51 protein-coding genes and 3 pseudogenes (2 of these 54 running past the window's edge) are annotated in these 56786 nt (G+C 70.2%); 15 read left to right on the top strand and 39 right to left on the bottom strand.

Features of this window, described 5'->3' with window-relative positions:
• The 4 genes in view from IPL89_11615 to icd are tightly spaced (at most 22 nt apart) and all read right to left on the bottom strand, a layout consistent with a single transcriptional unit that may run on beyond the window.
• On the bottom strand, positions 1–554 hold the 5' portion of the coding sequence (locus IPL89_11615) for a 5-(carboxyamino)imidazole ribonucleotide synthase (protein ID MBK9063824.1). 586 nt of this gene lie to the left of the window's left edge; the window shows 554 of its 1140 coding nt (coding positions 1–554); the start codon lies at positions 552–554; the stop codon falls past the left edge of the window.
• A complete protein-coding gene (gene purE, locus IPL89_11610) occupies positions 551–1045 on the bottom strand; it encodes a 5-(carboxyamino)imidazole ribonucleotide mutase (GenBank protein MBK9063823.1) in 495 nt (164 codons plus the stop codon). Before purE ends, IPL89_11615 begins: the two co-directional genes overlap by 4 nt.
• Positions 1046–1067: 22 nt before the next feature.
• Positions 1068–1925 (bottom strand): NmrA family NAD(P)-binding protein, encoded by an 858-nt coding sequence (locus IPL89_11605; protein MBK9063822.1) that lies wholly within the window; start codon positions 1923–1925, stop codon positions 1068–1070.
• 11 nt (positions 1926–1936) lie between these two features.
• The gene (gene icd / locus IPL89_11600; GenBank protein MBK9063821.1) at positions 1937–3238 is read right to left on the bottom strand and encodes an NADP-dependent isocitrate dehydrogenase; all 1302 of its coding nucleotides are present in this window, start codon (positions 3236–3238) and stop codon (positions 1937–1939) included.
• Positions 3239–3340: 102 nt separating this feature from the next.
• Here icd and IPL89_11595 point away from each other — a divergent pair, with 102 nt between their 5' ends.
• From IPL89_11595 to IPL89_11585, 3 genes are read left to right on the top strand one after another with little or no spacing between them, the layout of a single operon-like run.
• Positions 3341–4126, top strand: coding sequence for a glycosyltransferase family 2 protein (locus tag IPL89_11595; GenBank protein MBK9063820.1), 786 nt, complete (start codon positions 3341–3343; stop codon positions 4124–4126).
• Positions 4072–4356 (top strand): hypothetical protein, encoded by a 285-nt coding sequence (locus IPL89_11590; protein MBK9063819.1) that lies wholly within the window; start codon positions 4072–4074, stop codon positions 4354–4356. The genes IPL89_11595 and IPL89_11590 overlap by 55 nt, the downstream gene beginning before the upstream one ends.
• Positions 4353–5291 carry a glycosyltransferase gene (locus IPL89_11585; GenBank protein MBK9063818.1) on the top strand — a complete coding sequence of 313 codons (939 nt, stop codon included), beginning with the start codon at positions 4353–4355 and terminating at the stop codon, positions 5289–5291. Before IPL89_11590 ends, IPL89_11585 begins: the two co-directional genes overlap by 4 nt.
• A gap of 4 nt (positions 5292–5295) precedes the next feature.
• Here the strand turns inward: IPL89_11585 and aceK are convergent.
• Positions 5296–7015 (bottom strand): annotated as a pseudogene (aceK, locus tag IPL89_11580) (bifunctional isocitrate dehydrogenase kinase/phosphatase).
• Complete coding sequence (locus tag IPL89_11575) at positions 7012–7500, bottom strand: hypothetical protein (protein MBK9063817.1); 489 nt, start codon at positions 7498–7500, stop codon at positions 7012–7014. The pseudogene aceK and the gene IPL89_11575 overlap by 4 nt, the downstream one beginning before the upstream one ends.
• A 68-nt stretch (positions 7501–7568) precedes the next feature.
• Between IPL89_11575 and ychF the strand changes: the two are divergent.
• From ychF to IPL89_11555, 4 genes and pseudogenes are all read left to right on the top strand, one after another.
• A pseudogene (gene ychF / locus IPL89_11570) lies at positions 7569–8673 on the top strand (redox-regulated ATPase YchF).
• Between the two features lie 43 nt (positions 8674–8716).
• Complete coding sequence (locus IPL89_11565; GenBank protein ID MBK9063816.1) at positions 8717–10129, top strand: MATE family efflux transporter; 1413 nt, start codon at positions 8717–8719, stop codon at positions 10127–10129.
• Positions 10130–10140: 11 nt separating this feature from the next.
• Positions 10141–11352, top strand: coding sequence for a hypothetical protein (locus IPL89_11560; GenBank protein MBK9063815.1), 1212 nt, complete (start codon positions 10141–10143; stop codon positions 11350–11352).
• A complete protein-coding gene (locus IPL89_11555) occupies positions 11349–12848 on the top strand; it encodes a hypothetical protein (protein MBK9063814.1) in 1500 nt (499 codons plus the stop codon). Before IPL89_11560 ends, IPL89_11555 begins: the two co-directional genes overlap by 4 nt.
• Here IPL89_11555 and IPL89_11550 read toward each other — a convergent pair.
• The 8 genes from IPL89_11550 to IPL89_11515 all read right to left on the bottom strand — a co-directional run bounded on the left by IPL89_11550 (position 12845) and on the right by IPL89_11515 (position 21584).
• On the bottom strand, positions 12845–14188 hold the full coding sequence (locus IPL89_11550; GenBank protein ID MBK9063813.1) for a PAS domain-containing protein: 1344 nt from the start codon (positions 14186–14188) through the stop codon (positions 12845–12847). The genes IPL89_11555 and IPL89_11550 overlap by 4 nt on opposite strands.
• 4 nt (positions 14189–14192) lie before the next feature.
• Positions 14193–15569, bottom strand: coding sequence for a sigma-54-dependent Fis family transcriptional regulator (locus IPL89_11545; GenBank protein ID MBK9063812.1), 1377 nt, complete (start codon positions 15567–15569; stop codon positions 14193–14195).
• A gap of 88 nt (positions 15570–15657) precedes the next feature.
• On the bottom strand, positions 15658–16923 hold the full coding sequence (locus tag IPL89_11540) for an ABC transporter permease (GenBank protein ID MBK9063811.1): 1266 nt from the start codon (positions 16921–16923) through the stop codon (positions 15658–15660).
• An 11-nt stretch (positions 16924–16934) separates the two neighbouring features.
• A complete protein-coding gene (locus IPL89_11535; protein ID MBK9063810.1) occupies positions 16935–18266 on the bottom strand; it encodes an ABC transporter permease in 1332 nt (443 codons plus the stop codon).
• A gap of 10 nt (positions 18267–18276) precedes the next feature.
• Complete coding sequence (locus IPL89_11530) at positions 18277–19008, bottom strand: ABC transporter ATP-binding protein (GenBank protein MBK9063809.1); 732 nt, start codon at positions 19006–19008, stop codon at positions 18277–18279.
• 14 nt (positions 19009–19022) lie between these two features.
• On the bottom strand, positions 19023–19988 hold the full coding sequence (locus IPL89_11525) for an HlyD family efflux transporter periplasmic adaptor subunit (protein ID MBK9063808.1): 966 nt from the start codon (positions 19986–19988) through the stop codon (positions 19023–19025).
• On the bottom strand, positions 19985–20296 hold the full coding sequence (locus IPL89_11520; protein MBK9063807.1) for a hypothetical protein: 312 nt from the start codon (positions 20294–20296) through the stop codon (positions 19985–19987). Before IPL89_11520 ends, IPL89_11525 begins: the two co-directional genes overlap by 4 nt.
• A 220-nt stretch (positions 20297–20516) precedes the next feature.
• Entirely contained in the window at positions 20517–21584 is a 1068-nt protein-coding gene (locus tag IPL89_11515; GenBank protein MBK9063806.1) for a 3-oxoacyl-ACP synthase, read from the bottom strand.
• 108 nt (positions 21585–21692) lie between these two features.
• Here IPL89_11515 and IPL89_11510 point away from each other — a divergent pair, with 108 nt between their 5' ends.
• Positions 21693–22607, top strand: a complete 915-nt coding sequence (locus IPL89_11510; protein ID MBK9063805.1) for a hypothetical protein — start codon at positions 21693–21695, stop codon at positions 22605–22607.
• Here the strand turns inward: IPL89_11510 and IPL89_11505 are convergent.
• A complete protein-coding gene (locus tag IPL89_11505; protein ID MBK9063804.1) occupies positions 22604–24409 on the bottom strand; it encodes a protein kinase in 1806 nt (601 codons plus the stop codon). The genes IPL89_11510 and IPL89_11505 overlap by 4 nt on opposite strands.
• A complete protein-coding gene (locus IPL89_11500; protein MBK9063803.1) occupies positions 24409–26889 on the bottom strand; it encodes a diguanylate cyclase in 2481 nt (826 codons plus the stop codon). The genes IPL89_11505 and IPL89_11500 overlap by 1 nt, the downstream gene beginning before the upstream one ends.
• Positions 26890–26929: 40 nt before the next feature.
• Here IPL89_11500 and IPL89_11495 point away from each other — a divergent pair, with 40 nt between their 5' ends.
• Entirely contained in the window at positions 26930–28441 is a 1512-nt protein-coding gene (locus tag IPL89_11495; protein MBK9063802.1) for an aspartate aminotransferase family protein, read from the top strand.
• Between the two features lie 5 nt (positions 28442–28446).
• On the opposite strand, the gene IPL89_11490 is transcribed toward IPL89_11495, so the two are convergent.
• From IPL89_11490 to IPL89_11480, 3 genes are read right to left on the bottom strand one after another with little or no spacing between them, the layout of a single operon-like run.
• Positions 28447–29661 carry a VCBS repeat-containing protein gene (locus IPL89_11490; protein ID MBK9063801.1) on the bottom strand — a complete coding sequence of 405 codons (1215 nt, stop codon included), beginning with the start codon at positions 29659–29661 and terminating at the stop codon, positions 28447–28449.
• 31 nt (positions 29662–29692) lie between these two features.
• Positions 29693–30169, bottom strand: coding sequence for a DoxX family membrane protein (locus tag IPL89_11485; protein MBK9063800.1), 477 nt, complete (start codon positions 30167–30169; stop codon positions 29693–29695).
• Complete coding sequence (locus IPL89_11480) at positions 30166–30876, bottom strand: rhodanese-like domain-containing protein (GenBank protein ID MBK9063799.1); 711 nt, start codon at positions 30874–30876, stop codon at positions 30166–30168. The genes IPL89_11485 and IPL89_11480 overlap by 4 nt, the downstream gene beginning before the upstream one ends.
• A 77-nt stretch (positions 30877–30953) precedes the next feature.
• Here IPL89_11480 and IPL89_11475 point away from each other — a divergent pair, with 77 nt between their 5' ends.
• On the top strand, positions 30954–32249 hold the full coding sequence (locus IPL89_11475; GenBank protein ID MBK9063798.1) for a citrate synthase: 1296 nt from the start codon (positions 30954–30956) through the stop codon (positions 32247–32249).
• 10 nt (positions 32250–32259) lie between these two features.
• On the opposite strand, the gene IPL89_11470 is transcribed toward IPL89_11475, so the two are convergent.
• The 16 genes and pseudogenes from IPL89_11470 to lepB all read right to left on the bottom strand — a co-directional run bounded on the left by IPL89_11470 (position 32260) and on the right by lepB (position 48186).
• Entirely contained in the window at positions 32260–33372 is a 1113-nt protein-coding gene (locus IPL89_11470; protein ID MBK9063797.1) for an inorganic phosphate transporter, read from the bottom strand.
• Positions 33369–34472: pseudogene (locus IPL89_11465) on the bottom strand (inorganic phosphate transporter). Before IPL89_11465 ends, IPL89_11470 begins: the two are co-directional and overlap by 4 nt.
• Positions 34473–34496: 24 nt before the next feature.
• Positions 34497–35144: a DUF47 family protein gene (locus IPL89_11460; GenBank protein MBK9063796.1), complete on the bottom strand. Its 648-nt coding sequence runs from the start codon at positions 35142–35144 to the stop codon at positions 34497–34499.
• 2 nt (positions 35145–35146) lie between these two features.
• Complete coding sequence (locus tag IPL89_11455; GenBank protein MBK9063795.1) at positions 35147–35785, bottom strand: hypothetical protein; 639 nt, start codon at positions 35783–35785, stop codon at positions 35147–35149.
• A gap of 9 nt (positions 35786–35794) precedes the next feature.
• Positions 35795–36532, bottom strand: coding sequence for a hypothetical protein (locus IPL89_11450; protein ID MBK9063794.1), 738 nt, complete (start codon positions 36530–36532; stop codon positions 35795–35797).
• On the bottom strand, positions 36529–38037 hold the full coding sequence (locus IPL89_11445; GenBank protein MBK9063793.1) for an anion permease: 1509 nt from the start codon (positions 38035–38037) through the stop codon (positions 36529–36531). Before IPL89_11445 ends, IPL89_11450 begins: the two co-directional genes overlap by 4 nt.
• Before the next feature lie 61 nt (positions 38038–38098).
• Positions 38099–38572 carry a CYTH domain-containing protein gene (locus tag IPL89_11440; protein MBK9063792.1) on the bottom strand — a complete coding sequence of 158 codons (474 nt, stop codon included), beginning with the start codon at positions 38570–38572 and terminating at the stop codon, positions 38099–38101.
• A gap of 28 nt (positions 38573–38600) precedes the next feature.
• Positions 38601–39194, bottom strand: a complete 594-nt coding sequence (locus IPL89_11435; GenBank protein ID MBK9063791.1) for a hypothetical protein — start codon at positions 39192–39194, stop codon at positions 38601–38603.
• 102 nt (positions 39195–39296) lie between these two features.
• Positions 39297–40742, bottom strand: a complete 1446-nt coding sequence (locus IPL89_11430) for a hypothetical protein (GenBank protein ID MBK9063790.1) — start codon at positions 40740–40742, stop codon at positions 39297–39299.
• Between the two features lie 280 nt (positions 40743–41022).
• Complete coding sequence (locus IPL89_11425) at positions 41023–41790, bottom strand: inorganic diphosphatase (protein ID MBK9063789.1); 768 nt, start codon at positions 41788–41790, stop codon at positions 41023–41025.
• A gap of 23 nt (positions 41791–41813) precedes the next feature.
• Positions 41814–43562, bottom strand: a complete 1749-nt coding sequence (locus tag IPL89_11420; protein ID MBK9063788.1) for a hypothetical protein — start codon at positions 43560–43562, stop codon at positions 41814–41816.
• A gap of 137 nt (positions 43563–43699) precedes the next feature.
• A complete protein-coding gene (locus IPL89_11415) occupies positions 43700–45046 on the bottom strand; it encodes a sigma-54-dependent Fis family transcriptional regulator (protein MBK9063787.1) in 1347 nt (448 codons plus the stop codon).
• Entirely contained in the window at positions 45039–46508 is a 1470-nt protein-coding gene (locus IPL89_11410; GenBank protein ID MBK9063786.1) for a PAS domain-containing protein, read from the bottom strand. Before IPL89_11410 ends, IPL89_11415 begins: the two co-directional genes overlap by 8 nt.
• Complete coding sequence (locus IPL89_11405) at positions 46415–46936, bottom strand: hypothetical protein (GenBank protein MBK9063785.1); 522 nt, start codon at positions 46934–46936, stop codon at positions 46415–46417. Before IPL89_11405 ends, IPL89_11410 begins: the two co-directional genes overlap by 94 nt.
• Before the next feature lie 80 nt (positions 46937–47016).
• Positions 47017–47436: a transcriptional repressor gene (locus IPL89_11400; protein ID MBK9063784.1), complete on the bottom strand. Its 420-nt coding sequence runs from the start codon at positions 47434–47436 to the stop codon at positions 47017–47019.
• Positions 47437–47478: 42 nt separating this feature from the next.
• Positions 47479–48186 carry a signal peptidase I gene (lepB, locus tag IPL89_11395; GenBank protein MBK9063783.1) on the bottom strand — a complete coding sequence of 236 codons (708 nt, stop codon included), beginning with the start codon at positions 48184–48186 and terminating at the stop codon, positions 47479–47481.
• An 84-nt stretch (positions 48187–48270) separates the two neighbouring features.
• On the opposite strand from lepB, the gene queF reads away from it, so the two are divergent.
• Positions 48271–48759, top strand: a complete 489-nt coding sequence (queF, locus tag IPL89_11390) for an NADPH-dependent 7-cyano-7-deazaguanine reductase QueF (GenBank protein MBK9063782.1) — start codon at positions 48271–48273, stop codon at positions 48757–48759.
• Here the strand turns inward: queF and IPL89_11385 are convergent.
• The gene (locus IPL89_11385) at positions 48671–49615 is read right to left on the bottom strand and encodes an MBL fold metallo-hydrolase (protein MBK9063781.1); all 945 of its coding nucleotides are present in this window, start codon (positions 49613–49615) and stop codon (positions 48671–48673) included. The two genes, queF and IPL89_11385, sit on opposite strands and share 89 nt — an antisense overlap.
• Positions 49612–50343: a gamma-glutamyl-gamma-aminobutyrate hydrolase family protein gene (locus tag IPL89_11380; protein MBK9063780.1), complete on the bottom strand. Its 732-nt coding sequence runs from the start codon at positions 50341–50343 to the stop codon at positions 49612–49614. Before IPL89_11380 ends, IPL89_11385 begins: the two co-directional genes overlap by 4 nt.
• 71 nt (positions 50344–50414) lie before the next feature.
• Between IPL89_11380 and IPL89_11375 the strand changes: the two genes are divergently transcribed.
• Positions 50415–51557, top strand: a complete 1143-nt coding sequence (locus tag IPL89_11375; protein ID MBK9063779.1) for a beta-ketoacyl-[acyl-carrier-protein] synthase family protein — start codon at positions 50415–50417, stop codon at positions 51555–51557.
• Entirely contained in the window at positions 51554–52423 is an 870-nt protein-coding gene (locus IPL89_11370; GenBank protein ID MBK9063778.1) for a beta-ketoacyl synthase chain length factor, read from the top strand. The genes IPL89_11375 and IPL89_11370 overlap by 4 nt, the downstream gene beginning before the upstream one ends.
• Positions 52424–52437: 14 nt before the next feature.
• Here the strand turns inward: IPL89_11370 and IPL89_11365 are convergent, their stop codons facing one another.
• Entirely contained in the window at positions 52438–54162 is a 1725-nt protein-coding gene (locus IPL89_11365) for a hypothetical protein (GenBank protein ID MBK9063777.1), read from the bottom strand.
• Entirely contained in the window at positions 54159–55097 is a 939-nt protein-coding gene (locus IPL89_11360; GenBank protein MBK9063776.1) for a lysophospholipid acyltransferase family protein, read from the bottom strand. The genes IPL89_11365 and IPL89_11360 overlap by 4 nt, the downstream gene beginning before the upstream one ends.
• A 105-nt stretch (positions 55098–55202) precedes the next feature.
• On the opposite strand from IPL89_11360, the gene IPL89_11355 reads away from it, so the two are divergent.
• Together IPL89_11355 and IPL89_11350 are read left to right on the top strand one after the other, a co-directional pair.
• The gene (locus IPL89_11355) at positions 55203–56258 is read left to right on the top strand and encodes a class I fructose-bisphosphate aldolase (protein MBK9063775.1); all 1056 of its coding nucleotides are present in this window, start codon (positions 55203–55205) and stop codon (positions 56256–56258) included.
• Positions 56258–56786, top strand: the 5' portion of a protein-coding gene (locus tag IPL89_11350; protein MBK9063774.1) for an NAD-dependent epimerase/dehydratase family protein. 494 nt of this gene lie beyond the right edge of the window; the window shows 529 of its 1023 coding nt (coding positions 1–529); it begins with the start codon at positions 56258–56260; the stop codon falls past the right edge of the window. The genes IPL89_11355 and IPL89_11350 overlap by 1 nt, the downstream gene beginning before the upstream one ends.

Here is a 56786-nt window from a genome sequence, read left to right as displayed (position 1 = left end):
AACGCCTCCAGGACGCACGACACACGACCGAGAGCGGCCCATGCCGAATCCGCCTCCGAGAGATTCTTCGAATGAACCCTCGCCTGGCCCTTCCCGTCGTACCCGAATGCGGCCGTCTTGAGGACGGAGGGGGCGCCCACGGAGGAGAGGGCCGAAGCGAGTTCCTCGCTCGTGCGCACCATGGCCCACCGCGCGACGGGGACATTCACCTTTCTAAGAAACTCCTTTTCTCTCTCTCTATTCTGAGAAACAAAAAGAGCTTCCGCGCCGGGCCGAATGGGAACGAGAGATTCGAGCGCGTCCAGCGCCGCCCTCGGGACGTTCTCGAACTCGAACGTGAGGACGTCGAGGCCCTTCGCGAACTCCTTGAGCCGGTCGAGGTCGTCGTATGGCGCGGAGACCTCTACGTCGGCGACGTGTCCCGTCGGAGAGTCCTCCTCGGGCGAGTACGTGTGGACGCGGTAGCCCATCGCCCGGGCCGACAACGCGAACATGCGGCCGAGCTGGCCGCTCCCGAGGATGCCGACCGTCGAGCCGGGCGGGACGATCTTCACGGCAGCCGGGACTGCAAGACCCTCCGGGTCTGTTTTGATCGGAAGGCCGTGAGCTTCCTGCGGAGCGCGGGCCGGCTGTTCGACAGGATCGCGACGGCGAGGAGGCCCGCGTTCGTCGCGCCGGACTTTCCGATCGCGAGCGTGCCGACGGGCACGCCGGCGGGCATCTGGGCGATCGAGAGGAGGGAGTCGAGGCCCTTCAGCGCGCGGCTCTCGACGGGGACACCGAGGACGGGCACGGCCGTCTGCGCCGCGAGCATGCCGGGCAGGTGCGCGGCGCCGCCCGCTCCCGCGACGATGACCTCGAGGCCGCGTGCCTCGGCGTCGGCGGCGTACGACGCGAGGAGCTTCGGCGTCCGGTGAGCCGAGACGACGCGTTTCTCGTACGGAACGCCGAAGCGCTCCAGAGTCTCGGCGGCGTGCCGCATCGTCTCCCAGTCGGAGGTGGAGCCCATGACGACCCCGACGAGAGGCCGTGCGCCCTTCTTCATGGGCGCGATCCTACCGTGAAGCTCAGGCGCTCCAGGCGCGGGCGGTCTCGGCCGCGAACTCGTCGAAGCGGCGCGGCGCGTGGCCGAGGAGCGCCGTGAGGCGCGCGACGTCCTCGGGAGCCGCCTTGAGGCCCTTCTCCTGGAAGAACTGGTACATGAGCCGGAAGTCGAACACGGCGAAGGCCGGCAGGAATGCGAGCGACGCCTTCTCCCACGCGTCGAGGTCGTTCCCGCCGTAGGCGATCTTGCGCCCGAGGACGCCGCCCCAGGTCGCGGCCGTGCCTGTCGCGGTCAGGAGCTCCGGCCCGACGAGATTGACCGTCTCGTCCTTCGCCGCGTCCGTCGTGAGCGCGAGCGCGGCCGCCTCGGCGATGTCGCGCACGTCCACGCGCGAGAGGCCGACGTCCCCGAATGGCTGCGGGTAGACGCCGTAGGAAAGCATGGCGTCCCTGTACCAGAGGTCGTTCTGGTAGAAGTTGTTCGGCCGGAGGATCGTGAACGGGATCCCCGAAGCCTTGATCGCGGTCTCGATCGGGAGCTTCGCGCCGAAGTGCGGCAGGTGCGGTGCCTCGTCCACGCGGTGAACGGAGAGGAACACGACCTTCTTCACGCCGCCGAGCCGGCAGCCGTTGACGGCCATGAGGCCCTCGTGACACTCGCCCGCGCCCAGTGCCGTGAGGAGGAAGACCGCGTCGCGGCCCGCGAACGCCGAGCGGATCGTCGCGGGATCGAGGAGATCGCCCGCGACCGGCTTGGCGCCGGCCGCGAGCGGCTTTTTCACGTCGCGGGTCAGGACCGAAACGTCCGCGCCCCTCTTGAGAAGCTCCCGGACCACGTGGGATCCGACGGTGCCGGTGCCTCCGAGGACGAGGACGTTCATGTGGCGGTCTCCTAGCCCATGTGGGCGATGATGGCGTCTCCGAACTTGCTGCACGAGACTTCGGTGGCGCCGTCCATCTGGCGGGCGAAGTCGTACGTGACGGTCCTGGCCCGGATCGCGCCGTCCATCCCCTTGAGGATGAGGTCGGCCGCCTCGGTCCAGCCCATGTACCGCAGCATCATCTCACCGGAGAGGATGACGGAGCCCGGGTTGACCTTGTCGAGGTCCGCGTACTTCGGCGCGGTGCCGTGCGTCGCCTCGAAGACGGCGTGGCCCGTCACGTAGTTCACGTTGCCGCCCGGCGCGATGCCGATGCCGCCGACCTGCGCCGCGAGGGCGTCCGAGAGGTAGTCGCCGTTGAGGTTCAGCGTCGCGATGACGTCGAACTCGTCGGGGCGCGTGAGGACCTGCTGGAGCGTGATGTCGGCGATGGCGTCCTTGATGAGGATCTTGCCCTTCGCGAGCTCGGCCTTCTGCTCGGCGTTCGCGGCGGCCTCGCCCTTGTCCTTCTTCGTGCGCTCCCACTGGTCCCACGTGTACGTCTGCCCGGCGAATTCCTTCTCCGCGAGGGCGTAGCCGTAGTTCCGGAACGCGCCTTCCGTGAACTTCATGATGTTGCCCTTGTGGACGAACGTGACGCTCTTGGACTTGCTCTTGATGGCGTACTCGATCGCGGCGCGGACGAGGCGCTCGCTGCCTTCCTGCGAGACGGGCTTCACGCCGAAGCCGGTCGTCGCGGGGAAGCGGAGCTTCTTGTACTGCGCCGGGAAGTTCGTCTTGAGGAACTCGGCGAACTTCTTCGCGTCGTCGGTGCCGGCCGCGAACTCGATGCCCGCGTAGATGTCCTCGGTGTTCTCCCGGAAGATGACCATGTTCACCTTCTCGGGGTGCTTCACGGGAGAGGGGACGCCCTGGAACCAGCGCACGGGGCGGAGGCACACGTAGAGGTCGAGGAGCTGGCGGAGGGCGACGTTCAGCGAGCGGATGCCGCCGCCGATCGGGGTCGTGAGGGGGCCCTTGATGCCGACGAGGAACTCGCGGAACGCGTCGATCGTCTCGTCCGGGAGCCACGTCTGGAGCTTGTCGAAGGACTTCTGGCCCGCAAGGACCTCCATCCACTCGATCCGGCGCTTGCCGCCGTAGGCCTTCGCCACCGCGGCGTCGAGCACGCGCACCGAGGAGCGCCAGATGTCCGGGCCGGTCCCGTCGCCTTCGATGAACGGGATGACCGGGTGGTCGGGAACATGGAGTTTCCCGCCGGAAATCGTGATCTTCTGGCCGCCTTCGGGGACCGTGGGCTTGGCGCTGGGCATGAGCGTCCTCCTTTGTTCGGGCGCGAATCATAGGGGCCGGGCAGGGCCCGGGCAACGAAGCGGTTGAATCATCCCGGGGGCTTCGCGCCTAGACTGGAGACCATGGGCGACCCCAGTCCGCCGCGGACGTACAGCGTCGTGATCCCCGCCTTCAACGCCGAGAAGACCCTGGGCGAGGCCGTCCGGAGCGCTCTCGCGCAGGTCCCCGGCCCCCTCGAGGTCGTCGTCGTGGATGACGGCTCGGTGGACGCCACCCGGGCGGTCGCCGAGGGGTTTGGGGCGGCCGTCCGCGTCTTCACGGGCCCGAACGCCGGGCCGTCGGCTGCCCGAAACCGCGGAGTACGCGAGGCGCGCGGGATCTGGATCGCGTTCCTCGACGCGGATGACCTCTTCGAGCCGGGCTACCTCGCGGCGGCCGAGGAGCACCTCGCCGCGAACCCGGACGCCGGCCTCCTGTGCTTCGGCGTCCGCGTCTACGAGGACGGGCAGCGGACGGCGCACGTCATCCACAAGAAGACGCCCGGCCCTTCCTACACGACGGTGGGGCTGCTCGAGGGAGACGTCGGGACGATCTGCACGCCGCTCGTCGCGCGCGACGCTTCCTCGCCGCCGGCGGGTTCGACGAGACGCTCCGCGGAAACGAAGACTGCCACCTGTGGCTGCGGCTGTCCCGCGCGACCGCGCTCCGCCAGGACCCGCGGGCGCTTCTTCTCTACCGGCGCCACGCGGGGAACTCCAGCGGAGACGTCCTCGCGAACGCGCACGAGTCCGTCAGGTCCCTCGAGCTCCTCGAGGCGTCGCACCCGGAGTTCGCCGGAGAGTTCCGGCGGCCGATGCGGAAGATCGTCGGCAAGGAAAACCTCCGGCTGGGCCGCGAGCTCCTCGTGAGGGGCGAGGACCTTCCGGCCGCGCGCGCGGCCCTGCTGAGGGCCGTGACCCGCCGGCCGGGGCGCCTGCGCGGGTGGTACTACCTCGCCTTCGCCTCCGTGCCCGGCGGGCACCGCCTCGTCGCGGCGCTCCGGCGCGGCGAGCTCGCGTTCAGCCGCTGGTGGCGCACGGGCTCGGTGGCGGCGGCGTTCCGGAGCCTCAAGCGTCGCCTCAGGGCCGTTCGCGCGTGACGGCCGTGAGGGCCCCGAATTCCGTCGCCGTCGTCGTCCCGTCGTACCAGCACGTGCGCTGGGTCGGCGAGGCCGTGGAGAGCGCGCTCTCGCAGACGCGGCCGCCCGACGACGTCGTGGTCGTGGACGACGGCTCGACGGACGGGACGCTCGAGGTACTCCGGGGCTTCGGAAGCCGCATCCGCGTCCTCCACGCGGCGCGGAAGGGTGTTGGCGCCGTCTACAACATGGGATTCGAAGCGACGTCGTCAGACCTCGTCGCGTTCCTGGAATCCGACGACGTCCTCGAACCGAGGTATCTCGAAGAGACCGAGGATTTCTTAGAAGGTAATAGAGAGACTCACTGGGTTTCGACCGCCCGTCTTCTCATCGACGCGTCTGGCGCCCCCACCGGAGAGATCTCGCGCCGCCGTCTTCACGGTGCCGAATTCACCTTCGAAGGATTTCTCTCTTCCGAGCTCGGGGCCAGCTCGACGCCCGTCGTCCGCCGCGCGGCGCTGCTCGAGGTGGGGCCCTATGGGACGGACAGCTACGCTGCGGACACGGACATGGCGCTCCGCTTCTCGCTCACGCACCGCATGGGATACCTCGACCGGCCGCTCTACCGGTACCGCCGCCACGGGAAGAACGCGTCGGCGAGCCTCCTCGAGAGCGTGCGCCTGAACGTCCCGATCCTCGAGCGCCTGCTCGACCCGCCGCATCCCGCGCTCGCCGGCCGCGAGGCGGCCGTGAGGCGCGCGCTCGCGAAGATGCTCGGGATGCAGGCGGCGCTCGCGATGGAGGCGGGGGCCGGCGCAGGGCGCGAAGACGTCCTGCCGCTCCTGAGGCGCGCGGCGGCGCTTCACCCTTCGCCGAAGCACCTGCGCCGCCTCGCGCTCGTGAGCCTCCTCGGACCGCGCGCGTACGGCGCGTGGCGGCGCGTTCGCGCCCGCTGACCGTTCAGTCGGGCCGGAGGCGCGCCTCGAGCGGGTACGGGTAGACGTCCACGATCTCGCCGGCGCGCTCCCTGCGCTGCGCGTCCAGCCAGAAGCGGACGCCGAGGAGGTCGGAATGCCTCTCGAGGAACGCCTCGCGCGCGGCGCCCCGGAGGCCCATGAACGTCAGGAACTCCTCGGGGAAGACGTCGTGCTCGCCGACGTAGAACGAGGCGTCGTCCCCGCCGGCCTCCTCGTCGGCGCCCGCCGGCAGCTCGCGGAAGTTCACGTCCGTCAGGAAGTCGATCTCGTCGTAGTCGTAGAAGACGACGCGCCCGTGCCGCGTGAGGCCGAAGTTCTTCGGGAGGAGGTCGCCGGGAAAGACGTTCGCCTTGGCGAGGTCGCGGATCGCCTCGCCGAAGTCGAAGATCGCGGCGCGCGCCTTCTCCGGGAGGCGCGTCCCGGAGCGCGATGTCGAGGGGCGTCAGGCGCCGTTCCGTGAAGAGGTGCCTGAGGACGACTTCGTCCCCGCGCACCTCAACCGTTTCGGAGGCGCCCGCGAGGAGGATTTCGAGGAGCGCGGGATCGAAGCGGACGACGGGGAACGACAGGTGCTCGAACTCCTGGACGTCGGCGAGCCGGCCGGCGCGCGTGTGCCGGAAGACGAGGCGGTACTTGTCGAGGACGTCCTGTCGGCTCGCGGTCTTCGGGGGCGCGAAGGAATCGCGGATGACCTTGAAGACGACGTCGTAGGACGGGAGCGTGAAAACGAGCATGACCATCCCGCGCGCGCCCGGCGCCTCGACGAAGGGGTCGTTCGAGGCGGCGAGATGACGCAGGAGGTCGCGGTAGAGCTCCGTCTTGCCGTGCTTGTTGAAGCCGAGGGCGTTGTAGAGCTCGCCGACGGGTTTCTTCGGCATGACCGTCTTGAGGAATCCGACGAGAGCGGCGGGGTGCTCGGCATCCACGTGGAAGTACGAGCGCGTGAAGCTGAAGACGATGGAGGCCTCGTCCTCGTCACAGAGCACGGCGTCGAGCTCGACGCGGCCCGTCCGGTTCAGGAGCGCGAAGACGATGGGCCGCTGCCGGCCCTCGCGGCGCACGCGGCCGACGAGATACGCGCCCTTGCCCCGGAAGAAGACGGGCCGGAGCACGTCCAGCGCGTCGAAGGCCGGGGAGCCCCAGGCCTCGCGAAGGACCTTCTCGAGCGCGCGGGTCGCGAGCGCCGCGTCGCGGGAAAGGTCCTCCCAGCCCGCGGCGAACGGGAACACGGAGAGCGCGCTCCGAACCGCGGCCTCGCGCCCGGGTCTCCCGTCGAACGACGCGAGGAAGCGGCCCGCGGCCTCGACGGGCAGCGGCGTCGGTTCACGGTGGACGAACTCGGCGCGGTCGTCGACGCCGACGGTGTGGAAGATGCGGCGCGACGCCGAGTTGAAGAACGTCTCGACGAGCTCGGTGTCCCGCCGGCCGGCGACGAGCGCCGCGAACCGCTCCTTCATCCCGGACCAGACGGCCGGGTTCTCGACGCCTGCGGCGAGGATTCTCCCGAGGTCCGCGAGCGCCGGATCCAGCATCTTCTTGTAGAGCTCGAGGCGTTCGAGCGCGTCCGTGCGCACGCCCCGCCAGTCGCGCGCCGAGAAGCGCACGGGCGCACGGCGCGTGATCGCGGCGAACTCCCGCGAATAGGCGTCCCAGGCGGCGAGGAGCCGCTCGGCGCCCGTGCGGCCGGCGTCGTCCGGGATCAGGCGGCCTTCTTCAGGGCGGCCGCGTCGATCTTCCGGATGCCACCGTCCGGGTGGCCGCCCTTCGTGCCGCACGAGCCATCGGCCGGATGCGTGAAGTGGATGAGGTCCTTGCCGTTGTCCGGGGCGACGTACTCGCCGCGGATCTCGGCCGCGTCGCCCTTCGCGAGGACGAGGCGCTCGCCGCCGCACGAGAGGTCGTGGACGACGTGGATGCGCCGGTCCTGCCGGATCGCGAGGGCCGGGTCGGCGGCCGCGTCGCCCTTCACGCGCTCGTACGACACGATCGTCACGTCGAACTCGAGGAACGTCCGATTGTTGTTCTTGTGGAGCTTCTCGGCGGGCGCCGTCTCGACGCGGCACACCGCGACGATCTGCGTGTGCGGGCTCTTCTTCGACGGCTTCTTCGCGGCCTCCGCGGGCGCGGCCGCGAGGACGAGGAGGGCGACACCGAGGGCGAGGCTCACGGGGCGCGTCGTCTTCTTCATGCGCGGATGCTAACCTCTGCGCCCCCGGCGCCCGCGTCCGCGCGGCGCCTCACCCCGAAAGGACCCCCATGCTCCGAGCCGGTATCGTCGGCCTCCCGAACGTCGGGAAGTCGACGCTCTTCAACGCCCTGACGAAGACCCGCAAGGCCGAGGCGGCCAACTACCCGTTCTGCACGATCGAGCCGAACGTCGGCATCGTGACCGTGCCCGACGCGCGCCTCGAGCCGCTCGCGAAGATCGCGAAGACGCCCGTCCAGATCCCGGCGACGTTCGAGTTCGTCGACATCGCCGGGCCTCGTCAAGGGCGCGAGCAAGGGCGAGGGGCTCGGCAACAAGTTCCTCTCGCACATCCGCGAGGTGGACGCCGTCGTCCAGGTCGTCCGCTGCTTCGACGACAAGGACGTCGTCCACGTGTCCGACACGCTCGACCCCGTCGCCGACATCGAGACGATCGCGACGGAGCTCGTCCTCGCGGACCTCGAGTCCGTCGGCAAGCAGAAGGAGCGCCTCGAGAAGCTCGCCCGCGGCGGCCAGAAGGAGGCGAAGGCGCAGATGGCCGTCGCCGAGAAGCTGATCCCGCACCTCGACTCCGGGAAGCCCGCCCTCACGCTCGACCTGACGGAAGACGAGAAGGCGTCCGCGCGCGGCTTCTTCCTTCTCACGATGAAGCCCACGCTCTTCGCCTGCAACGTGGCCGAGGCCGACCTCGCGCACGCGGACGACCTCCCGCTCGTCAAGAAGGTGCGCGACTGGGCGGCGGCGCACAGCGGGTCTGAGGCCGTCGCGATCTCCGCGAAGATCGAGGCCGAGCTCGGCGAGCTGTCGCCCGAGGACGCGACGGAGTACCTCGCGTCGCACGGCGTCGACGAATCCGGCGTCGGCCGGCTCATCCGCGCGGCGTACCACCTCCTCGGCCTCCGGACGTACTTCACGGCCGGCGAGAAGGAAGCGCGCGCGTGGACGATCCACGCGGGCGACACGGCCCCGCAGGCAGCCGGCGTCATCCACTCGGACTTCGAGAAGGGCTTCATCAAGGCCGAGACGGTCGCGTACGACGACCTCCTGAAGCACGGCTCCATGGCGGCGGCCCGCGTGGCGGGCGTCGTGCGGCAGGAAGGGCGCGACTACGTCGTCCAGGACGGCGACGTCATGCTCTTCAAGTTCAACGTGTAGTCCGCGGGCAACCTTCGCGGCCCTCTCGGGTACCCTTTCCTCCATGTCCTCTCCGGCCGAGTTTCCGCCGGCCCCCGGCGTCCTCGCGACGCTGCGCGAGGCGCTGCGCGGCGGGCACGCCGACTTCACCGAGGGGCCGGTCGGCCGCGCGGTCGTCCTACTCGCAATCCCGATGGTCCTCGAGATGGCGCTCGAGTCGGTTTTCGCGGTCGTGGACGTGTTCTGGCTTTCGAAGCTCGGCGCCGCCGCCGTGGCAACCGTCGGCCTGACGGAGTCGATCCTCTCGATCCTCTACTCGCTCGCGATCGGCCTCTCGATGGCGGCGACGGCGATGGTCGCGCGCCGCATCGGCGAGCGCGACCGCGAGAGCGCAGCCCGGACGGCTGTGCAGGCGATCGCCGTCGGCGTCCTCATCGCCGTGCCCCTCGGCGTCGCGGGCGCGCTTGCGGCGCCGCGCCTCCTCGCGTTCATGGGAGCGGGGCCCGACGTCGTCGCCTCGGGCTCGGGGTTCATGGCCGTGATGCTCGGCGGGAACGTCGTCATCGTTCTCCTGTTCCTCATCAACGCGATCTTCCGCGGCGCGGGCGACGCCACGGTCGCGATGCGCGTCCTGTGGTTCGCGAACATCTGCAACCTCGTCCTCGACCCGTGCCTCATCTTCGGCCTCGGGCCGTTCCCCGCGCTCGGCGTCACGGGTGCCGCCGTCGCCACGACGACGGGCCGCGGCCTCGCGGTCGTTCTCCAGCTCGTAACCCTCGCGCGCGGAACCGGCCGCATCGCGATCCGCCGCGAGCACCTCGTGCTCGACCCGAAGACGATGCTCGCGCTCCTGAAGCTCTCGGGTGCCGCGATCTTCCAGTCCCTGATCGGGACCGCGAGCTGGATCGGCCTCGTGCGAATCCTTGCGGGCTTCGGGAGCGCCGCCCTCGCGGGCTACACGATTGCGATCCGGATCGTGATCTTCGCGATCCTGCCGTCGTGGGGGATGTCGAACGCGGCCGCGACGCTCGTCGGCCAGAACCTCGGCGCGAAGCACCCTGATCGCGCAGAGCGATCCGTGTTCCTCGCGGGCGTCTACAACATGGCTTTCCTCGGCGCCGTCGGAGCGGTGTTTGCGGCGTTCCCGGGCGCGCTCGTTGGGCTCTTCACGCGCGACCCTGCGATCGCGCCGATCGCCGCCATGGGGCTCCGCATCATCGCCGCGGGCTTTCCGTTCTTCGCGTGGGGCATGGTCCTCGTGAACGCGTTCAATGGGGCCGGCGACACGTGGACGCCGACGGTGGTGAACCTCGGCGTCTTCTGGCTGTGGGAGATCCCGCTCGCCCACCTCCTCGCTTCGCGCGCGGGGATGGGCCCGCGCGGCGTGTTCCTCGCGATCACCCTCGGGTTCGCGACGCTCGCCGTCGTGGGCGGGCTCCTCTTCCGGCGCGGGAAGTGGAAGGAGAAGAGGGTCTAAACTCCGCGCCCATGCATCCGGGTCACCGCAGCGCGTTCAACGCGGCCTTCACTCCCGAGCTCGCGGCGCACTACGCGGACGACCTCGCGCGCCGCGCCGGCCGCGCGCCGGGCTTCCGCCTCGCGGAGACGCCGGTGTTCCTGACGCCGGAGCTGGACGCAGCGCTCGCGAAGGGCGCTCGCGAGATCGTGGCGCAGCTCTCTGCGCCGGAGCTTCTCGCGCGGGTGAAGAGCTCGATCCCGGCGCGCTGGGCGACGCCGGGAATGGACGCGCTTCCGTCCCTCACGCAGGTGGACTTTGCCGTCGTCCGGCACGAAGGGCGGCTCGTTCCGCGCCTCATCGAGCTGCAGGGTTTCCCGTCGCTCTCGGCGTTCGAGGTGCTCCAGGCGGACGCCTGGAACGCCGCGCTCGAGCGCGTGCCCGGCCTTCCGAAGGGCGCGTGGAGCCCCTACTTCTCGGGCCTCGATCGGGCCGGGTTCGTGGACCTGCTCCGCCGGACGATCGTCGGCGGCGAGGACCCCACCGAGGTCGTCCTCCTCGACCTCGAGCCCGACAAGCAGAAGACGGCGATCGACTTCGCGGCGACGCGGGTGCTCCTCGGCGTCGACAGCGTCGACCCGCGCGCGCTCGTGAAGGACGGCCGCCGGCTCTTCCGCGACGTGAACGGCCGGCGCGTCCCCGTGAAGCGCATCTACAACCGCATCGTCTTCGACGAGCTCATCCAGACCGGCGCCGCGCTCCCGTTCGACTTCCGCGAGGAGCTAGACGTCCGCTGGGTCCCGCACCCGAACTGGTACTGGGCGTGGTCGAAGGCCTGTCTCCCTCTCCTCGCGCACGAAACGGCCCCGAAGGCCACGGTCCTGTCCGCGTTCGGGCCGGTGCCGGACGACGTCGGGGAACGCTACGTCCTGAAGCCGCTCTTCTCGTTCGCGGGCGGCGGCGTGAACGTGGACCCGACGCCCACGGACGTCGCCCGGATCCCGGAGGCCGAGCGGGCGCACTGGGTGCTGATGGAGAAGATCGCGTACGACCCGTGCCTGACGGCCGTGGATGGCGGCGGCGTGAAGGTCGAGGTTCGCATGATGTTCTTCCGTCCCGACGGCGAGGCCGTGCCCACGCTCGCGCTGAACCTCTGCCGTCTCTCGCGCGGGAAGATGCTCGGCGTCGACTTCAACAAGGACTTCACCTGGGTCGGGTCGTCCGTGGCCCTCAAGCCGGCGTGAGCGCCGCTCCCGACACGGGCGCGGGCCGCCGCCGCCTCGTCACCGGCCTCCTCCTCGCGGGTGTCGCGATCCAGCTCGCAGGCCTCCTCGTCGCGGCCGCCGGGACCGACCTGCGCGCGCCGCAGTCGGAGGACATGGTCCCGTTCACGTACCTCCTCGCCACGATCGCGACGGTCCTCGCGGCCGTCGTCGCCATGGCCGGGTCCGTCCTCATCCTCTCGCTCACGCTCGGGACCGCGGTCCAGCGCTCGCACCTCGGCTCGATGATCCTCGCGGACGAGGATTTCCGCACGGCCGTATCCGGTGCAATCGTGACGATCGTCGCGGCGTGTCTCGCGCTCCTCGCGGCGCATCTGCCCGCCGTGTCGCACAATGCGATGGCGATCTTTCTCCTCTCGGCGGGCGGCGTCCTCGAGTTCGGAGGCTGCATCCTCGGTCTCGCGCGCCTCTTCAGGCGCATCCCGCGCCTCCTGACGCAGGAAAACCTCCTCGAGAACTCGCTCGCGCACGTGGACGCGGACTATCTCGCCGCGCAGGAGGACCGCCTGCTCGGGACGGGCGCGACCTCGGAAAGCCGGCGCGACGTCCTGAACGACCTGATCTTCTCGTTCCGGGTCTACCCGGTCGAGACGGACGACCCGCTCGTGACCGTCCACGACGTTCTCGAGAACGTGCTCGCCCAGAGCCCGGCGTCCGTCGTCGCGACTTCGCTCGCCGCGGTGTCGACGCGATTCACGGCCCTCGCCGGCCCCACGCACGACCAGATTTTCCAGCTGCTCGTCACGCCGTGGCTCGCCGAGCTGCGCGTCGCGGTCGTCAAGCGCGGCTCGCCGTCCGTGGCGCTCGCCTTCTTCGACCTGTGGGCGGACGTCCTCGTCGCGGCGCGCGAGCGGAAGATGCCGGGGTTCTACGCGCACTCGGCGCGCCCGTTCGTCGCATCGCTCCGGCACGTGGCGCACGCGGGCCTGTTTGAGGAGGCGGGTGGGCGCGTGCTCCGGCCGCTCGTCCGCGTGATGGGCGCGGCGCGGGCCGACCTGCCGGCGCTCGGCCCGTGGGCGGGCGCGCTCGTCGGGTGGATGCGCGAGGACGCCGAGAAGGGCCGCGGCGAGTGGACGCGTGTCCTCTGGAACCCGGTCGAGAACGTCCTCGAGCGCTCCCTCGAGGACCTCGAGCACGACTCGCCGCTGCTCGGCGCTCTCGTCCACGGCCTTTCCGGCGTGGCGCGCGCGGCGGGCCGTGCGGGCATCGAGACGGGCGGCGGCCGGCCGTTCGCGCTCAAGATCGCGACGCGGATGCGCCGGGCCCAGATGGAGCTCGCGGAGACCGCCGCGACAGCGGGGCCCGAAGCCGAGGAGCGTCTGCGGGACCGGATCGTCCTGCTCGGCGAGCCGATCGCGGCCGTCGTCGCGCTGGCGGCGCAGCGCCCGGATCTCGCCGACGCGGCGGCGCTGCTCTCGTCCGAACGCCTCGACGACGAGCGCGACGGCGAAGCCTAGCCGGCGGCGGCGGCGGCGCGCGCCGCGCGGCCGGGCAGAGCGCACGTCGCGACCGTCCCGCCTCCCGGCCGCGCGCCGAGCGTGAGCGTGCCTCCGTGCGCCGCGAGGATCTCGGCGCAGAGGGGCAGGCCGAGGCCGCGGCCCGCGCGCGCGGCCGACGAGAGGGGGAGCGCGGCCCGCCGCATCGCGTCCTCGTCCATCCCGGCGCCGCGGTCGAGGACGCGCAGGACCGAGCCGCCGTCCGCCGCCGGCTCCACGGAGACCGCGATCTCGCCGGCGGGGCTGCCCGCTTCGGCGGCGTTCTTGAGGAGGTTCAGGAGCACCTGCTGGATCTGGGCGGGGTCGAAGACGGCGGCGGCCGGCGCGGGGACGCCCTCGACGCGGAAAGGCACGGCGCGGCGGACCGACTCGAGGAACGCCGCCCAGAGGACGGGCTCGGGCGCCGGCGCAGGGATGCGGGCGAGCGTCGCGTACCCCTCGAGGAAGCGCGAGAGGTGCCGCACGCGCTCGTCGATGGTCGCGAGGATCTCCTCGAGCCTGCCCGCGTGGCGCGGGGAGGCCGCGGCGAGGCGCGCCGAGTGCACGAGGGAGCTCACGGGCGCGAGCGAATTGTTCACCTCGTGGCTCACGACGCGGATGACCTTGCGCCACGCGTCGAGCTCCTGGCGGCGGACGTCTCCCGTGAGGGTCTCGACGACGACGAGGCGGTGGCGCTGCGTGTGGAGGTGGAACGAGCGGAAGACGATCTTCCACGTCTCTTCCTCGCGACCCGGGACGCGTCCGGCCACCGTGGCGTCCACGCCGGCGCCGAGCGCGTCCCGAAGCGCCGCGCAGGGAGCCTCGACCTCGCCGAGCGGGAGGCCCGCGAGACGGCCGCGGCCCGCGAACATCCGGCGCGCGGCGGCGTTCGCGTAGACGACGCGGTCCCGTCCGTTCAGGAGGAGGATCGCCATCGGCGCGCCCTGGAGAACGGCGTCGAGAAGCAGCTCGCGCTCGAAGACCTCGCGCCGCCCGGTCCGGAGCACGTCGCCCATCCGGTTGAAGAGGGCCACGAGCGCGCCGATCTCGTCGTCGCGGCCCTCCGCGAGGCGGAATCCGAAGTCGTTCTCCGAAAAGCCCCGTACGCCGTCCGCGATGCCGCGCAGGCCGTCGCCGGCCGGCCGCCAGGCCCAGGACGCGCCGCCGATCGCCGCCGCCAGGGCCGCGGCGAGGGAAAGGACGACGGCGAGAGACAGCGGCTGCCCCGTCGCGGCGAGGGCCGCGAGGAGCGCGACGGCGACGAACGCCGCTCCGAACGCCGCGGCCGCCAGCCGGCCTTCGAGGCTGAAGGGGCGGTGCACGGCGTCAGTCCCTCGGCCGGCGCTCGAGCGTGATGCCGAGCCTTTCCATCTTCCGGTAGAGCGCCTGCCGCGAGAGGCCGAGCTCCTCGGCGGCCTGCGAGACGCGGCCCGCGTGCTTCACGATCACGGACTCGAGCGCGGCCCGCTCGGCCGGGTCGCCGCGCTCGGGAGCGGCCGTCGCCGGAGCGTCGTCCCCGAAACCGAGCGCCGTGGGACCGAGGAGCTCGCCGCCGTCGACGAGGAGCGCGCGCCTGAGGCGGTTCTCGAGCTCGCGCACGTTGCCCGGCCACGCGTATCCGACGAGCGCCCGCCGCGCGGCGGGGGACAGCGCCGGGGCCGGCCGCGGCGCCGCGAAGGAGGCGAGGAGCGCGGCGGCGAGCGGGAGGACGTCGTCGGGGCGGTCCTTCAGGGCGGGGACGGCGAGCTCGACGACGTTCAGGCGGAAGTACAGGTCCTCACGGAACAGGCCCTTCCGGATCTGCTCGGCGAGGTCCGCGTTCGTCGCGCAGACGACGCGCACGTCCACGCGCCGCGTGTGGCTGGATCCGAGGCGCTCGAATTCCCCGGACTGGAGGATGCGCAGGAGCTTGACCTGTCCCTCGGGCGGGAGCGTCCCGATCTCGTCCAGGAACAGCGTTCCGCCGTGGGCGGCCTCGAACCGCCCCTCGCGCATCCGGTGCGCCCCCGTGTAGGCGCCCGCCTCGACTCCGAAGAGCTCGCTCTCGAGGAGGTCGTGCGGGAGCGCCCCCGCGTGCACCTTGACGAACGGAGCGCCGGCGCGGCGCGAGTTCGCCTGCACGATCTCCGCGATGCGCTCCTTCCCCGCGCCGTTCGGCCCCGTCACGAGGACCGGCACGTCGGCCGGCGCGATCTTGACGGCCAGGGAGACGAGGCGGTGCATCGCCTCGCTCTCGTACACGAGGCCGCGGAGGTCGTGCCGCGAGGCGAGAACGGCGCGCGAGGCGGCGCGCTCGTCGCGCGCGCGGGCGCTCTCCTCCTCGAGGGCACGCAGGCGCGTGAGGTTCCTCACGGCGGCGACGAGCTTCGTGTCGTCCCAGGGCTTGCCGAAGTAGTCGGCGGCGCCCTCCCTCACGAGAGCCACCGCCGTCTCGAGGGAGGTCCATGCCGTCATGAGAAGGACGGGGAGGGCGGGGTCCGCCCGGCGCAGGGCCCGAAACAGCGCGGCGCCGTCCTCGCCCGACGTGGCGCCCGGACGGAAGTTCATGTCCTGGACGACGAGGCGGATCCGGCCCTCGCCGACCGCCGCGAGCGCCTCGGCGGGGGTCCGGGCGACGCGGCTCGGGATGTCGTGGAGGTCGAGGAGAAGCGCCAGCGCCTCGGCCACGGCCGGATCGTCCTCGACGATCAGGACCGTGGACACGGGCTCCGCCTTCCGGAGGGGGCTCTGCCGGGCCGACATCTCCTCAGGAGACGCAGCCCGGGGTGGAAAGGTTCTGCGGCGACCGGGTTCACACGTTTCGCGTCGCGATGGCCGGGGCGACGCCGGCCCCTTTGAGGGCGGGGAACCAGGTGGCGAGGAGTCCCGCCGCCCAGAGGAGGAGGACGCCGCCGGCGAGGTACGAACCGTCCATCCGGTGGGCGCGCACCTGATTCACGAGCGCGGCGTTGAGCGCGACGGCGAGGAACACGCCGAGCGAGAGCCCGAGCGAGGTGACGATCCAGTTCTCGAGGAGGAAGTAGCGGAGGATGTCGCCCCTCTGCGCGCCGAGCGCGCGCCGGGTCCCGATCTGGCGCGTTCGCTCGGCCACGGAGAAGGACGTGAGCCCGATGATCCCGAGGGACGTCACGAAGAGGAGGAGGACGATCACGCCCGTGAGGACGCCGAGGACGAGCTTCTGCGTCGCCTGGAACCCGTCCTTGATCTCGAGCAGCGTGCGCACGCGGACGTTGCGGCCGCCGTTTGCGTCGAGGAGCGCCTTCTCCGCCGCGGCGCGGACGCCCCCGAGCGCGCCGGCCTCGGTCCTCACGAGATATGCCGAGCCCCCGGCGTACGAGGCCGAGGAGCTCGGGTAGAACAGCGCGTACTCGTGGATCGGCCAGCCGTACGGGTTGTAGAAGCGGTCGATGACCCCGACGACCTGGTACTGGTCGCCGTCGCTGTCCTCGAGGCGCTTGCCGAGCGGCGAGCCCTCGCCGAACGCGAGGCGCGCGAACGCCCGGCTGATCACGACGTCCTGCGTGATCTTGTCCTTCGGCGTCCCGTCCTCTCCGCGCGCACGGGCGGTCGCGGAGAGCGTCGCGAGCCGCGCGTCCTCGGACTCGACCTCGGCCCGCGTGAAGCCGCGACCCTCGACGACGGGCGACCCGAGCGCCGCGAACGTGCCCTCGTCCGCGTTGTAGATCTGGTTCCGCAGCCAAGGCCCCTTGCTCCCGGCGGGGCGCGTCTCCGTCGAGCTTCCGCCGCCCTGCCACGGCAGGAACCGCGTGTTCGAGACCGCCTTGACGCCCGGGAGTCTCCCGAGGACGTCGAGGTCGCGGCGGACCGAGTTTGCGAGGTAGCCTTTCTCCTGGAACGCCGGGTCGAACGGCTGGCTGCGCACCGTCAGGATGTTCGCGTCGTCGAAGCCGGACTCCCTGCCGAGCTCCTTCTGCGCGTCCCGGATGAGGCTCACGCAGTTCGTGACGACCGCGAGCGTGAGCGCGATCTCGAGGACGATGAGGCCGTAACGCACCTTGCTGCGCGTCATGGCGCGGAGGATCGGTCCGAATTCCATGGGGCGCCTCCTCAGGAGACCTTCAGGTGGAGCGCGGGCGGGAGCTGGCACGTGCGCCAGGCGGGATACGCGCCCGCGACGAAGCCGGCGGCGAGCGCGAGAAGGACCGAGAGCCCGACCATGGGGGCGTCGAGCTGGAAGAAGCCCGGGCGCCCGCCCTGGGTCTTCATCACCGCGTTCAGGAACGCGATCCCGGCGGCGGAAAGCGCGAGGCCAAGGAGGCCGCCGACGATGCCGATGACCTCGCACTCGATGATGTGCTGCACGAAGATGTCGAGGCGGCTCGCCCCGAGCGCGCGCCTCACGCCGACCTCCGGCGCCCGGGCGAGGAACTTCCCGAGGAGCAGCCCGACGAGGTTCAGGGAGCAGATCGCGAGGAAGAGAAGAGAAACGACGAGGAGCGTGTTCGCTTCCCTGGGGACGACCCGGAAGTCGTCCATGAGCTCGGGGATCGAGGAGACCCGGTTGTTGAGCGGCCGGAGAAAACGGCCGTGGCGGCGCTGTTCGAGCGCGTACGCGTCGAGGAACGAGCGGTAGGCCGCCACGGCGTCCGCGTCGGCGAGCTCGACCCACATCTGGATCCACGTCTGCTCGGAGACCATGACGCCCTCGATGCCCCGCTGGGCCGGCGAAGGGCCCCAGCCGTCGGAGTTTCCGAACGTCCGGAGGTTCATGGGCCGGAACCACGCGAAGGAGATGAAGATGTTCTCCGGCGCTCCGACTCCCCGGTTCTGCGTCAGGTCGTAGATCTTGAGGCTCGGCGTCCAGTCGTCGAGGACGCCCACGACGCGGAAGTCGCGGTCCTCGAGGCGCACGGTCTTCCCGACGCTGTCCGCTCCGCCGAAGAGCTTCTCGTTCATCTCCTTCGAGATCACGGCGACGGGCTCGCCGGACGCATCTGCCCTCGCGTCCCAGGCCGCGCCGTAGCGGAACGGCGCGGCGAACATCGGGAAGAAGTCCGCGTGCGAGACGCGGATCGTCTCCTTGAAGGGCCGCGAGACCTTCGGGTCCGGGAACACGTACAGCATCGTCTTGAACGTCCCGGTCTGCCTCGCCGGGATCTTCGATTTCATGATCTCGGTCATGTCGCGGTACGTCACCTGCGTCGGCACGGTGTTCGCGCCGTCGCCCGGGTAGGCTTTCTGCGGGTCCCAGCTGTCGAGCCTCACGTAGCGCAGGACCTTGGTCTTCGAGGGAAGCGGGTTCCGGGCGAACGCGTGGCGGGCCGCCGCGAACGTCGTCGAGAGCGCGATGCCGAGCGCGATCCCGAGGACGATGAGGAAGGACAGCGTCCGGTTCCGCTGCATGCTCTTCCAGGCGATTCGAAGGTTGTGGAGCAGCATGGCGCCGTCCTCAGGCCAGCGCGGCCGCGAGATTCGCCGAGACGGGCGGCACGCGGACCTCGCCGGGGGCGGGACGCTCGAGGTCGACGACCTTGCCGTCCAGGAGGTGGATCTCGCGCGACGCCCGCGCCGCGCACTCGGGCGCGTGCGTCACCATGACGATCGTCGCCCCCTGAGCGTTGATCTTCTCGAGGAGGTCCATGACCTCGCGCGACATGAGCGTGTCGAGGTTCCCGGTCGGCTCGTCCGCGAGGATCAGGCGCGGGTCGCCCGCGAGGACGCGGGCGATGGCGACGCGCTGCTGCTGGCCGCCCGAGAGCTGCGAGGGGAGGTGGCGCAGGCGCGAGGAGAGCCCGACGAGCTCCACGGCCCGCGCGATGCGCTCCTTGCGCTCGGCGGCCGGCAGGCGCCGGTAGCGCAGCGGCACGTCGACGTTGTCGAAGACGTCGAGATCCGGAATGAGGTTGAAGCTCTGGAAGACGAAGCCGATCTTGTGGTTCCGGATGCGCGACATCTCGCGGTCCGTCAGCCGCGAGACGTCCTCGCCGTCGAGGTGGTACGTGCCGCCGTCGAACGTGTCGAGAAGACCCGCGATGTTCAGGAAGGTCGTCTTGCCCGAGCCCGAGCGCCCCATGAGCGCGACGAACTCCCCGGCCTTCACGTCGAGGGAGAAGTCGTGGAGCGCGTGCGTCTCGACGAGATCGGTGCGATAGACCTTCTGGATTCCGCGCATGGACAGCATGAGGTGAATCTCCTTCAACGCACGAGGACCGTGCGGGCGTTTGCGAACTCGGTCGTGTCGGACAGGACGACGCGCTCGCCGGCGTTGAGGCCGCGCACGACCTCCACCTCCGACACGCTGACGGCGCCGGTCTCGATCGTGCGGCGCGTCGCGACGCCGGACGCGTCGACAACCCACGCGGAGCGGCCCGCTCCGCTCTCGAGGAACGGGCCGCGGGGGAGCTTGAGGACTCCCGTCTTCGTCTCGAAGAGGAGGCGCACGGCGACGCGCTGGCTCTGGCGCAGGCCCGACGGGGCCGCCTCCGCGAAGACGACGGTCCCCTTCACCTGGCTGTCCTTCACCTCGGGGGAGATCGCGGTGATCCGGCCCTCGTATTCCTTCCCCTCGTACGCGATCTTCGCGGCCGTGCCGGGCACGAGATCAACGGCATAGTTCTCGGGCACGGTGATCTCGATCTCGTACGTCCCGAGGTTCACGACCGTGAGGACCGGCGCGCTCGCGGGCACGGAGTCGCGGTCCTGGACGGCGACCGAGGCGACGACGCCCTCGAACGGCGCGACGATCGCGAGCTCGGCGGCCTGGCGCGAGAGCTCGCCCGCGACGGCGGCCTGCCGCTTCTCGAGCGCTTCCTTGTCCCGGATGTCGAACTCCGCGGTCTCCCGGTCGAGGACGGCCGCGCCTCTCGCGTTGCGGAGCTCGTACTGGGCGATTTTGAGGTCGTCCTTCGCCTTCTCGTAGTCGGTCTTGTTGAGGAGGCCCTCCTTGAAGGTGCGCTCGGCGCGGTCCATCAGCCGCTCGGCCGCGCTGAGCTTCACCTCGAGGACGTCGATCTCCTGCGCGCTCTTCGCCGCGGACTGGCGGGCGACGATCTTCTGGCGGCCGAGGGCCGACTGCATCGAGAGGAGCGCGGAGCGCTCCTGCTGGAGGCGGCTCATGAGCTCTGGGCTCTCGACGCGCGCGAGGAGCTGGCCCTTCTTCACGGTCTCGCCGGCGCGGACCTTGAGCGCGACGATTCCGGCGGCCGGCGCGAAAGCGTGGGGTGGAGCGCGGCGACGATGCGCCCCTGCGCGGAGGCGTCGCGCACGAGGTCTCCGCGCTCGACCGTGCCGAGCCTCAGGGAGGCGAGCGCGACCGTGCGGTCCGCCTTGGACCAGCGGCGCGCCGCGGGCGCGAGGAGCGCGGCGAGAAGGAGCACGGCGGCGCCGGCGGCGAGGGCGATTTTCGCGGAGCGGGAGAGACCGCTCGTTCTTTCGACGGCCCGGTCCATCGGCGAGCTGCTCTCGATCATCGCGTCGGTGAGAGCAACCCCTCTGCCAGCACGCGGAGAGGGCAGGACCAACGGTTTACGCGGAGATCGGGCACGGGAGCGCGCCCGGGGCCCGACACGTGTCCGCTTTCGAGCGGACAGATGTCCGGGAGAACCTGGACGCCGGCCTCTTGGCCCTCCCTTCTTGGCCGCGCTCGCCTTCGTCGCCCCGTCGCCGCCCCCCCGCCCCCTTCCCCCCTCCCTATCCCCCCCCCATCAGACGATCGAGCCCCGCGCCCCAGTGCAGGCCGGCGCCGAGCGCGGTGAACGCGACGAGGCCGCCGGGCTTCATCATCCCCGCGAGCTTCGCCTCGTGGTACGCCATGGGCAGCGTCGCGGCGGTCGTGTTGCCGTACTTCTGGATGTTGTTGAAGACTTTCGTGTCGGGCAGCCCGAGGACCTTCTGAGCGGCCTCGTTGATGCGCAGGTTCGCCTGGTGCATGAGGAGGAGGCCGAGATCGGCGATCGTCTTGCCGTGGGCCGTCAGAAGGTCCTGCACCGCGGCGGGCATGAGGGTCGTCGCGAGGCGGAAGACCTGGCGCCCCTCCACGATCGGGACCGTTCCCTGGTTCTCGAACATCTCCGGCGTGAAGAACGGCCGCGACTTGCAGCCGCCGCCCGGCACGTAGAGCTTGTCGAAGTGCTCGCCGTCCGTGTACATGGCGAAGCCGAGAAAGCCCCGTCCGTCGCCCGACGTGTTCGCCTCGAGGACCATCGCGCCCGCGCCGTCGCCGAAGAGAACCCCGCGGTCGCGCATGCCCGTCGCGCGCTCGAACCAGAACGGGTCGCAGGGCCCGGGAGTTTTCCCGAGCATGACGTCCCACACGGACTCGGGCCACGGCATGAGGCCGCTGTGGACCTCCGACCCGACGAGGAGGACGCGGTCGTACATTCCGGACCGGATGAACGCGTCGGCCGTCTGGAGACCCGAAAGGAACCCCGCGCACTGCATGCGGATGTCGAGCGCGTGCGTCGTCTTGAGGCCGAGGCGTGTCCCGAGGAGCCCGCCGTTTCCGGGGAAGTAGTGGTCGGGCGTCATCGTCGCGAAAACGATGAGGTCGATGTCCGACGCGGCGAGGCCGGCGTCCGCGAGCGCGGCCTCGGCGGCCTTCGCGCCGATCTCGGCCGAGCCGACTCCGGCGGTCACGTACCGGCGCTCTTTGATGCCGGTGCGCGGGACGATCCATTCGTCCGTCGTGTCCATGATCCGGCCCAGCATCTCGTTCGTGACGACCTGCGGCGGGACGTACATCCCCGATCCCCGGATCACGGTCGTACGGTCTTTTTTTGGCGCAGGCGTCAGATTTTTCACGCGGCGGAGTCTACCGGAAGCCCCATCGTCCTAGAATGGCGTCCACGCACTCAACGAGGTGAAACGATGAAGCGACTCATCCCGGCGCTCTCCCTGCTCGCTCTCCTTGCGGCCCCGGCCTTCGCGCAGGGGAACAAGCCGCGCGTGGCCATCCTCGAGTTCAAGAACAAGGCGTCCCACTACACGTGGACGTGGTACGAGGCCGGACGCGGCGCGCAGGACATGCTCGTGACCGAGCTCGTCAAGTCCGGCAAGTACCGCGTGATCGAGCGCGAGCAGCTCGCCGCGATCATGCGGGAGAAGAACCTTTCGCTCTCGGGCGACATCGACCCGCGCACGGCCGTCCAGATCGGCAAAATGCTCGGCGTCGAGTACCTGATCGCGGGCGCCGTGACCGAGCTCGGCGTGACGGACCGCGGCGCGAACGTCCCCGGCGGACTGCTGCGCGGCCTGCCGTCCGTGAACGTCCGGTCGCAGAAGGCCGAGGCCGCGCTCGACGCGCGCGCCTTCTCGACCTCGACGGGCGAGATCGTCTGGGCGGACTCGGCGCGCGACGAAACTTCCGACGCGAGCGTGTACGTCATGGGCGCCGGCGGCGGCGCGTCGGACCACGGCAAGGTCGACAAGCTCATGCGTCCCGTCGTCCAGAAGCTCGCGGCGTCGTTCGCGAAGGCCGACATCAAGTCGTCCGGGATGGGCGGCAAGGGCGACGCCTCCGGTCTCGTCGGGAAGATCGCGAACGTGGACGGAGGCACGCTGTACCTCAACGCCGGCGCCGAGGGCGGCGTGAAGGAAGGCGACGAATTCACGGTCTACCGCGTCGGCAAGCAGATCAAGGACCCGGACACCGGTGAGGTCCTCGGCGCCGACGAGACGAAGGTCGGGAAGATCCGGGTCACGGCCGTGAAGGGCCCGCGCCTCTCGACGGCCACGGCCGTCTCCGGCGGCGGCTTCAAGGCCGGGGACACCGTCAAGAACTAGCGTCCGGAGATTTCCCGGGCTTCCTGCACGCGGGGCGAGCGGGGAGCCCGGGCCTGCGCCTTGTCGAGCTCGCTCCGGAGCTCGCCGCGCGCGTCCCCGAAGGCGAGTCCCATCACCCACTCGGCGTCCGGGCCGGGGTTCGGGCCCATCGCGTGGACCTCGTCGGCGACGAAGCGCATCACGCGCGTGTCGGCAGCGGGGCCGGGGTCCCGAAGCGCCAGCGTGAGGAGCTGCCAGGCCTCGGCGTTGCGACCGTCCGCGTAGGCGACGCCCGCGCGGGCATAGGCATCGAGGAACCGCACCTCGGCCGTCGGCCGCCGCGCGAGGACCTGGCGCGCGGCACCCATCGCGTTGACGAAGTCTTCGCGCTTGAGGCGGGCGCGCCCGTGCGTGTCGAGCGCCTCCCACGCCGTGGAGAGCTGCGTGTCGCCCGAGAAGCCGGCGCCGGAGAGGAGGGGAGGGAAAGCGGTCTGCTTCGGACGCGCGGGGGCGGCGTCGGGGCGCGTCGTGTCGCCGGCGTTGCCGCGGGAGGCGACGCGGGGGACCGGGGGCTTTTCGGATTCGGATTTTTCCTTGAAAGGTGTGTGGGGCGTCGGCTCGACCGCCGCTGAAGCGGTGCTGGGGGCGGAGGGTTCGGACGTTGCGGGCGCCGCGGCGCTGCTCGCAGCGGGAGGCGTGGCCGGAGCCTCTTTCACACTCGAAGAAATCTCGGGCGTTGGAATTGCCGGAGCGCCGCCCGAAGCGGGCGGGGCCCCCGTTCCGCGCAGCAGCAGCCATGCCCCTCCGGCTGCGCTCAGGAGGAGAATCGCTGCGAGCGCCCATTTCGTCCGGTGGGTCGGGTCGGCGCCCGGAACCGGCACGGACGCGGGGGCCGCGAGCGGCGGCGCTCCGAAGTCCTTCGAGACGACGGTTCGGAGCTGCGACTCGCCGCCGCCAGCCGAGGGTTGCGGGACCGTGACCGCGGAGGTTGGAACGCCGAGCGCGTCGCCGAGCGCACGCACGAACGCGCCGCAGGAGGCGTAGCGCTCCTCGGCCTTCTTCGCGAGCGCCTTCGCGAGGACGGCGTCCGCCGCGGCCGGGCTGCCGGGAAGGACGGTCGAGAGCGGCGGCGGTGGCGCCGTCACCTGCTGGTGCAGGACGGCGAGTGGCGAGTCGGCGATGAAGGGCACGCGGCCCGAGAGCAGCTCGAACGCGACGACGGCGAGAGCGTATTCGTCGGCGCGTCCGTCCAGCGCGCCGCCCGTCGCCTGCTCGGGCGCCATGTAGAGCGGCGTCCCCATGACGGTGCCCGTCGCGGTGAGGCCGGACGTCGCGTCCGAGCTGCGCGCGAGACCGAAGTCCGCGAGGAGCGGGCGGTTCTGCGAGTCCATGAGGACGTTCGCGGGCTTGATGTCGCGGTGGAGGATGCCCTTGGCGTGCGCGTGGTCCAGCGCGCTCGCGATCGCGGCCAGCCACGAGACGGCGAGGGGCGGCGGGACGGGGCCCGCGATGCGGCCCTTGAGCGAGCCGCCCGCGACGAGCGGCATGACGAGGTACGAAACGTCCTCGCCGTCCACGGTCGAAGAGCCGTAGTCGTAGACGGGGAGGACGTTCGGGTGCTCGAGGCCCGCGACGAGGCGCGCCTCGCGCAGGAAGCGCTCGCGAAACGTCGGGTCCTGCGCGACGGGCCCGAGGATCACTTTGACGGCGACCGTGCGCTTCAGCGTCTCGTCTTCGGCCTTCCAGACCTCGGACATCCCGCCCGTGCCGGCGCGCTCGAGCATCCGGTAGCGGCCGAGGACCGTTCCCTTCGTGATCGGCATCAGCCCGCCGCTGCGGCGTCGGCTTCCGTCGCGTGGTAGAGCACGACCGAGCCGGGGCCCGCCTTCACGGCCTCGCCGAGCGCGTCCTCGGCGCGGCCGAGGAGCGTCGCGGTGTCGAACGCGTCGTCCGGGTAGACCGAGATCCCGGCCGAGAGCGCGAGGGCGACGCCCGACTGCGCGAGGCGCTCGTCGATGCCGTTCTCGAAGTTCTTCTGGATCGAGCGCATCGCGCGGTGCGCCTGCACCTTGCCGGCCTCGAAGATCAGGATGTAGAAGCGGTCGTCGCGGTCGCGCGCGACGAAGTTGACGGCGCGCGTGGAACGGACGAGCTTGGCGGCGAGCTTCGGGAGCAGCGAGTCGCCGTATTCGGCGCCGAGGCGGACGACGGACTCCTTGAGGCCGTCCATCCGGATGTGCGCGACCGCGACGGCCTGGCCGTTGCGCTCGGCGCGCCGCACCTCGGACTCGAGGCGCTTGCCGAGCGACGAGCGGTTGTACAGGCCCGACTGGCTGTCGCGCTCCGTCTGCTGTTCGATCAGGCGCATGAGGCGGGCGTTGTGGAGCGCGACGGCGGCGGAGTCCGCGAGGAGCTCGAGGCGCTCCTTGAGATCGACCGGCCAGTCGTCGGCGCCGCGTCGTGCGGCGACGGAGAGCACGCCGATGAGCTCGTCGTGGTACGTGAGCGGCACGGCGGCGGCGCGGATGAGCGGCGCCGCGCCGCCCCCCGCGTTCCCCGGGAAGAACGACGCGCCCTCGGCGGGGCTCGCGACCGCGAGCGTCTTGTCGAGGAACGTCCGCACGATCGGGTGGGCGGAATTGTCGAACGGCACGGTGCGCGCGAGCTCGTCGCCGACGTCGGCGCCCCAGCGCGCAACGATCTTCACGGACTTGGACGCGGGTTCCGCGTCCCAGAACTGCGCCGCGTCGGCCTTCAGGAGAGCGACGGCCTGCTCGCAGAGCGTCTGCTTGATCCGTTCGACGTCGAACGTCGTCGAGAGCGAGCGGCCGACCTCGCGCAGCCGGTCGAGGAACCGGTACGACTCGCGCTCCTGCTGGAGGAGACGCACGGAGGCGATCGCGAGGGAGACCTCGACGCCGAGCGCCTCGAAGGAGGGAAGGAGGTCGAGCGAGAGGCCCTGGGGGCTGGCGCCGGCGACCGCGCACAGCAGTCCGACGGGCGCGCCGCGAAACGCGAGCGGCACGGCGAGGAGCCCGAGCGGCTGGGGCAGCGCCGCCACCGCCGGCCCGGACGGAAGCAGCGCCTCGCCGTGCTTGTCGGCGGAGGCGTTGCCGTAGAAGGCGTGCGAGCCCTCGGTCGAAAGGTGGGCGATGAGCGCATCGGGAATTGTGAGGTCCGTCGCCCCGCCCGCCTTCACGTACACGGCCTCGGCGCCGGGCAGCTCGCCCGAGGCGATCAGCTTCACGGCGCAGATGTCGAGGTCGAACTGGGGCCCGAGCTCGGCGACCGTCCGGCTCACGATCGCCCCGACCTCGGTGAGGCCCGAGAGCGCGGCGTGGAGGCGCCCGACGAACGCGACGCGGTCGTTGTTGCGGCGCTCGCCATCGAGGAGGCGGGCCTTCTCGAGAGCGCCGGCCGCGAGCTTCGCGAGCTCCTGCGCCAGGCGGAGCTCCTGTGGCGTGAGCGCGAACCCGCCGCGGCGCGACATCGTGAGGAATCCGAAAACGTGCGCGCCCGCGTGGAGGGGAACCGCCATGCGCCGCCGCCGCACGGGCTGCGTGCCGGGCTCGTCCTCGAAAGCCGGGCCGTGGGCCGCGAGGCAGCGGGAGAGAAGCTCGTCCGAAGCGATCGGCGCCCGGCCCGTGCGCGGACGCTCCCCGCTCAGGGGGGCGCCGTGCGTGAGGATCTCGGTGATCTCCTTGGACTCCGGCTGGAATCGGAACGCGCTCACGCGGTCGAACTCGAGCTCGCGCGAGAGCGACGCCACCGTGAGGCGGATGACCTCGTCCGGATTCAGGGAGAGGAATGCTCCCGAGGCGAGCTCGAAGAGGGCGACGGCCTCCTCACGGCGCTTCATGAGCGTCCCGAGCGTGCGATCCCGCTCGAGGACGTGGCCGATCGTCCGCGCGAACTCCCGCGCGGCCTCCTCGGCCTCGGCGTCCGTTCCGGCGATCGTCTCGAGCACGACTCCGAAGACGGCCTGCGTCTGGTCCTTCACCTTCACGGGGGCGCCGAAGAAGGAGAGTCCGCCTTCGGACGCCTTCTTGGCGCGGCCCTGGGCGAGGACCTCGGAAAGGTGCTGGTTGAGCCGCGTCTCGGCGGCGGCGGCCACGCTGGAACGTCCCGAACGCGTCATCGGCGGGACGCCCGCGCCGGGCAGGAGCGCGACGACCGGCGCGTCGAAGAAGTGCAGGGCCGCGTTCAGGATCCCGCCGAGCGCCTCGTCGAGGAGCAAGCCCTCCTTGAGCGCTCCTTCGAACGCCTTCAGGAGTGGGAGGCCGGGAAAGCGGGCGGGCGGCATGGCGGCGAACGGCCATAATACCGCCTCCCCGGAGGTGCCCATGCCGCGCGCAAATGCGAATCCCGGCGCTCTCGAGGCGCCCGCCGCCGCGACCGAGTCCGCGTCCACGAACGGCCTCGCCGAATCGCTGGCCGCGATCCTCCCCGCGCTCGAACGCTTCGCCCGTTTCGAGGGGCCGGACGGCGCCGCGAACCGCACGGCGTGGCGCCGCGCGCTGGACGGCCCGCTGCCCGAGGAGGGCGAGGGGCGCGAGGCGGTTCTGGCGGCCCTGCGCGACGTCGTGATTCCGAACGGCCTCCGAATCGGAGCGCCGGGGTTCACGGGGTGGGTCACGACCTCGCCGACGACGGTGCCCGCCGTCGCCCAGCTCGCGGGCTCGATCACGGCGGCGCAGCGCTGGTGGGCGACGCCCGGCAACTTCCTCGAGGTCCTCGCGCTGCGCTGGGTCGGGAGCCTGGTCGGCCTGCCGGAGACGTTCGAGGGCTCGTTCACGAGCGGCGGCGCGACCGCGAACCTCCTTGGCCTCGCCGCGGCGCGCCAGCACGCCGGCGAGCGCCTCGGCGTCGACGTCGGGCTCGAAGGCCTCGCGGCTCTGCCGTCGCCGAGGGTCTACGCCTCCACCGAGGTCCACCACGTCGTCCACCGCGCCTGCGGCGTCCTCGGCCTCGGCCGCAAGGCGCTGCGCCTCGTCCCCATGGACGCGGCGCGGCGCCCGGACCTCGGCGCGCTGGAGCGGCTGATCGACGAGGACGTCCGCGCGGGCGCGACGCCGGTCGCCGTGGTCGCGTCCGCGGGCGACGTCAACACGGGCGTCGTCGAGCCGGTCGACGCGATGCGCGCGATCGCGCACGCGCGCGGCGTCTGGCTGCACGTGGACGGGGCGTACGGGGGCTTCGGCGTCCTCGACCCGCGCGTCGCCCCGCTCTACGGCGATCTGACGAAGATCGACTCGTTCGCCGTCGACCCTCACAAGTGGATGGCGGCGCCCGTCGGCTGCGGCGCGGCCTTCGTGCGCGACGGCGGTTTCCTGGCGCGCGCTCTCACGCTCGAGCCCGCGGCGTACGTCGAGATGGCCCCGACGGACACGGGCGACCTCGGCTCGCCGTTCGACCAGCGCGGCGAGGGGAATCCCGACTACTCGCTCGACCACTCCGCGCCGCCGCGCGGCCTCGCCGTGTGGGCGCTCCTCAAGGAGATCGGGGCGAAGGGGATGCGCGAGCGCGTCGTGCGCCACCACGACTGCGCGCGGCGCGTGGCCGAGCGGGTCCGGGCGCACCCCGCGCTCGAGCTCCTCGCCGAGCCCGTGCTCTCGATCTGCTGCTTCCGCGTGAAGCCCGCGGGCATGACGGACGAGGCCGCTCTCGAGGCGCTGAACGAGAAGGTCCTCCTCGCCGTCCGGGCGAAGGGACGCGCGGTCCCGTCGCACACGCGGGTGGACGGCCGCTTCGCGCTCCGCCCCTGCTTCATCAACCCTCGCCAGGGCCTCGCGGAGGCGGATCTGACGGTGGACGAGGTGCTTCTCGCGGCGAAGGAGCTGGGCGCGATCGGCTGATCGCGCTACGGGCGGATGCGCCGCTGCGCCGGAAACGCGGGCGCGGGCGACGCCGGCTCGTGCGGATTGCCGCAAAGGTTGTGGATGAAGAGCGGCGGAAGGCCAGGAACGCCCGAGAGGACGAGGTCGGGCCGGCCGTCGCCGTCGAGGTCCGCCGCGGTGAGAACGGCGGTCTCGCGGTTCACGTTTCCCGGAACGTTGAAGAACGCGGGTGGACCGAACGCGCCGGTGCCGTCTCCGAGCTGGACGACGAGCCCCGTCGGCGCGCCGTAGAGGGAGCCCTGGATCGCGGCGAGGTCCGTGTGGCCGTCGCCGTCGAAGTCGGCGAGCACCGGGCTCCAGAGCGAGGTCGCCGGCTGCCGGAGCTGGACGGCGCCGCCGGTCCGCGCGAGGAACGTCCGGATGCCGTCCGGGCACCCGCCGACGTAGCGGTTGACGGTGATGGCGTCGGGGTGTCCGTCACCGTCGACGTCGCCGATCGCGAGGTCGAAGGGGCACTGGTTGCCTCCGCCGTCGGGGCCGACGGTTTCGAGGAAAATTCCTGCGGGCCCGAGCGTGTACGTCGAGAAGACGTCGTACGCGAATCCGCCCGAGCCGTCGACGAGAAGCTCCGACCGCCCGTCCGCGTCGACGTCCAGCGCGTCGAGCCTCGACACGGCGGACGCGGTCGTGCGGAGCACGTAGGGCGCCGCGAAGCCGCCGCGTCCGTCGCCCCGGTACAGCCAGACGTCGGACCCGCCGGCGGAGGCGGCGAGGTCGAGCTTGCCGTCGCCGTCGAAGTCGGCGGCGACCGGATCGGACAAGGCGGACGACGCATGGAAAGGCGACACGGCCCGGAATCCCGCGAGTCCGTCGCCCGTGAGAAAGGTGACGGTGGAAGCCGGGCCGCTGGTCTGGATGGCGACGATGTCGAGGATCCCGTCGCCGTCGAAGTCTCCGACCGCGACGCTTCCGGCCGAGAGCGGAGTCCCGAAGACGAAGGAGCCTCCGGAGTTGTGCGCGAGGTGGATCTCGCCGTTCGTCTGGAGGAGGAGGTCGGGTCGTCCGTCCCGGTCGAAATCCCAGGCGCCGAGGACCGTCGCTCCTGCTGGGCCGACGCCGGACGCGACGCGGAATGTGGGCGGACAGACCTGCGCGGCGGCGCGTTCCGCGAGGGAGCACAGGGCGGAGGCGAGGAGGGCCGCGGACAGGATCGTCCGCCGGCGGCCGAGCGTGGACATCTCTTCTGGAAATGTCCCCGCGCCGGCGCCCCTAACGCGGAGACTGGTTCGCCGCCGCCCTCCGCCCGGTCGCCCAGAGGATCTGGGCGACCATGGCGAGCATCCCGACGTCGCGGATGACGACCCAGCGCATGTCCGTGATGCGTTCGGCGACCGTCTTGCCGGCTGTGGCGACGTCGAAGCAGCCGCAGTCGATCGCGTTGCCGCGCGCGAGGTTGAAGGAGATGGCCGCGATGAAGACGAGGAGCAGCGCGCCGATCAGCGCGGCCGACGTCCGCGTCCAGATTCCCAGGATGAGCGCGATTCCCGCGAGGAGCTCGAACCACGGCATGACGAGCGCCATGAGGTTCACGAGCGCGCCCGGGACGATCCGGTAGTTGTAGATCATGTGGGCGAAGGAGGGCGGGTCGACGACCTTCGGCAGCGCCGCCGCGACGAAGAAGACGCCGAGCGCGATCTGGACGCGCACGGTTAGCCAGGGCGACGCGAGCCGCTCGGTCAGCGTCACGGCGCCGGCTCCGGGCCCGTTGCGCTTTTTCCGCCGCGCTTGACCCAGTCGGGCCAGCCGTCCCTGTAGACGAGGAGGTTGTTGAACCCGCCGCCGTAGATCCGTGTGGCGAGCATGTGCGAGTCCTCGCAGTCGCCGCCCGAGCAGTAAATGACGACGGGGATCGCGCCGTCGCGCCCCTCGTTCACGAGCGCGGTGATCTTCGCGTCGGCGTCGCCCTCCCAGGGCGAGATGTTTCGGGCGCCCGCGACGTGGCCCTGCTCGTAGTCCTTCTTCCGCCGCGCGTCCACGACGAGGACGCCGCGGGCAACGAGCCAGGCGGCGTCGTCGCCGGAGATCTCGACGTACGGCTTGTCGGGGTGGGCGGGGAAGCGGGAGAGAGAAGATTCTTCGAGTGGTAATTTGGTTGCGGCAGGGGCGGCCGGCGTGGCCTTCGGGATGGCGGCGGTCGCGCGGGCGGCCGGAGCGGGGACCCCACCCCCATTCACCTTCAAAGGAACTTCGGACGGCGCCTGCGCGCCAGAGTCGACCGGCGCTGCGACGGGGGTCGGTTCCGCCTTCATCTCCGGCACCTTCAATGCGTTCGGGTAGGTGCCGACGAGGGGCAGCTTGCGTTCGGTGCGGGCGAGGGCGTTCGCGACGAGGGCACAGAGGGCGGCGGCGGCGACCAGAGTCGCGGCCTCGCCAAGGTGGCGCTTGATAGTCACGTTTGCATCATATGCAAGCCGATGGCCGCGAATGGAGAATCGCCGATGGTCCGCAGGCCGGACTCCGGAAGGAACGTATGGCAGAAAAGAACACGATCTCCATCACCGACAACCGCACCGGCAAAAGCTACGAAGTGCCCGTCGAGAACGACACGATCCGCGCCCTGGACCTCCGCAAGATCAAGGTGAAGGACGACGACTTCGGCCTCATGACGTACGACCCGGCCTTCACGAACACGGCGTCGTGCAAGTCGGCCATCACGTACATCGACGGGGACAAGGGCATCCTCGAGTACCGGGGCTACCCGATCGAGCAGCTCGCGCAGAAGTCGACCTTCCTCGAGGTCGCCTACCTCCTGCTCAAGGGCGAGCTTCCGACCGCCGCCGAGCTCAAGGAATTCACGCACCACGTCTCGATCCACACGTACCTTCACGAGAACCTGAAAAAGCTCATGGAAGGGTTCCGGCACGACGCCCACCCGATGGGGATGCTGCTCTCGATGGTCGGCGCCCTCTCGACCTTCTACCCGGAGTCCAAGAAGATCTTCGACAAGAAGAACCGCGAGCACGACATCACGCGCCTCATCGCGAAGATGCCCACGATCGCGGCGTTCGCGTACCGCCACTCGATCGGCTTCCCGTACGTCTACCCGGACAACGACCTCTCGTACACGGGCAACTTCCTCTCGATGATGAAGAAGATGGCCGAGCCCACCTACAAGGTGAACCCGGTCCTCGAGAAGGCGCTCGACGTCCTCTTCATCCTCCACGCGGACCACGAGCAGAACTGCTCGACGAACGCGATGCGCTCCGTCGGCTCCGCCCAGACGGACCCGTACTCCAGCGTCGCGGCCGCGACGGCCGCCCTCTACGGCCCGCTCCACGGCGGCGCCAACGAGGCGGTCCTCAAGATGCTGCACGAGCTCGGCGACATCAAGAACGTCCCCGCGTTCGTGAAGGACGTCAAGGAAGGGCACGGGGAAAAGCGCCTCATGGGCTTCGGCCACCGCGTCTACAAGAACTACGACCCGCGCGCCAAGGTCATCAAGAAGCTCGCCGAAGAGGTCTTCGAGGTCACGGGCAAGAACCCGCTCCTCGATATCGCGCTCGAGCTAGAGCGCATCGCGCTGCAGGACGACTACTTCGTCAAGCGCAAGCTCTACCCGAACGTCGACTTCTACTCGGGCCTCATCTACGAGGCGATGGGCTTCCACACGGACTTCTTCACGGTCCTCTTCGCGATTCCGCGCACGGCGGGCTGGCTCGCGCAGTGGCAGGAGCTCGTGGACGACCCGGAACAGAAGATCGCGCGGCCCCGCCAGATCTTCACGGGTCCGGCGCGCCGCGACTACAAGCCGATGGACAAGCGCTGAGTTAGACGGATCAACGGGCGGCTGGAGCGGCGGGGCACGGGCACCCGCCGCTCCGAGCCGCGCCCTCCCGCGCGGCGTCGGCGGCGGTGACGGGCAGCCGGAAGACGTTCTGGAGCACGGCGAGCCCGAGGAACGAGATCCCCATCGCGAGCAGCGGCGCGGCCGCCCAGCCCAGGAGGATCTGCGCGAGCGGGCGCGGTTTCACGGGGCTGCCCCTCACGAGCGAGATCCCGAGGATCGCCCCGACGACGGCCTGCGAGCTCGACACCGGGACGAGCGGCAGCGCGGGGAGGCCGGCGGAGCGCAGCACCCGCTCCAGGTGCGGCGACGCGAAGAGGAACAGGACGATGGAAGCCGCGAGGACGACGATGAGCGCCGCCAGCGGAGACAGCGCCGTGAGAGAGGTTCCCACCCGCCGCATGACGCGGTGCGAGTACGTGTAGATCCCGGCCGCGATCGCGAGCCCCCCGAGGAAGAAGAGCATCTGGACGCTCGACGCGCGGAAGGGACCGAGCACGGTCGTCGCCGGGAACGGCGAGACGCGCACGAAGACGCCCATCACGTTCGCGATGTTGTTCTGCCCGAGGCTGAAGGCACCGAACGCCCCGACGGCGAGGAGCCCCGCCCGGGTCCACGCGTCCACCTCGAGGAGGTGGATCTTCACGCGCGGGAACCCGGCGCGCGCCGCGAGGAAAAGTGCGGCCGCGACGGAGGCCGAGAGGAGCGGACACAGGATCCATGACGAGAGGATCTGGAGCAGCGCTTTCGCGTCGGTCGGCTGCCCCGTGAAGAGGTTCCAGCCGACGATCGCGCCGACGATCGCCTGCGAGGTCGAGACCGGCAGCCCGATCCGCTGCAGGAGCAGGAAGACGGAGAGCGCGGCGGCAAACGCGACCGCGAACGCGGCGGGCAGCGTGTCCACGGCGCCGAGGCGACCGAGCGTCCCCGCCGCGCCGGAGCCTCCCGCGACCGCGCCGAGGACGACGAATACGCTCGCGACGAACGCCGCCGTCGCGAAGCGGACCATTTTCGTGCCGACGGCGGTGCCGAAGAGGTTCGCGGCGTCGTTGGCGCCGAGGCTCCAGCCGAGGAAGAGCCCGCTCGAAAGGAAGAGCCAGCTCAACGGGCGGGAGTTTCCGGGGCGGGGACGGGCGCAGCCGAGATCGAGGCCGCGGGGCGCCTCACGGGCGTCGCGCTGACGGGCATCTCGAAGACGTTCTGGAGGACGAAGAGCCCCACGAGCGAGATCACGAGAGCCGCGAGGGGCGCAGCGATCCAGCCGGCCACGATCTCGCCCAGCGCGTTCAGGCGGATGCCGCTCTTGCGCACGAGGGAGATCCCAAGGATCGCGCCGACGACCGCCTGCGTCGCGGAGACGGGCACGAGGGGCCAGCCCGGCAGGCCGGCGGCCCTCAGGAGCGTCTGCAGCTCCTGCGAGCCGAAGAGGAACAGGACGAGGCCGGCCGAGAGGACGACGATGAGGGCCGCGAGCGGCGACAGCGACGTGAGGCCCGAGCCGACGCGCTTCATGATCCGTTCGGAGTACGTGTAGATCCCGGTCGCGATCGAAAGGCCGCCGAGCAGGAACAGCGTCTGGACGCTCGTGATCTGCAGCGGGCCGAGAGAGACCGTTTCCGGGAACGGCGAGACGCGGACGAAGACGCCCATCACGTTCGCGATGTCGTTCACGCCGAGGCCGTATGCGCCGAAGGCGCCCACGGCGAGGAGGCTCGCGCGCGTGAAGGCGTCCTCCTTCAGGAGGTGCACCTTCAGCCGCGCCGTCGCGGCGCGCAGGGCGATGAAGAGAACGGCTGCGATCGCCCCGGCGACGAGGGGGCTGACGAGCCAGGACGACAGGAGCTGTCCGAGCGTCTTCATGTCCGTCGGCCGGCCCGTGAAGATGTTCCATCCGAGGATCGCGCCGACGATCGCCTGCGTGATCGAAACCGGGAGGCCCGTCCGCGTCAGGAGGAGGGCGACCGCGAGGCCGGCGGCGAGGGCGACGCCGAAGGCCCCGGCCGGGGCGTCGATGGCACCGAGGCGGCCGAGCGTCTTCGTCGTGCCGGCGCCGCCCGAGACCGCGCCGAGGATCACGAACAAGCTCGCGACGAGCGCGGCCGTGCGGAACTTGATCATCCGCGTCCCGACGGCGGTGCCGAAGAGGTTCGCGGCGTCGTTGGCGCCGAGCGTCCAGCCCAGGAAGAGCCCGCTCGAGAGGAAGAGCCACTTCACGGCAGCAGCGCCCGCCTAGAGGGTCCGTTTGATCGTATAGATCGCGAGCCGGTCGGCGACTTCCTCGGCCCGATCCGACAGCGTCTCGACGTGCAGGCAGAAGTAGCGCAGGTGGATCTTGTGGGCGAGGTCGAGGTCGTCGCGGCTGAAGATCTTCCTCTTCAACCGGTCCGCGATACGGTCGGCCTCTTTCTCGTAGAAATAGACCTTGTGGATGTGGTCGGGCACGACGGTGATGTCGCGGAAGAACGCCCGCACGGCCGAGACGAGGTGCTGAGCCGCCTCCACGCCCGCCTTCGCGAGATCGAGGAAGTCGCCCGTGAGGTCGGCGGGCACCTCGGGCTTCTCCACGGCGAACTGGCTGAGCGTCTTTTTCGCCTCGTCGATCACGTTGTCGATGTTCTCGAGGAGGCCGAGGACGTCGCCCCGGTGGTCCGGGATGAGGGACTCGCGGTACAGGCGCGTCTCGATCTCGCGGCGGAGCGCGTCGGCCTTGCTCTCGAAGACCGCGATCGCCTTGAGGCGCTGCTCGAAGCGCTCCACGTCTTTCTGGAGAAAGTCCGCGATGCCCTGCTGGAAGACGAGCGTCCCCTCGCTGATCGCGTCGAGCAGCTCGTCGATCTGCGCCTCGAGGGCGCGCGTGCGACGGAAGAGGAGTGTCATCGCTAATCCATGCCCACGACCCGCTTGGCGGCCCTGAGGTAGTTCGTGTTGGGCATGGATGCGATGCCGAGCCCCTCGACGACCGCCTTCATGCCGGCGTAGTTCTCGCTCTCGGCGCAGGCGGTCTCGACCATGGCGCCGTTGAACCAGACCTGGGCGTACTCGCAGATGATTCCCTCGATGGTGAACCCCCAGCGCATCTTCTCGACCGAGACGGCGGTCATGTCGGGATGCTTGCGGGCCATCGCGATGAACTCGTCGATCGTGTAAGTGTCCTGGGTCAGCGCCGTCTCGACCTTGAGGTTCGAGAGGATCGTCTGGAGGTCGGCCTTCTTCACGGGGAACTGGAACTTCCCGCGCGGCTGGAAGATCTCGTAGCCCTCGGGCGTCTCGCCCGTCTTCGTCTTGATGTCGAGAAGGCCGTCCCGCACCTTCACGTTCGCCTCGTTCGTGCGCGCGCTCAGGAAATAGGTTTCGGCCGGCATTTTCCGGGCCTGGAAGAGAACTGTCTTCCCGTTCCACATCTTCTCTTTCACGAGGTCGATCACGCCCTTGCCGAAGACCCGGAACTCGGCGCGGGGAACGATCTTCGCGGCTTCTTCGACCGACGTCGCGGCGTTCTTGGCAAAGGGATCCGACATGAGTGCTCCTTATCGAGGCTGCGCGGACCCGTCGCCCGTGGAGACGAGGTCCCGGAATTTGATGAGGTAGAGAACCGAGAGGATGAGCCCTGCGACGAGCCATAGCGGGGACCGAGGGTTCGGCACGACTTCCAGCTGCATCGACGTGTCGTCGCCCTGCCCGAGGTTCGCGAGCCTCAGGAGGGCGTTCTGCCGGCCGGCTTCGCCGCCGAGGCGGACCCGCGGCTCCGCCTCGGATTTCGTCTGTTTCGGGAGCTGCTCGCGGATCGCCTGGAAACGGGTGCCCTCGGGGAGGGCCACGAGCATCCGGAAGTCCTTGATGGGCGTCTCCTGCGAGTTCACGAAGGCGTACCGGAGGATGCGGCTTTCGCGGGGCATCGTCAGCTTCGCTCCCGCGGCCGGGTCCGGGGCCGTGGCGAAGACCTTCGGGACGTCGAAGGTGAACACGAGCCGGCTCGCGAGGGACGTCGTGGGGGGCAGCGTCACCCGGATCGCCGTCGTCTTCTCTTTCGGCGGCTCCAGGCGAAGGCCGTCCGTGGCCTCCGCCAGCCGGAAGTTCGACCAGGCGTTGTGGGCGAGCGGAATCACGACCGTCTCCGAGGGGCCGCCCGCGATGACGAGCGTACTGGTCGCGCGGCCCGCGCCGCCGGCCTCGACGTCCAGCCGCGTCGCGTACTCCTGGATCTCCGCCGCGGAGGCAAGGCCCGGGAGGGAGGCGAGGAGCGCGAGTGCGAGGGTCTTTCTCACTTCGGCATCGCCCAGAAGGACGGCGTGATTCCGAGCCAGTGGAACCACGTGGCGGCGGAGAGGACGAGGAGGACGAGGCCCACCGTGCACGTCGTCATCCCGTACTTGAAGTTGTCGATCACGGAGTACTGGTTCGTGGAGAAGAGGATGACGTTCGGCTTGCCGCTGATCGGAAGCCCGACCACCCAGTCGATGCAGAGCGCCGCGGGGAGGGCGAGCGAGACGGGATCCCAGCCGAGGGCCTTCGACATCGAGATGATGATGGGGATCATGATGATCGTGCGCACCGTCTTCGACGTCGTGAGCAGGTGGCTGTACATCATCACGGCCATGACGATCGTGAAGGCCGCGCCGAACGGGATGACCTTCAGGTTCATCCCTCCGAACAGCATCCTCACGCCCCACTCGGCCGCGCCGGTGTCGTCCAGGGCAAGGCCGCCCGCGTAGGCGCCCGCGCTGAAGATGAGGAGGTGCCAGGGGATGTCGGCCTCCTGCCACTGCAGGACGCCCCATCGCGGGAAGAGCACGATCACCGAGCCGAGGAGCGCGGCGAACGGCGCGCTGATCTCCACGCCGAACCAGCGCATGTGGAAGATGTCGGTCATCCACAGGAAGAGCACGAGGCTGAAGATGACGAGAGCCTTCTTCTCCTGAAAGCTCAGGCGCCCCATCGCGGCGTACTGCGCCTCGATGAGAGGGAGGCCTCCCTCGACGCTCGGAACCTGCTCCGCCTGCGGGATCGGGAAGATCACCTTCCGGCCGAGGAACCACATGATGAGCATCGTCACGATGGCGATGGGGGCGCCCGCCCGCATCCAGTCCATGTAGTAGATGCGGTGGCCGCCCATGCTCTGGATGAAACCCACGGCGATGAGGTTCGCGCTCGACCCCGTCATGCTGATGGACGAGAGGACCGAGATCCCCGCGAGATTCAGAAGAAACAGGTTCTTGCCGAAGTTGTTGGGATGGGCCTCGGTCGATCCGTAGATGTTCGCGACGACGATCATCAGCGGCAGCGTCATGACGCAGCGCGCGGCCGTCGCCGGAATGAGCGGGGCGAGGACGAGCTGGATGATCACGAAGGCCAGGAGCGCCCAGGACGCCTTGCGCCCGAACTTGACGATGAGAAAGAGCGACATCCTCTTGGCGAGGCGCGTCTTCACGAGCATCGCCGCGAGGATGAACGCGAGGAGGTTGAGCCAGATCACCTCCATGCCGAGGACGTCCATGATCGGCTTGGCCGCCGACGTCCGCGTCACGAGCAGCAGGAACATCAGGACGAGGGACGTGACGTAGGTCGGGAAGGGCTCCGTGACCCACCAGACCAGCGCGAGCAGGAAGCAGGCGGTGCCCGATTGCGCCGCCGCGCTGAGGCCCATCCCGGGCGGCAGGTAGAGGACCAGGAGGAAGAGGGCGATGCCGCCCGGAAAACCGAGGTAGCGCATCCAGCGCTCGGTGACGCTCTGGGCGTCCCGGGGCTTGGCCGACAGGGTCATCTTCTCCATGTCCAGGAGTTCCTGGAGCGTGGGAGCCCTGGCGGGGATCGCGCTCGCCGCCAACGTCAGATCAGGCCTTTGCCCAGCTCTTGAAGGGGTTCTTCAGGAGGTTGGAGTTGAAGTAGCGCGGGTCGCTCGAGACTTCTTCCCCCGCCCAGTCGGGACGGACGAACGTCTCGGTCTCGCTCTTGAGCTCGATCTCCGCGACCACCAGGCCCTCGTTGTCGCCGTGGAAGACGTCGATCTCCCACGTCTTCCCGCCGTGGACTTCCGCGTGGCGGTGCTTGTCGATGAGAGGCTTCTCGCAGAGGTTGTCCAGGAGGAGCGAGGCGTCTTCCACGGGGATCACGTACTCGAATTCTGAACGGGTCACGCCCGTCGTGACACCCTTGATCGTCAGTTTCGCCTTGTCGCCCTCGATCCGGACACGCACGACCCTTTCCTTCTGCGTGTTCAGGTAACCCTGCTTGAAGTGAATCCCCTCGTTCTGCGGCTTCCAGGCCGCGGTCTTCACGAGAAATTTGCGTTCGATCTCTTTGGCCATGTTGTGTCTCCGGGGCCCGTGAGCCCGTTCAAAGAGCCAGGGCTCGCTTGAGCCCCAGCGGATAGTTGATGTTCTGGTGGCTGTCGAGGCCGAGGCTCCGGATCACCTGGAGAACGAGGGAGGGATCTTCGTGTTCGACGCAGAAGCTCTCGAACGGGACGCCGTCGGCCACGATGCGCGCGAACTCGCACGTCGTCCCGTCGAGCGTGAAGCCCTCGCGGCGCTTGACCGTCCGGACGGCCCGGAGAGCGGGGTTCGGGTCCAGGACCTCGTCGAGGAGCTCGGGCAGTGTGTACGACGCGCGCGGAAGAGCTGGCAGCGGCAGGCCCCAGGCCTCGAAGAGCCGCGGCACGATCCCGGCCTCGATCGGGAACATCGACTTGAGGACGGGGTCCCAGAGCTCGAGGCCGTCCGCGTCCACCTGCTTTCTCCACTTGAGGTCCATGAGCCCGTCGCGGACCTTCGCGTTGTGCGAGCTCTTCAGGCAGACGAAGTAGGTTTCCCGGATCTCCCGCGGGGCCTGGAATTCGACCCCGTTGACCTTCCCGCGGAGGTCGCCCAGGGACGGGGCGAACGTGCGCCATTCCCAGCGTGGAATCACCATGGCGGACGTGTGGCTCATCGTGGGCTCCAGTCGCTTCGTGTCGGGACAGGCCGGCGGGGCGTGGTCGATCCGCGCCCCGCCCAAGAAGGAGAAGTCCGTTCCGGTGTCGTCTCCGAGCGCCTAGAAGTTGAACGCGACGCGACTCGAGAAGATCTGGAAGCTGGGATCCTGGATCTTGACGCCCGTCGGGCTGTAGCCCTTGTTGGCCATCGCGTTCTCGTTGTTGTCCACGAAGCTGTAATTCACCATGAAGCGGAGGTTCTTCCGGGGGTAGTAGTTGACGCCCAGGGTGGTGATCTTCTCGATGCCCCCCTTGACCGGGTCGACGTCCGTGAGGTCGTCCTGGGTCCCCACCTCGTAGCGGGCCACGAGCTCCACGGCTCCCATCTTCGTCTTCGGCGTGGTCGTCTTGAAGACGAAGGAATCACCGGCGACATAAGCCTTCTGGCCATTGAACACGTAGGAGACCTGGAAGTACCAGGTGGAGAAATTGTGGTCGATGACGCCGTTGGCCCGCTGGGTCGCGGTCGACGGGACCAGCTTCAGGTTGGTCGAGTCCCAGACCTGGTCCGGGGCGCTCTTACGGTTGACCTTCATCCACTCGTACTCGCCGAGCCAGGAGAATCCTCCCCACTGGCCCGCGAATTCCGCTCCGATCAAGAGCTGGTCGTTGACGTTGGTGACCGAGGCGTTGAGGAACTTGGCGCCGTTGATCTTGGCGACCGACGGCCGGCCTGAGTAGTCCACGGCATAGACGCCCGGGGCGCCGGCCGCGGGCATCCAGTCGGAGACGGCCGCTCCCAGGTGAATGAGGTGGGTGTCGTCCTGCTTCAGCGGGAGGCCGGCGACGCGGAGCGCCGCTCCGTAGCCGTGGTTGTCGACCATCTTGTAGCCGAGGTCGCTCGCGGTGTTGTAGTTCCCGACGGTGTCGTCGAGGGACTGCCCGAAGATGCCGGCCTTGGCGTAGAGGCGCTCGTTCGAGATGCTGTAGTAGATGCCGACGTGCCGGGAAGGGTTCCAGATGTCGGCGAAGGAACGCTCCATGAGCCAGGTGTTGGTGTTGGACATCAAGGTCTCGAACCCCATGGGAACCTTCTGGTGGCCGGCCTGGATGACCTGGTCCTTGAAGCCGATGTACTCCACGATGATGGTCTTGTAACCGACCTCGCCGCCGGTCAGCTCGAAGTCGGCCTCGGCGGCCCACTTGGAGCCCAGGTTGAGTTCGAAGCCGAGGCGGGCGGTCTTGATCATGGTCCCGCCGAGCAGACGGTTGTTGCTTCCGCTGAACCAGATGCCGTCCAGGTAGGCGCGGCCGGTCAGCTTGGCGCTGATGCCGTCGATGTCCGGGTCCTTCGCCTTGGAGGACTTCTTCCCTTCGGCCTTCGCTTCGGTCTTCACGTCGGCGGCGGGCTTGGCCTGCTCGGCCTTGGCCGCGTCCTTCTTCTGGAGCGCCTGGACCTGCTTCTCGAGGTCTCGGATGCGCTTCTCTTGGTCCGTGGGCTCCTGCGCCATGACCGGGGCGGCCAGCAGGGCGAGGAGTAGCGGGGTCACGAGAGATTTCTTCATGGTCACTCCTACTCGTTATGGGGCTATGCCTCGCGGGCGAGGCGCATGAACGTCTGCGTACGTATCGCAAAGCCCAAGCCATCCCGCGGGATTGCGTCAAGTGGCGTCGCAGGAACACGTTGCGAGGGGTGCGTGGCCCGGCGGTGAGGCGTCCGGCGTGCGGGAACCCGCACGCGCTGTGCGGGTGTCCGCGCGGGCGTGGCGAAAGAAAAAAAATGGGGAAGCGGACAGGAGGTGGTCCGCTTCCCCGTGCAAAGGGATTGGAGGAGACAGAGACCGGTTACTCGCCGACGTTCTTCGCGCCCGGCCAGCGGTAGAGATAGGGGTTGCCCTTCTCGTCGAGCGGGCGCCGGTCGGCGTCCGTCGTGACGGATTTCTCGAAGTCGAGGACGGCGTCGCCGATGAACTTGATCGTCTCGGCGCGGCCCCTGAAGCCCGGTGAGCTCAGATAGAGCTTTCCGTCCTTGTCGCGGCCCTTGTACGACGTCATCCAGGTCTGGAGGATCGTGGTCACGCCGGGGAACTTCCGGTCCAGCTCCTCGATGCTGCGCACCGAGGCGAACGGCGTGTTCTCCATGACGACGACGACCTTGTCGTCCTTCTCGCCCGTGTCCATGAGGCTGAGCATCCCGATCGCGCGGCCGCGCACGACAGAACCCGTCGGGACCGACGGCCCGAGGACGAGCGCGTCCACGGCGTCGCCGTCGCCGCCCTTGGACTTCAGGAGGACGGAGCGCGGGATGTTGCCGTAGTTGCACGGGTAGCCGAGGTACTGCACGTACCGCGGGGCGCCGTTCTTCTGCTCGAGCTCGATCATGCCGGACTTGAGGTCGACCTGGTACTTCGCGGTCGTGCCCGCGGCGATCTCGATCACGACGTTGACGGTGCCGTCCACGTTGACGGGGTCGTAGCCGCTCCAGAAATTCTTCTCGCCCTTGAGAACGGAGACCTGGGGCATGAGCGTCTGGGCCGCGGCCGGCACGCTCAGGACGGTCCCGAGCACGAGCGCGAGGGCGACGACGCCGGACTTGATGAGGTGTTTCTTCATGGTGTGTCAGCTCCTCGTTTCCATCACGACGGGTCGTCGTTGTTCGCGGCCTTGGTCTTCTTCGTCTTCTTCGGTGCGTCCGCGGGCGCGGCCGGCTTCTCGGCAGGCTTTTCCGTGGCCTTCGCCGCCGTCGTCTCGGCCGGCTTCGCCTCGAACGGTTTCTCGTACCGGATCACCGGAGCGCCGGCCGCCATCACGACGATGTGCGGGCGGCTCTTCGTCTTCTCGTCGTCGTAGGCGATCTTCGGGCTCTTGAGGAGCTCCTCCTGGATCGCCTCGGACGCGTAGCCGAGGAGATAGTGGACGTCTCCCCACGTCGCCGTGCCGGGGTCCACGACCTCGTGGATGAGGTTCGCGGCGTTCACGAGCTGCTCGGGCGTGCGGTCGATGTTGTGCTTCGAATAGCGGCCCGACTTGTTGTTGAGGGTCCAGGTGTTCGACGCCTTGTCGTAGTTGATCTCGCCGCTGATTCGGCCGGGGGCTCCGCCAAGCTCCGAAACGTGGCCGAAGTTCTCTCGCGTGCCGGGCTTGCGCTGGGACTGGTCCTCGGGGCGGAAGAAGCCCTTCTCGTACGTGCGGCCGAGCGGGTGGGCGGCCTCGGGGGCGACCGCGACGCGGCCCTCCGCATCGATGACCCAGTTGTACGGCGCCATCTTCACGTCGAGGATGGCCGGGAAGTCCTTCGAGGCCATCTGGAGATACGGGTTCAGGATCACCTTTCCGGTCTTGTCGGCCTCGTAGTGCTTGACGTAGGCGGGCTGCGAGGCGACCCCGTAGAGCTTGTCGAGCGAGACCGCGTTCGACGCGGCGACCGGCTGCGCCGCGACCGGGCGGTTCATGAGCTTGCGGACCTTCGAGCCGCCCCACTTCTCGCCGTCGGGCATCCCGAGGCCGGAGAGCTCGCCCATCGCGACCTTCTGGAGAAACTGCTCGCCGGCGGCGTGCGTCGCGGCGACGGCGTAGAAGTCGAGGTCGCCATATCCGTAGGAGAAGTCGTAAAGGTACGGCGCGCCGCCTTCCGTGGCGGCCCAGCCTTCCATCGAGACGCCGCACGGCTCCGTCCCGGGCAGGACGACCGCCCCGGGCTTGACGCGGTACGACCAGGCCTTCGTGCCGACGAGCTTCGTCGTGGCGGGGAGACCGACCTTGAGGAGCTCCGGCATGAATTTGCCGAAGTCGCCGAGCGTCCTCGCGCCGAGGTCGGCGGGCTTGACGTTGAACGTCGAGCCCTTTTCGATGATCTCGACGAGAGCGCCGCCGGGAGCCGGGCCGACGTTGCCTTCGGCCTCGGTCTTGGCCTTGAGGCCCTCGACCGCGAGCGGCGTCGCGAGCGTCCGGACCGCGTCGTCGAAGACGGCCTTGACGGCCACCGCGACGGTTTCGTCCGCCTTGCCGTCCTTGTACTTCGTCGTGATGCGGACGAGGTAGCCCTTGTTCCAGAGCGCGTAGTCCGGCGTGTCGAAGTACTCCTTCGTCGACAACTCGATCTTGAGCGGGTTCTTTTCCTTCTCGGTGACGGTGAAGCCCGTCTTCGCGGCGGCCGCCTTCACCTGCGTCCAGACGGCCTTGAACGCCTCCTCGGGCGTGCCCTTGGCCTTGGCGGGGTCGATGAGGAACTTGTACTCGCGCCCACCGACGTCCGCGAGCTTCGGCGCGGGATACTTCGCGATGGTTTGGGTATAGAGCGGCTTCGGTGCGTCGGCCGCGACCGCCATGCCGGCGGCGGCGACAAGGGCCGCAAGAAGCAGCCGTGGGACAGCACGGGTCTTCATGAGAATCCTCCTGGAGCCCCGCGGTGCAAGGCCCAAGCCATGTGGGCTGGCCCGCTTAGTCCTTGAGGGAGAGTCGGATGACGGGCGGACGGCTTTCGGCGAGTGCGGAAACCCGCACGCGGCGTGCGGGCGCCCGCTCAGTCCGCGGCGGGAGCGAGCCCGAGGGCCTTTAGCCGGTCGTAGAGCGTCCGGCGGGCCATCCCGAGGACGGCCGCCGCTTCCGCGACGTTGCCGCCCGTGTGCTGGAGCACGCGCTCGATGTGGAGGCGCTCCATCTCCTTCATCGTCGCGAGATCGCCGTCGTGGGCCGCGGTCTGCCGCGCCCCGTCGAGGCTCACGTCCAGCGCCTCGAGCCGGTCGCCCTTGAGGAGGATCATCGCGCGCTCGAGGACGTTCGCGAGCTCGCGGATGTTCCCGGGCCACGGGTAACGAAGCAGCTGCAGCTCCGCCTCAGGCCCGAGCATGACCTCGGCCTTGCCCATGCGCTTGCACACGGCGCGGAGGATGTTGCGCGCGAGGAGCGGGATGTCCTCCGTCCGTTCGCGCAAGGGAGGGATCTTCAGCGTGAGCGTGCTGACTCGGTAGTAGAGGTCGTCGCGGAATTTCCGCGCGCGCACGGCCTCCTCGAGGTCGAGGTTCGTCGACGCGAGGAGCCGGATGTCGACGACGCGATCCCGCACGTCGCCGAGCCGGCGGAAGGTCTTCTCCTCGAGCGCTTTCAGGAGCTTCGGCTGGATCGCGGGGTCCATGTCGCCGATCTCGTCGAGGAACACGATGCCCCGGTGGCCGACTTCGAGGAGGCCCTGCTTGGGGTTCACGGCGCCCGTGAACGCTCCGCGCTCGTGGCCGAAAAGCTCGGACTCGAGGAGCTCGCGCGAGAGGCCCGCGCAGTTCAGGTTGACGAACGCCTCCTCGCGGCGCGGGCCGTTCGCGTGAAGCCAGCGGGCGAGGACGCCCTTGCCCGAGCCCGTCTCCCCGAGGATCAGGACGGGGCTGTCCCACTCGAGCATGAGGCGGGCGCGTTCCTCCATCTGGCGGATCGCGGCGCTCGCGCCGAGAAAGGGGTCGAACGAGCCCGGCTGCTCGCGAAGGGCCAGCTCCTGCTTCCTGCGGAGCCTCTGCTGCTGCAGGAGCCGGCGCACGAGGACGAGGAGTGCCTTGGACTCGACGGGCTTCGTCAGGAACTGCTCGGCGCCCTCCTTGATCGCACGCACCGCGAGGTCGATCGAGCCGTGCGCGGTGAGGATGATGAAGGGCGTGTTCTCGCTGACCTTCTTGACCTCGGGGAGGAGCTCGAGCGACGTCCCGTCCGGCAGGCTGTAGTCGGCGACGACGATGTCGTGGCCGACCTCGCGGAAGAGGTCGAGGGCTCTCCGCAGGTTCTCGGCCTCGTCGACGTCGAGTCCGCTCGCGCGGAGGAACGCCGCGAGCCCGTGCCGGACGGCGGGATCGTCCTCCACGAGAAGGATCCGCGACTCAGCCACGCGCGGCCTCCGGTAGCTGCATCCTCTGGCGCGGCGCCGGGAGGCGGACGACGACGCGCGCCCCGCCCTCCGGCCGGTTGCTCGCCTCGACGGTTCCCCCGTGCTCCTCGACGACGCGCTTGACGATCGAGAGGCCGAGTCCCGTGCCGCCCTCGCGGCGCGTGAAGAACGGCTCGAAGGCGCGCGAGAGGGCCTCGCCTTCGAATCCGGGGCCGTCGTCGTCGACGCTGAAGGACCACCAGTCGTGGCCGGAGGCGCGCGTGCGCCGGGCCGTGACGGCGACCACGCCTCCGCCGTGCGCGTGCTGGAGTGCGTTTTCGATCAGGTTGCGGAAGACCTGGTGCATGCGGCGGGCGTTCAGCGGAAGGACGAGACTGGGATCCTCGAGGTCCACCCGGACCACGCGCGCGGTCGCGGCGGCGGCCGTCTCGCAGGATCGCCAGGCTCCGTCGAGGAGCGTGCGCACGTTGCACGGCTCGGGGTTCAGCGTCCTCGGCTCGCCGTAATCGCGCAGGTCGTTCATGAGGCTCGAGATCCGTTCGGCGCTCTCGCGGAGCGCCGAGACGAACGAGGCGTAGCGCGGGTCGTCGCCGAACGTCGCCTCGAGCGCGTCGAGGTTGATCGAGATCCCGTAGACGGGGTTCCGGATCTCGTGGACGACGCCGCCGACGAGGGCGCGGAGGGACTCTTCGGCCCGGCGCCGCTCCGTGATGTCCGTGCACATTCCGGCGAGCCGCCCCGGGCGGTTCGCGGCGTCCCACGAGACGATCTTTCCGGCATCGAAGATCCAGATCCAGTCGCCGGTCCGCGGCTGGATGCGGTACTCCGCCTGGTAGCGCGGGAGCCGTCCCTCGAGGTGGGCGTTCAGAGCGGCCTCGACCTGCCGGCGATCCTCCGGGTGGACTCGTCCGAGACCGGCCTCGAGCGTCGGGCCGACCGAATCGGGGTCGAGGCCGAGCATCTCGAACCAGCGCGGGCTCCGGTAGAGGCGGCCCGTCACGAGGTCCCAGTCCCAGAGAGCCTGCTGCGTGCCTTCCAGCGCGTGGGCGAGCCGCTCCTCGCTCGCGCGCAGGTCCGCGAGCGCTTCCTTCAGCGCCGTGATGTCGCGCGAAATCCCCGCGATGCGATGGATGCGCCCCCACTTGTTCCGCACGGGAGTCAGAACCGTTTGAAACACGCGTGTGCGGCCGCCGACGGGATGTTCCTCCTCGAACTGCAGCGGCGTCCCCTCGGAGATCACGCGGTCGAGGTGCGGGACGAGCTGCGCCGCACTCGTGCCTTCGAGACACTGTCCCACCGCACGCCCTGCAAAGTCGGGATTCAGGAAGCCGATCCCGGCGTTCAGCGGAGGGTTCACGGTCTGGAAGGTCAGGACGCCGTCCTCGGCGACGCCGACGACGTAGATCCAGTCGAAGAGGTTCGGGAAGAGGCCCTCGACGCCGTGGTCCGGCTCATCCGCCACGAGCCGGAGCGGCAGGTCCGGGCGCGCGCGGTCCGCAAACGGGGCCGGGCGCGGGCCCGGTCGAGCGCTTCCCGGAAGTGCCCGGCTTCCGTGAAAATCTCGAGGACCCCGGCGCGCAGCATCCCGGCCACGAGATCCGGCCGGTCCTCGGGAACGCGCGCCACGATCGGTGCTCCGGGTTGCTTCAGATGGATCGCCTGTACGCGCTCGATGCCCCCGGCGGCGGATCCGTCCTCCCAGACGAGGAAGACGTCCCCCGGCTCGCGCCGGAGTCTTTCCCACTCGGACTCCCCGAAGGCATCCACGTCGACGAAGCCGGGGACCGGCTCGGCCTCGCCCACGGCGGCGCGGACGAGGTTCCCGGCGACGCGAGGCGGAACGCCGGTCGCGAGGATCCGCCACGCAGACGCCACGCTCGGTTCGACCATGAACTGGGGACTCTCCTCCAGCATCAGTTTGGCCCCCTGCCAGGGCAACGGAAACGGTGCGGTTGAATCAGGCTGGCGGATCAGGTCCGCGCGCAGCCGGGGCAGAGGCCGCGCAGCGTGACGTCGACGCTCTCGACCGTGTGGCCGGTCGCGAGCCGCTTCTTCGGCAGCGGCGGGAGCGCGTCGCACGGCACGTCGTGGACCGCGCCGCAGGCGGTGCACAGGAAGTGGTGGTGCGGCCCGAGGTTCGCGTCGTACCGCGCCACGGCGTCGTCGAAGACGAGCTCCTCGATGAGGCCGCTCTCCTTGAGGGAGTTGAGGACGTTGTAGACGGAGGCCCGCGAGGTCGTGGGCGCGGCGCGGTTCACCGCGGCGCCGACCTCCTCGGCCGTCGGATGGGACGGCGTCGCGCAGAGGTACTCGAGCACGGCGATGCGCTGCTGCGTCACGCGCAAGCCCTTGTCCTTCAGGCGGTCCACGAGCGCGGTCCGGTCCAACACGACCTTAGATTAAGTCTAAAGATCAACCAAATCAAGCGCGGGCTAATTGATCGGGGCCCCGCCGGCGCTCGTGATGAACGGGCGCGCGAGGCGGGACCATCGCGGCCCCTTGAAGAACTCCTGGTTCCAGCTCCACATGACGCCGACGGCCCGGCCGAGGAGGTCCGTGACGGGGCGCGTGCCGAAGAACCGCGCGTCGCGGCTCTCGTCGCGGTTGTCGCCCATGAGGAAGACCTCGCCCTCGGGCACCGTGATGGGCCCGAACGTCCGGAATGCGGGGCGGTCCGGCAGGACGCGGATCGGGTGCGGGCGCACGCCGAGCATCTCGGTGCCGAGGAGGACGGTCTCGCCGTCGTCGGCCTTCTGCTCGGGCAGGAAGTCCGTGGGCTGGGCCTTGCCGTTGATGTAGAGCGTCTCGTTGCGCAGCTCCACCACGTCGCCGGGCAGGCCGACGAGGCGCTTGACGAACGGGACGCTCCCTCCGTCGGGATTGCGCACGACGACGACGTCGCCGCGCAGCGGCGCGCCGGTGCCGAAGAGGCGGATGCGCGAGAACGGCACGCGCATCTGGTAGGCCGACTTCCAGACGAAGACGCGATCGCCCTCGAGGATCGTGGGCTTCATCGACCCCGTCGGAACGACGTACCAGTCGGCCAGAACGGACCGGCCCGTCAGGATGATGGCGGCCATCAAGGCCAGGTGGCGGATGTCCTTGAGGAGGGCGGCGCGCTTTTCCGGAGTGAATGCCATGGGGACGCGGATTCTCGCACAGGCCGTGCCAGCGATCGGACCGGCCGGCGCCCGCCCGGCGGTCTCCGCGCTATCCTCCGCCGCATGTCCGGCTATACCGAACGCCACGCCGCCTCGGGCGTGAGGGCCGCGCTTCCCGCCCTCGAGACCTGGCCGTCGCAGTACGCCGCCGATTACGAGGTCGTGATCACGATCCCCGAGTTCACGTCCATCTGCCCGAAGACGGGCCTTCCGGACTTCGCGACTCTCACGATCACGTACGTGCCCGACCGGCTCTGCGTCGAGCTGAAGTCGCTCAAGGAGTACGTGAACGCGTACCGCTCGCTCGGAATCTTCAACGAGAACGTCGCGAACCGCGTCCTCGAAGACCTCGTGGCGGCGCTCGCGCCGCGCCGGATCGCCGTGCGGGGCGTCTTCACGCCCCGCGGCGGCATCCAGACCACCGTCGAGGCCCGCGCGCCGCGCGGCCCCGGCGGCCCGGGGATCATTTCGGGGCGGTCTTCGGCGGCAAGGCCGAGCCCGGGAGGGTCGCCCCGTCCGGCCCGATCCGCCGGTAGACGCTCAGCGCGTTGATCGCGCTCAGGTCGCGCGGGCAGTAGTCCCCGATCTTCTCTCCGGCCAGCTCTCCGGACACGCGGGCCTCCGGCGCGTTCTGCTTCTTTTTCTCGATGAGAAACTGGAGGAGGGCCGTGAGGTAGTGGCGCGTGCGGCCGATCTCGGGCGCGGCGTTCGCGGTCGGGTTGCCGCGCGACCCGACGAGGCCGACGGGCTTCAGCGCTTCGAGCCGGTCGAGCGCGGCGATCCAGCCCCTGATGTCGGAGTCCGGGTCCGAGAGCATCGGGCAGCGGTCGGGCGTCACGAGGTCGCCGACGAAGGCGGTGCGCGTGATCGCGTCGAACACGTAGAGGTCCGACCCGGTGTGCGCGTTCCCGGCCGGCACCCCGACCTCGAGGATGGCCTTGCCTGCGATGAGGACGAGCCGGTCCCCGACGCCGATCACGTTCGGGACTTTCCCCTTCTGGCGGCTGAGGAACTCGCCGAGGATTCCCGTCGCGCGCGCGTTCACGAAGATCGTGGCGTCCGTCGGAAAGAACGTCGCGAGGCCCTCGTTCGAGTCCGTGTGGAGGTGGGTCAACGCGATCCACTTCACCGGCTTGTTCTTCGTGGTCTTCGCGATCTCGGCGCGGAGCGCCTTCGCGTCGGCGGCGCTCGAGCCGGTGTCGACGAGGAACACGCCGTCGCCGGCGTCGAGCCACGAGCAGAGCGTGCCCCCGAAGACGCCGTACCAGAGGCCGACGTCCTTGAAGGGCTGCGCGACGACCGGCGCGGCGGCGGCGGGGGCTTTCGCGGCGGGCGCCGGCTGGGCAGCGGCGGGGAAGGCCGAAACGGCGAGCGCCGCGGCGAAGAGGCGGGAAACGACGTGATTCATGCGAACTCCTTGCTGGAGGTGAGCGTATTGCTGCGCAACCGCGCGAACGCGCGGCAGGCGTCGAGAAAGACCTGGAACAGCGCCTTCTGGCGCGGGTCGGCGACGAGATCCTCGGGGTGCCACTGGACGGCGGCGAGCCACGCGCCCCCCGGACGCTCCACCGCCTCGACGAGGTCGTCCGGCGAGGCCGCGAGCGAGGCGAGCGGGGCGGCGAGGTCCTTGACGGCCTGGTGGTGCCGGGAGTTGACGTCGGTCGTCCGCGCGAGGGCGGCGGCGAACGGCGAGGGCGCCTGGCCCGCGCGCGGCCGCACGGCGTGCGCGCGGAAGTCCCGCCCGCGGCCGGCCGCGTCGGTGTCGTGGGCGACTCCGCGGTCGCGCTGGGAGGGGAGGTCCTGCCAGAGCGTGCCGCCGAGGGCGACGTTCACGACCTGCAGGCCGCGGCAGATTCCGAAGACGGGCGCGCCCTGCGCCTCGGCGGCGGCGAACGCGGCGAAATCGTGCGCGTCCCGACGGGTCCGCACGCTGAGCGTCGGGGTTGCGGGGGATTCGCCGTAGCGCGCGGGGTCGACGTCCGGCCCGCCCGCGAGGAGCAGGCCGTCGAACGCCTCGGGAAGCGGCGGACCCGGGAGCGCGAGGAGGATCTCACCGGGCAATGCTCCCGCTGCGAGGAGGGCACCCCGGTACGCCTCGTTGGGCTGGTGGTCGTCGGACGCGAGGAGGATCTTCATGGGAGGAGCGGGCGGGTTCGCCCCGGCAAGCGCGCCACGCAAGCGGCGCGGCGAGGGATTATAAGGACGAGATGGGCGGAGAGAGGGCGAGGGACCGGCGCGTGGCCGTGACGGGGATGGGGGCGGTGACCGCGCTCGGCCCGGGCGTGCCCGCCCTGCAACGCGGGGCGTGGAGCGGCGCCAGCGCGATCGCGCCGGTCACGCTCTTCGACGTGTCCCGTTTCGTCGCGAAGACGGGCGCGGAAATCCGAGTCGTCCCCGCCGATCCGGCCGGCGAGACGCGAGGCCGCACCGAGAGGCTCGCGCTCGCGGCGGCGGCCGAAGCGATGGGACCGCTCGCGGCCCTCGGCCCTCACGCGGGCGTCGCCGTCGGCACGACGCTCGCGGGCCGCGAGACCCGCGTGTCGCCCGGGGCCCTCGCGGCGCTCCTCGCCCGGCGGCACGGCGCGAGCGGGCCCGTTGCCGCGGTCTCGACGGCGTGCGCCTCCGGCACCGCCGCGATCGGCCTCGCGGCTGCGTGGATTCGCGAGGGCCGCGCCGTTCGCGTCCTCGCGGGAGGCGCGGACACGCTCTCGCCGTTCGTGTTTTCGGGCTTCGACGCGCTCCGCGCCCTGAGCCCGACGGCCGCCCGTCCCTTCGACGCCGAACGCGACGGCCTGACTCTCGGAGAGGGGTCGGCGTTTCTTCTCCTCGAGGACGAAGCCGAGGCCCTCCGGCGCGGCGCGCGCGTCCTCGCGCGCGTCACGGGCTACGGCTCGGCGGCGGACGCGTTCCACATGACGCGGCCCGATCCGGCGGGCGCCGGCCTTGCGCGGGCCGCGGCTGCGGCTCTCGCCGACGCGGGGCGCACGGCCGCCGACGTGGGCTTCGTGAGCGCCCACGGAACCGGGACCGTCTTCAACGACGCGATGGAGGAAGCCGCTCTGGCGCACGTCCTCGGTCCCCGAGCAGGATCGGTGCCGGTCCACGGCCTCAAGGGAGCGATCGGCCACACGCTCGGCGCCGCGGGCGTTCTCGAGGCCGTCCTCGCCGTCCTCGTCCTCGGCGCCGAAGACGTCCCGCCGACCGCCCGCCACCGCGCCGCTCGCCCCGGCTCGCCCCTCTTCGTCGTCTCGGGCGCGCCGTACCGGACGGAGCGCCGCGTGGACGTCGTCCTTTCGACGTCCGCCGCGTTTTCGGGCACGGACGCCGCACTCGTCCTGGAGCGCGCTTGAGGCGCGCCGTTCTCGCGTTCGCGGCGACGGTCGAGGGCGGCGGCGGCGCTCTTCGCGACGCGCTCGTGGACGCGAACCGCCTCAGGCGGATGGACCGCTTCGGGCGTTCCGGCGTCCTCGCCGGCGCACGCGCCCTCTCGGCGGCCGGCGTCCAGGCCGCCGTTCCCGGCGCCGCGCCCGACCCGCGCTTCGGCGTCGTCGTCGGCACGGCCTTCGGCTGCCGCGACGCGATGGCGCAGCACGAGCGACTGCTCGCGGCGGCGGCGCGCGTCGAGGACCTCGCGCCGTCCGTCTTCGCGGCGACCGTCCACAACACCGTCGCGGGCGAGCTCGCGATCGGCTGGGGCCTCGGGGGCCCCGCCGAGACGCTCGTCTCCGGGCGCACGGCCGGGCTCGAGGCCCTCGTCCTCGCGGCGTCGCGCATCGCGAAAGGCGACGCCGACCGCATCCTCGTCGTCGCGGCGGAGGGAATCGACGACGCGATGCGCGAGGCGGACGCTACGCTCGTCGAGTCGTCGGCCGCGGTGCTCCTCGAGGCGGAAGAAGAAGAAAACGAAGAGGAAGAGATTTCTTTGAGTAAGAGAAAGAGAGCCGTCTTTGTGGATGCGGCTCTCACCTTCGATCCGGATCCGCAGACCGCGAGGTTCGAAGAGAAACGTGAAGACTTCTTAGAAGGTGTTGGTTTGGGTGGCGCGCGGGGCGGCGGCGGTGCGGTGATCGAACGCCTCGGTGCGACGGGCCTGTGGGAGATCGCGCGAGACCTTGCCGAGCCCCATTCACCTTCTAAGAAAATCCGAAATCGCCGGTACGAGACGCGAGATGCCTACGGTTCCTGCGCCGCCGTCACCCTCGCGTTCTTCTCTTAAGCAAAGAAATTCTCTTATCTCTTCGCTCGCTCCGCGATGAGCTCGTCGGGCGTCGGGATGGTGGGGATGCCGTCCTTCGGAAGCGCACCGCCGCGTGCCGCGGCGTCGCGCCATGCGAGGACCGCCGCGCGAACGGGGGCCGGGCCTGGGTCGCGCGCGAGAGCCTCGTCGAGCAGCGTCTGCGCGCGCGCGCGGTTTCCGCGGCGGAGCTCGAGCTCGCCGAGCTTCGCGGTCGCTTCCGAGAAATCAGGGCACAGCGCGTGGGCGCGCCCGGCCGCTGCTGCGGCGGCCTCGAGCCAGCCCGCACCGGCCTTCCGCTCGAGCGTGCGCACCTCGGCGAGTGCCGCCCGGGCCTCGCGGTACCTGCCGAAACCGCCCGAGCCGAGCCACGGGTCGGCGGGGATCGCGGCGCCGGGAGCGGGTGGGCCGTCCCCGGCCGCGAGGACGGCCTCGAGGTCGACGGGCACGTACGCCCCGAGCGTGTGCGGAAAGGCCGCCACCCACGCGCGGCGGTGCGTGAGGTCGAGGACGACGGAGTGCGCCGCGATGGACGCGTCGATCGCGTTGCGGTTGCCGTGCCCGAGGTCCGCGCCGTCGGCGCCCGTCCGGTCGCGCAGGATCGCGACGGCGCGCGGCACGTCGAGCGTGGCGCCCTCCTGCGAGAGGAGGACGTCCAGCCGCGCGCGCCTCTTCCGCGACGTCGACTCCGGCGGAAGCGCGCGGGCGCGCGCCTTCACGGCGGCGTCCTCGGCTTCGTTCGTCGCGCCGAGCCAGGCGCCCGTGGTCTCACGCAATGCGAAGGCGGACGGGCTCTTCTCGACGATCGCGATCCGGCCCGACTTCGCGTCCGCGACGAGGATGAGGTCCGAGACGAAGACCTTCCCGCGGCGGAGGCGCTCCACCGCCCCGTCGAACGTCGACTCGTTCCGGAGGACGTCCGCGAGGAGAAGGGTGACGGGCTCGCCCGAGCCCGCGGACTCGCCGCCGGCGATCGCCTGCAGCGCGACCCCGATTCCTTCCCGGTTGAAACCCGTGACGACGCCGAGCATTCCGGAGAAGCCCACGGAGAGGTAGGGGATCTTCCCGTCGGGACGGAGGACGGAGACGAGTTTCTGCCGGTCGAAGACGTCGCCGCCCTCGAAGTCGAAGTTCCGCGCGAGAAGCACGCCGTCCGGCGTCTTCGCGAGGAAACCCGTGCACGCGGCCGCGAGCGCGGGTGCGTCCACGAATCGCTGTGAGACGTCGTGCAGCGCGTGCAGGTCCAGCATCCGGCGCCACGCATTCCAGCCCGAGGCGGGCGGCACGGGCTCGTAGCCGTCCGCGAGGCCGGCGATCGAGACGAGAAGGTCCGGCGGGATCTCGTCCGGCAGCGACCGCAGCCGGAACGCGGAGAGCTGCCGGATGAAAGAGCGCTTGAGGCCGCCGGGGATGAGCGCCGCGAACAGCGTGTCGAGGTGCGTCTCCTGCGAGCGGATCCACGGGCGCGTCAGGCGGCCGAACGCGAGACCGAGGTCGTAAGGCGCTCCCGTGAATCGCCCGACGAGGATGCCGTTCTCCGAGCCGGGCGGCACGACGGGCCCGACCCACGAAGAACCCAGGCGGCGGACTTCGCCCTGCGTCTCGACTTTCGGGTCCGGCGCGGCGGCGGCCGGCGCGCCCGCCGGCCGGGAGGGAGCGCACGCGCCGAGGAGAAGGGCGGCGCCGAGTGCCGCGAGCGTCCCGCCCGCGGCGGGTCTCACTCCTCGCTCTCCCAGAACCGCGCGAAGCGGTACCACTGCGTCGGGTAGGCGCGGATCGTCGCCTCCATCCGCGCGACGAACTCTGCGAGTCCCGCCAGGACCGCCTCGCCGGCCGCGGCGCCGCGCGCGTGGGGAACCCGGATGGCTTCCTCGACGATCGTCCGGTAGCGGCCGTCCTCTTCCTGCAGGACGAAGACGGGGAAGATCGGCGCCCCCGAAGCCTGCGCGATCCGGAACGGTCCGATCGGAAAAGAAGCGGTCTTCCCGAAGAACGGCATCGTCCGGCCCGTGCCCGAGACGTCACGGTCTCCCTGCATGGCGACGCACATGTTCCGTTCGAGGGCGCGGAAGACGGGCAGGAAGCCGAAGGGCGTCTTGTCCACCGCGATGCCTTGCACGCCGAGCATCTTCCGCGCGTCACTGCGGTGCTTCTCGATGACGGGGGACGGGTCGGGCACGTAGACGACCGCGACCTCGAGACCGAGCTGCGCGAGGAAGAGGCCGCCGAGCTCGAAGTTGCCGACGTGCGCCGTCAGGAGGATCGAGCCCCTGCCCTCCTTCTGAGCCTCGATGAGGCGTTGGTCTCCGAAGCGGGACGCGAGGAGGGACTTCGGGTCGATGTCGCTCCGCCCCGAGTAGCGCAGGAGGTCGATCCACAGCCGCGAGTGCCGCGACACCATTTCGCGCCCGGCGCGCTCGACCTCCCGCGAGTTTCGCGGCAAGCCGAGGACGGCGGACGTGTTGTCGAGGATCGCCTCCCGCACGCTCTCGCGCTCCCAGATCGCGCGCTCGGCCGTCGCCTCGGCGAGGCGGGCGACGGCGGCGCTCGGCAGCGTCCGCGCCATCCACCGGAAGAAAGGGAACCAGAGCCCGAACGTCGTGTGGACGAAGCTCGAGACGATCGTCTGCGGCGGGGCGGAGGCGGGCTCGGGCACGCCGCGAGGATGCCACGGCGGCCCGTTCGCGGCGGCGCCGATACGCCGTCTCGACCTCGCCGTTCGGCTAGGATGGGGTTCCACCATCCTCGGCAGGAGGCCCTGATGCTCGAGACCATCCGCAAGCAGCTCGGCGAACGCGCCTCGCTCCTCGACTACGAAGCCAAGGGCGTACCCGCTTCGATGCTGCACCTCCCCGGGCCCGACTACGTGGACCGGGTCTTCGTCCCCTCCGACCGCCCCGCCGGCGTCCTCAGGAGCCTCTCCTGGATGTTCGACAAGGGCCGCCTCGCGGGCACCGGGTACCTCTCGATCCTGCCCGTCGACCAGGGGATCGAGCACTCGGGCGCTTCCTCCTTCGCGCCCGCACCGGAGTACTTCGACCCCGAGAACATCGTGCGGCTCGCCTTCGAGGGCGGTTGCAACGCGGTCGCCTCGACGCTCGGCGTCCTCGGCTCGGTCGCGCGCACGTGGGCGCACCGGATCCCGTTCATCGTCAAGATCAACCACAACGAGCTCCTGACGCTCCCGACCTCCTACGACCAGACGATCTTCGGGACCGTCAAACAGGCGTTCGACATGGGCGCCGCCGGCATCGGGGCGACGATCTACTTCGGGTCGGACAACTCGCGCCGGCAGATCACGGAGATCTCGCACGCCTTCCAGCAGGCGCACGACTACGGGATGTTCACGGTCCTGTGGTGCTACCTCCGGAACCCGGAGTTCAAGACGAAGGAGAAGGACTTCCACGTCTCGGCGGACCTCTCTTCGCAGGCGAACCACCTCGGCGTGACGATCGAGGCGGACATCATCAAGCAGAAACAGCCCGAGAACGACGGCGGCTTCCCGGCGCTCCCGTTCGGGAACAAGCCGAACGCCGAGGCGTACGCGAAGCTCGTCCCGGCGCACCCGATCGAGTGGACGCGCTGGCAGGTCGTGAATTGCTACATGGGCCGGGCGGGCCTCATCAACTCCGGCGGCGCGGCGGGCGGCAAGGACGACCTCGGGCAGGCCGTCGCGACCGCGGTCATCAACAAGCGCGCGGGCGGCATGGGTCTCATCTCCGGGCGCAAGGCGTTCCAGAAGCCGATGAAGGAGGGCGTCGCCCTCCTGAACGCGATCCAGGACGTCTACCTCGAGACCCGGGTCGCCGTGGCCTGATGAGAACACCCGTCGTTTTGATCACCGGCGCGAGCGGCGAGATGGGCCACGGCCTCATCACCCGCCTCGCGGCCGAGGGCACCCGCCCGATCCTCACGCTGGACCTCAAGACCCTCGACCCGTCGCTCGGACGCCTCGTCGCGCGGGAGTTCACGGGCTCCGTCCTCGACCGGAGCGTCCTCGAGCGCATTCTCTCCGAGTACGAGATCGACATGATCTTCCACCTCGCGGCGCTGCTCTCGACGCGCGGCGAGTTCACGCCCGTGACGGCGCACCAGGTGAACGTCGAAGGGATGATCAACATGCTGGAGTTCGCCCAGAGCGAGCGCCAGTCGCACGGCCGGCCCGTCACGTTCCTCTACCCGTCCTCCATCGCGGCATACGGCCTCCCCGACCTCGCGACGAAGCAGATGGCGGGCAAGGTGAAGGAGGGCGAGCACAACACGCCGACGACGATGTACGGCTGCAACAAGCTCTACGCCGAGCACCTGGGCCGCTACTACGCCCGGCACTACAAGCAGCTCTCGT

This window comes from Acidobacteriota bacterium, assembly GCA_016716715.1.
Lineage (GTDB): Bacteria > Acidobacteriota > Thermoanaerobaculia > UBA5066 > UBA5066 > Fen-183.
This window is presented reverse-complemented; position numbering and strand designations above follow the sequence as displayed.

Coding starts and splice junctions, on each gene's coding strand:
- IPL89_11495 (MBK9063802.1), top strand. CDS start 26,930: ATGCCGCGCGCAAATGCGAATCCCGGCGCTCTCGAGGCGCCCGCCGCC.
- IPL89_11425 (MBK9063789.1), bottom strand. CDS start 41,790: ATGAAGAAACACCTCATCAAGTCCGGCGTCGTCGCCCTCGCGCTCGTG.
- IPL89_11375 (MBK9063779.1), top strand. CDS start 50,415: ATGGGCGGAGAGAGGGCGAGGGACCGGCGCGTGGCCGTGACGGGGATG.
- IPL89_11560 (MBK9063815.1), top strand. CDS start 10,141: ATGCATCCGGGTCACCGCAGCGCGTTCAACGCGGCCTTCACTCCCGAG.
- lepB (MBK9063783.1), bottom strand. CDS start 48,186: ATGGCATTCACTCCGGAAAAGCGCGCCGCCCTCCTCAAGGACATCCGC.
- IPL89_11475 (MBK9063798.1), top strand. CDS start 30,954: ATGGCAGAAAAGAACACGATCTCCATCACCGACAACCGCACCGGCAAA.
- IPL89_11445 (MBK9063793.1), bottom strand. CDS start 38,037: ATGGAGAAGATGACCCTGTCGGCCAAGCCCCGGGACGCCCAGAGCGTC.
- IPL89_11595 (MBK9063820.1), top strand. CDS start 3,341: ATGGGCGACCCCAGTCCGCCGCGGACGTACAGCGTCGTGATCCCCGCC.
- IPL89_11430 (MBK9063790.1), bottom strand. CDS start 40,742: ATGAAGAAATCTCTCGTGACCCCGCTACTCCTCGCCCTGCTGGCCGCC.
- IPL89_11420 (MBK9063788.1), bottom strand. CDS start 43,562: ATGAAGACCCGTGCTGTCCCACGGCTGCTTCTTGCGGCCCTTGTCGCC.
- IPL89_11385 (MBK9063781.1), bottom strand. CDS start 49,615: ATGAATCACGTCGTTTCCCGCCTCTTCGCCGCGGCGCTCGCCGTTTCG.
- IPL89_11435 (MBK9063791.1), bottom strand. CDS start 39,194: ATGAGCCACACGTCCGCCATGGTGATTCCACGCTGGGAATGGCGCACG.
- IPL89_11440 (MBK9063792.1), bottom strand. CDS start 38,572: ATGGCCAAAGAGATCGAACGCAAATTTCTCGTGAAGACCGCGGCCTGG.
- IPL89_11535 (MBK9063810.1), bottom strand. CDS start 18,266: ATGCTGCTCCACAACCTTCGAATCGCCTGGAAGAGCATGCAGCGGAAC.
- IPL89_11490 (MBK9063801.1), bottom strand. CDS start 29,661: ATGTCCACGCTCGGCCGCCGGCGGACGATCCTGTCCGCGGCCCTCCTC.
- IPL89_11405 (MBK9063785.1), bottom strand. CDS start 46,936: ATGGTCGAACCGAGCGTGGCGTCTGCGTGGCGGATCCTCGCGACCGGC.
- purE (MBK9063823.1), bottom strand. CDS start 1,045: ATGAAGAAGGGCGCACGGCCTCTCGTCGGGGTCGTCATGGGCTCCACC.
- IPL89_11530 (MBK9063809.1), bottom strand. CDS start 19,008: ATGCTGTCCATGCGCGGAATCCAGAAGGTCTATCGCACCGATCTCGTC.
- IPL89_11455 (MBK9063795.1), bottom strand. CDS start 35,785: ATGTCGGATCCCTTTGCCAAGAACGCCGCGACGTCGGTCGAAGAAGCC.
- IPL89_11605 (MBK9063822.1), bottom strand. CDS start 1,925: ATGAACGTCCTCGTCCTCGGAGGCACCGGCACCGTCGGATCCCACGTG.
- IPL89_11540 (MBK9063811.1), bottom strand. CDS start 16,923: ATGGAATTCGGACCGATCCTCCGCGCCATGACGCGCAGCAAGGTGCGT.
- icd (MBK9063821.1), bottom strand. CDS start 3,238: ATGCCCAGCGCCAAGCCCACGGTCCCCGAAGGCGGCCAGAAGATCACG.
- IPL89_11520 (MBK9063807.1), bottom strand. CDS start 20,296: ATGATCGAGAGCAGCTCGCCGATGGACCGGGCCGTCGAAAGAACGAGC.
- IPL89_11380 (MBK9063780.1), bottom strand. CDS start 50,343: ATGAAGATCCTCCTCGCGTCCGACGACCACCAGCCCAACGAGGCGTAC.
- IPL89_11575 (MBK9063817.1), bottom strand. CDS start 7,500: ATGAAGAAGACGACGCGCCCCGTGAGCCTCGCCCTCGGTGTCGCCCTC.
- IPL89_11590 (MBK9063819.1), top strand. CDS start 4,072: ATGCGGAAGATCGTCGGCAAGGAAAACCTCCGGCTGGGCCGCGAGCTC.
- IPL89_11500 (MBK9063803.1), bottom strand. CDS start 26,889: ATGCCGCCCGCCCGCTTTCCCGGCCTCCCACTCCTGAAGGCGTTCGAA.
- queF (MBK9063782.1), top strand. CDS start 48,271: ATGTCCGGCTATACCGAACGCCACGCCGCCTCGGGCGTGAGGGCCGCG.
- IPL89_11505 (MBK9063804.1), bottom strand. CDS start 24,409: ATGCCGATCACGAAGGGAACGGTCCTCGGCCGCTACCGGATGCTCGAG.
- IPL89_11510 (MBK9063805.1), top strand. CDS start 21,693: ATGAAGCGACTCATCCCGGCGCTCTCCCTGCTCGCTCTCCTTGCGGCC.
- IPL89_11565 (MBK9063816.1), top strand. CDS start 8,717: ATGTCCTCTCCGGCCGAGTTTCCGCCGGCCCCCGGCGTCCTCGCGACG.
- IPL89_11460 (MBK9063796.1), bottom strand. CDS start 35,144: ATGACACTCCTCTTCCGTCGCACGCGCGCCCTCGAGGCGCAGATCGAC.
- IPL89_11355 (MBK9063775.1), top strand. CDS start 55,203: ATGCTCGAGACCATCCGCAAGCAGCTCGGCGAACGCGCCTCGCTCCTC.